56 protein-coding genes, 1 tRNA gene, 1 pseudogene and 1 riboswitch (1 of these 59 cut by a window edge) are annotated in these 55,470 nt (G+C 65.2%); of the genes and pseudogenes, 18 read left to right on the top strand and 40 right to left on the bottom strand.

Translation table 11 applies throughout. The features are described 5' to 3' along the window. Nucleotides 1-57: 57 nt before the first annotated feature. From QX204_RS17325 to QX204_RS17285, 9 genes are all read right to left on the bottom strand, one after another. The gene (locus QX204_RS17325; RefSeq protein ID WP_301900771.1) at nt 58-318 is read right to left on the bottom strand and encodes a DUF4235 domain-containing protein; all 261 of its coding nucleotides are present in this window, start codon (nt 316-318) and stop codon (nt 58-60) included. After that, entirely contained in the window at nt 315-713 is a 399-nt protein-coding gene (locus tag QX204_RS17320; protein ID WP_301900770.1) for a DUF3618 domain-containing protein, read from the bottom strand. The genes QX204_RS17325 and QX204_RS17320 overlap by 4 nt, the downstream gene beginning before the upstream one ends. A gap of 110 nt (nt 714-823) precedes the next feature. Beyond that, nucleotides 824-1,780, bottom strand: a complete 957-nt coding sequence (locus tag QX204_RS17315) for a YihY/virulence factor BrkB family protein (RefSeq protein WP_301900769.1) — start codon at nt 1,778-1,780, stop codon at nt 824-826. Between the two features lie 199 nt (nt 1,781-1,979). Beyond that, nucleotides 1,980-2,390 (bottom strand): hypothetical protein, encoded by a 411-nt coding sequence (locus QX204_RS17310; RefSeq protein ID WP_301900768.1) that lies wholly within the window; start codon nt 2,388-2,390, stop codon nt 1,980-1,982. A gap of 128 nt (nt 2,391-2,518) precedes the next feature. Continuing rightward, on the bottom strand, nt 2,519-3,235 hold the full coding sequence (locus QX204_RS17305; protein WP_301900767.1) for a phosphodiesterase: 717 nt from the start codon (nt 3,233-3,235) through the stop codon (nt 2,519-2,521). Between the two features lie 139 nt (nt 3,236-3,374). After that, on the bottom strand, nt 3,375-4,181 hold the full coding sequence (locus tag QX204_RS17300; RefSeq protein ID WP_301900766.1) for an ABC transporter ATP-binding protein: 807 nt from the start codon (nt 4,179-4,181) through the stop codon (nt 3,375-3,377). Beyond that, the gene (locus QX204_RS17295; protein ID WP_301900765.1) at nt 4,174-5,025 is read right to left on the bottom strand and encodes an ABC transporter permease; all 852 of its coding nucleotides are present in this window, start codon (nt 5,023-5,025) and stop codon (nt 4,174-4,176) included. The genes QX204_RS17300 and QX204_RS17295 overlap by 8 nt, the downstream gene beginning before the upstream one ends. Next, the gene (locus QX204_RS17290; RefSeq protein WP_301900764.1) at nt 5,003-6,025 is read right to left on the bottom strand and encodes an ABC transporter substrate-binding protein; all 1,023 of its coding nucleotides are present in this window, start codon (nt 6,023-6,025) and stop codon (nt 5,003-5,005) included. The genes QX204_RS17295 and QX204_RS17290 overlap by 23 nt, the downstream gene beginning before the upstream one ends. Beyond that, nucleotides 6,022-6,729 carry a TenA family protein gene (locus QX204_RS17285; RefSeq protein WP_301900763.1) on the bottom strand — a complete coding sequence of 236 codons (708 nt, stop codon included), beginning with the start codon at nt 6,727-6,729 and terminating at the stop codon, nt 6,022-6,024. The genes QX204_RS17290 and QX204_RS17285 overlap by 4 nt, the downstream gene beginning before the upstream one ends. After that, nucleotides 6,720-6,816, bottom strand: a riboswitch (TPP riboswitch). (Overlaps the previous gene by 10 nt.) A 168-nt stretch (nt 6,817-6,984) precedes the next feature. On the opposite strand from QX204_RS17285, the gene gndA reads away from it, so the two are divergent. Both gndA and QX204_RS17275 read left to right on the top strand, forming a co-directional pair. Next, entirely contained in the window at nt 6,985-8,430 is a 1,446-nt protein-coding gene (gene gndA, locus QX204_RS17280) for an NADP-dependent phosphogluconate dehydrogenase (RefSeq protein WP_301900762.1), read from the top strand. Nucleotides 8,431-8,703: 273 nt separating this feature from the next. Beyond that, nucleotides 8,704-9,396 (top strand): TetR/AcrR family transcriptional regulator, encoded by a 693-nt coding sequence (locus QX204_RS17275; RefSeq protein WP_301900761.1) that lies wholly within the window; start codon nt 8,704-8,706, stop codon nt 9,394-9,396. A 65-nt stretch (nt 9,397-9,461) separates the two neighbouring features. On the opposite strand, the gene QX204_RS17270 is transcribed toward QX204_RS17275, so the two are convergent. The 12 genes from QX204_RS17270 to QX204_RS17215 form a co-directional block, all read right to left on the bottom strand. Further along, nucleotides 9,462-9,677 (bottom strand): hypothetical protein, encoded by a 216-nt coding sequence (locus tag QX204_RS17270; protein WP_301900760.1) that lies wholly within the window; start codon nt 9,675-9,677, stop codon nt 9,462-9,464. A 20-nt stretch (nt 9,678-9,697) separates the two neighbouring features. Then, a complete protein-coding gene (locus QX204_RS17265) occupies nt 9,698-10,771 on the bottom strand; it encodes an oxygenase MpaB family protein (protein WP_301900759.1) in 1,074 nt (357 codons plus the stop codon). A 195-nt stretch (nt 10,772-10,966) separates the two neighbouring features. After that, a complete protein-coding gene (locus QX204_RS17260) occupies nt 10,967-11,311 on the bottom strand; it encodes a hypothetical protein (protein WP_301900758.1) in 345 nt (114 codons plus the stop codon). 15 nt (nt 11,312-11,326) lie between these two features. Next, a complete protein-coding gene (locus tag QX204_RS17255; protein WP_301900757.1) occupies nt 11,327-11,878 on the bottom strand; it encodes an Rv1363c family protein in 552 nt (183 codons plus the stop codon). Between the two features lie 25 nt (nt 11,879-11,903). Further along, a complete protein-coding gene (locus tag QX204_RS17250; protein ID WP_301900756.1) occupies nt 11,904-13,100 on the bottom strand; it encodes an MCE family protein in 1,197 nt (398 codons plus the stop codon). Beyond that, nucleotides 13,097-14,176, bottom strand: a complete 1,080-nt coding sequence (locus tag QX204_RS17245) for an MCE family protein (protein ID WP_301900755.1) — start codon at nt 14,174-14,176, stop codon at nt 13,097-13,099. Before QX204_RS17245 ends, QX204_RS17250 begins: the two co-directional genes overlap by 4 nt. Beyond that, nucleotides 14,173-15,249: an MCE family protein gene (locus QX204_RS17240; RefSeq protein WP_301900754.1), complete on the bottom strand. Its 1,077-nt coding sequence runs from the start codon at nt 15,247-15,249 to the stop codon at nt 14,173-14,175. Before QX204_RS17240 ends, QX204_RS17245 begins: the two co-directional genes overlap by 4 nt. Next, on the bottom strand, nt 15,246-16,277 hold the full coding sequence (locus tag QX204_RS17235) for an MlaD family protein (RefSeq protein ID WP_301900753.1): 1,032 nt from the start codon (nt 16,275-16,277) through the stop codon (nt 15,246-15,248). Before QX204_RS17235 ends, QX204_RS17240 begins: the two co-directional genes overlap by 4 nt. Beyond that, nucleotides 16,274-17,296, bottom strand: coding sequence for an MlaD family protein (locus tag QX204_RS17230; RefSeq protein WP_301900752.1), 1,023 nt, complete (start codon nt 17,294-17,296; stop codon nt 16,274-16,276). The genes QX204_RS17235 and QX204_RS17230 overlap by 4 nt, the downstream gene beginning before the upstream one ends. Before the next feature lies 1 nt (nt 17,297). Next, on the bottom strand, nt 17,298-18,716 hold the full coding sequence (locus tag QX204_RS17225) for an MlaD family protein (protein ID WP_301900751.1): 1,419 nt from the start codon (nt 18,714-18,716) through the stop codon (nt 17,298-17,300). Nucleotides 18,717-18,727: 11 nt separating this feature from the next. Further along, the gene (locus QX204_RS17220; protein ID WP_301907891.1) at nt 18,728-19,588 is read right to left on the bottom strand and encodes an MlaE family ABC transporter permease; all 861 of its coding nucleotides are present in this window, start codon (nt 19,586-19,588) and stop codon (nt 18,728-18,730) included. Nucleotide 19,589: 1 nt separating this feature from the next. Beyond that, complete coding sequence (locus QX204_RS17215; RefSeq protein WP_301907890.1) at nt 19,590-20,447, bottom strand: MlaE family ABC transporter permease; 858 nt, start codon at nt 20,445-20,447, stop codon at nt 19,590-19,592. A gap of 273 nt (nt 20,448-20,720) precedes the next feature. Here QX204_RS17215 and QX204_RS17210 point away from each other — a divergent pair, with 273 nt between their 5' ends. Continuing rightward, complete coding sequence (locus QX204_RS17210) at nt 20,721-21,869, top strand: AI-2E family transporter (protein ID WP_301907889.1); 1,149 nt, start codon at nt 20,721-20,723, stop codon at nt 21,867-21,869. 97 nt (nt 21,870-21,966) lie between these two features. Continuing rightward, a tRNA-Leu gene (locus QX204_RS17205) sits at nt 21,967-22,051 on the top strand. Here the strand turns inward: QX204_RS17205 and QX204_RS17200 are convergent. The 4 genes from QX204_RS17200 to QX204_RS17185 form a co-directional block, all read right to left on the bottom strand. Continuing rightward, nucleotides 22,033-23,775 carry a recombinase family protein gene (locus tag QX204_RS17200; RefSeq protein ID WP_301907888.1) on the bottom strand — a complete coding sequence of 581 codons (1,743 nt, stop codon included), beginning with the start codon at nt 23,773-23,775 and terminating at the stop codon, nt 22,033-22,035. The genes QX204_RS17205 and QX204_RS17200 overlap by 19 nt on opposite strands. 668 nt (nt 23,776-24,443) lie before the next feature. After that, a complete protein-coding gene (locus tag QX204_RS17195) occupies nt 24,444-25,547 on the bottom strand; it encodes an IS630 family transposase (RefSeq protein ID WP_301907887.1) in 1,104 nt (367 codons plus the stop codon). Between the two features lie 703 nt (nt 25,548-26,250). Then, nucleotides 26,251-26,748 (bottom strand): DoxX family protein, encoded by a 498-nt coding sequence (locus tag QX204_RS17190; RefSeq protein ID WP_301907886.1) that lies wholly within the window; start codon nt 26,746-26,748, stop codon nt 26,251-26,253. Between the two features lie 28 nt (nt 26,749-26,776). Continuing rightward, nucleotides 26,777-27,565 (bottom strand): dioxygenase family protein, encoded by a 789-nt coding sequence (locus tag QX204_RS17185; RefSeq protein ID WP_301907885.1) that lies wholly within the window; start codon nt 27,563-27,565, stop codon nt 26,777-26,779. Nucleotides 27,566-27,623: 58 nt separating this feature from the next. On the opposite strand from QX204_RS17185, the gene QX204_RS17180 reads away from it, so the two are divergent. Further along, entirely contained in the window at nt 27,624-28,076 is a 453-nt protein-coding gene (locus tag QX204_RS17180; RefSeq protein WP_301907884.1) for a MarR family winged helix-turn-helix transcriptional regulator, read from the top strand. A gap of 212 nt (nt 28,077-28,288) precedes the next feature. Here the strand turns inward: QX204_RS17180 and QX204_RS17175 are convergent, their stop codons facing one another. Then, the gene (locus QX204_RS17175) at nt 28,289-28,561 is read right to left on the bottom strand and encodes a MerR family transcriptional regulator (RefSeq protein WP_367620203.1); all 273 of its coding nucleotides are present in this window, start codon (nt 28,559-28,561) and stop codon (nt 28,289-28,291) included. Nucleotides 28,562-29,569: 1,008 nt separating this feature from the next. On the opposite strand from QX204_RS17175, the pseudogene QX204_RS17170 reads away from it, so the two are divergent. Continuing rightward, nucleotides 29,570-30,456, top strand: a pseudogene (locus tag QX204_RS17170) (exodeoxyribonuclease III). 348 nt (nt 30,457-30,804) lie between these two features. Here the strand turns inward: QX204_RS17170 and QX204_RS17165 are convergent. From QX204_RS17165 to QX204_RS17155, 3 genes are all read right to left on the bottom strand, one after another. Next, entirely contained in the window at nt 30,805-31,617 is an 813-nt protein-coding gene (locus QX204_RS17165; RefSeq protein ID WP_301908024.1) for an oxidoreductase, read from the bottom strand. A gap of 283 nt (nt 31,618-31,900) precedes the next feature. Beyond that, nucleotides 31,901-32,710, bottom strand: a complete 810-nt coding sequence (locus QX204_RS17160; RefSeq protein WP_301907882.1) for a thioesterase family protein — start codon at nt 32,708-32,710, stop codon at nt 31,901-31,903. Nucleotides 32,711-33,731: 1,021 nt separating this feature from the next. Further along, complete coding sequence (locus tag QX204_RS17155; protein WP_301907881.1) at nt 33,732-34,634, bottom strand: MBL fold metallo-hydrolase; 903 nt, start codon at nt 34,632-34,634, stop codon at nt 33,732-33,734. 91 nt (nt 34,635-34,725) lie between these two features. Between QX204_RS17155 and QX204_RS17150 the strand changes: the two genes are divergently transcribed. After that, on the top strand, nt 34,726-35,190 hold the full coding sequence (locus QX204_RS17150; RefSeq protein ID WP_301907880.1) for a tautomerase family protein: 465 nt from the start codon (nt 34,726-34,728) through the stop codon (nt 35,188-35,190). 49 nt (nt 35,191-35,239) lie between these two features. Further along, entirely contained in the window at nt 35,240-35,668 is a 429-nt protein-coding gene (locus QX204_RS17145; protein WP_301907879.1) for an SCP2 sterol-binding domain-containing protein, read from the top strand. Nucleotides 35,669-35,727: 59 nt separating this feature from the next. On the opposite strand, the gene QX204_RS17140 is transcribed toward QX204_RS17145, so the two are convergent. Further along, a complete protein-coding gene (locus tag QX204_RS17140; protein ID WP_301907878.1) occupies nt 35,728-36,345 on the bottom strand; it encodes a TetR/AcrR family transcriptional regulator in 618 nt (205 codons plus the stop codon). A 113-nt stretch (nt 36,346-36,458) separates the two neighbouring features. Here QX204_RS17140 and QX204_RS17135 point away from each other — a divergent pair, with 113 nt between their 5' ends. The 4 genes from QX204_RS17135 to QX204_RS17120 all read left to right on the top strand — a co-directional run bounded on the left by QX204_RS17135 (nt 36,459) and on the right by QX204_RS17120 (nt 40,243). Further along, complete coding sequence (locus QX204_RS17135; protein ID WP_301907877.1) at nt 36,459-37,382, top strand: alpha/beta hydrolase; 924 nt, start codon at nt 36,459-36,461, stop codon at nt 37,380-37,382. Further along, nucleotides 37,379-38,899: a class I adenylate-forming enzyme family protein gene (locus QX204_RS17130; protein WP_301907876.1), complete on the top strand. Its 1,521-nt coding sequence runs from the start codon at nt 37,379-37,381 to the stop codon at nt 38,897-38,899. The genes QX204_RS17135 and QX204_RS17130 overlap by 4 nt, the downstream gene beginning before the upstream one ends. Nucleotides 38,900-39,180: 281 nt before the next feature. Continuing rightward, complete coding sequence (locus QX204_RS17125) at nt 39,181-39,750, top strand: hypothetical protein (protein ID WP_301907875.1); 570 nt, start codon at nt 39,181-39,183, stop codon at nt 39,748-39,750. Beyond that, complete coding sequence (locus tag QX204_RS17120) at nt 39,737-40,243, top strand: DUF4188 domain-containing protein (RefSeq protein ID WP_301907874.1); 507 nt, start codon at nt 39,737-39,739, stop codon at nt 40,241-40,243. Before QX204_RS17125 ends, QX204_RS17120 begins: the two co-directional genes overlap by 14 nt. A 154-nt stretch (nt 40,244-40,397) precedes the next feature. On the opposite strand, the gene QX204_RS17115 is transcribed toward QX204_RS17120, so the two are convergent. After that, on the bottom strand, nt 40,398-41,456 hold the full coding sequence (locus tag QX204_RS17115) for a hypothetical protein (RefSeq protein WP_301907873.1): 1,059 nt from the start codon (nt 41,454-41,456) through the stop codon (nt 40,398-40,400). A gap of 372 nt (nt 41,457-41,828) precedes the next feature. On the opposite strand from QX204_RS17115, the gene QX204_RS17110 reads away from it, so the two are divergent. After that, on the top strand, nt 41,829-42,149 hold the full coding sequence (locus QX204_RS17110; RefSeq protein ID WP_301907872.1) for a hypothetical protein: 321 nt from the start codon (nt 41,829-41,831) through the stop codon (nt 42,147-42,149). 391 nt (nt 42,150-42,540) lie between these two features. Here QX204_RS17110 and QX204_RS17105 read toward each other — a convergent pair whose 3' ends face one another. Then, nucleotides 42,541-42,900: a MerR family transcriptional regulator gene (locus QX204_RS17105; protein WP_301907871.1), complete on the bottom strand. Its 360-nt coding sequence runs from the start codon at nt 42,898-42,900 to the stop codon at nt 42,541-42,543. Between the two features lie 231 nt (nt 42,901-43,131). Between QX204_RS17105 and QX204_RS17100 the strand changes: the two genes are divergently transcribed. Continuing rightward, complete coding sequence (locus QX204_RS17100; protein WP_301907870.1) at nt 43,132-43,488, top strand: transposase; 357 nt, start codon at nt 43,132-43,134, stop codon at nt 43,486-43,488. Nucleotides 43,489-43,495: 7 nt separating this feature from the next. On the opposite strand, the gene QX204_RS17095 is transcribed toward QX204_RS17100, so the two are convergent. Continuing rightward, on the bottom strand, nt 43,496-44,332 hold the full coding sequence (locus QX204_RS17095; protein ID WP_301907869.1) for a metal-dependent hydrolase: 837 nt from the start codon (nt 44,330-44,332) through the stop codon (nt 43,496-43,498). A gap of 671 nt (nt 44,333-45,003) precedes the next feature. After that, entirely contained in the window at nt 45,004-47,055 is a 2,052-nt protein-coding gene (locus tag QX204_RS17090) for a CocE/NonD family hydrolase (RefSeq protein ID WP_301907868.1), read from the bottom strand. Nucleotides 47,056-47,511: 456 nt separating this feature from the next. On the opposite strand from QX204_RS17090, the gene QX204_RS17085 reads away from it, so the two are divergent. From QX204_RS17085 to QX204_RS17075, 3 genes are all read left to right on the top strand, one after another. Further along, nucleotides 47,512-47,829 (top strand): GYD domain-containing protein, encoded by a 318-nt coding sequence (locus QX204_RS17085; protein WP_301906878.1) that lies wholly within the window; start codon nt 47,512-47,514, stop codon nt 47,827-47,829. Nucleotides 47,830-48,084: 255 nt separating this feature from the next. After that, nucleotides 48,085-48,318 (top strand): hypothetical protein, encoded by a 234-nt coding sequence (locus tag QX204_RS17080; protein WP_301907867.1) that lies wholly within the window; start codon nt 48,085-48,087, stop codon nt 48,316-48,318. A 938-nt stretch (nt 48,319-49,256) separates the two neighbouring features. Beyond that, nucleotides 49,257-49,673: a hypothetical protein gene (locus tag QX204_RS17075; protein WP_301907866.1), complete on the top strand. Its 417-nt coding sequence runs from the start codon at nt 49,257-49,259 to the stop codon at nt 49,671-49,673. 123 nt (nt 49,674-49,796) lie between these two features. Here the strand turns inward: QX204_RS17075 and QX204_RS17070 are convergent, their stop codons facing one another. The 6 genes from QX204_RS17070 to QX204_RS17045 form a co-directional block, all read right to left on the bottom strand. After that, nucleotides 49,797-50,618 (bottom strand): hypothetical protein, encoded by an 822-nt coding sequence (locus QX204_RS17070; RefSeq protein ID WP_301907865.1) that lies wholly within the window; start codon nt 50,616-50,618, stop codon nt 49,797-49,799. A 321-nt stretch (nt 50,619-50,939) separates the two neighbouring features. Continuing rightward, the gene (locus QX204_RS17065; protein ID WP_301907864.1) at nt 50,940-52,466 is read right to left on the bottom strand and encodes a sulfatase family protein; all 1,527 of its coding nucleotides are present in this window, start codon (nt 52,464-52,466) and stop codon (nt 50,940-50,942) included. A gap of 210 nt (nt 52,467-52,676) precedes the next feature. Further along, nucleotides 52,677-53,075 carry a hypothetical protein gene (locus QX204_RS17060; RefSeq protein WP_301907863.1) on the bottom strand — a complete coding sequence of 133 codons (399 nt, stop codon included), beginning with the start codon at nt 53,073-53,075 and terminating at the stop codon, nt 52,677-52,679. 535 nt (nt 53,076-53,610) lie between these two features. After that, nucleotides 53,611-54,039 (bottom strand): BLUF domain-containing protein, encoded by a 429-nt coding sequence (locus tag QX204_RS17055; RefSeq protein ID WP_301907862.1) that lies wholly within the window; start codon nt 54,037-54,039, stop codon nt 53,611-53,613. A 139-nt stretch (nt 54,040-54,178) separates the two neighbouring features. Next, the gene (locus tag QX204_RS17050) at nt 54,179-54,379 is read right to left on the bottom strand and encodes a CsbD family protein (protein WP_301907861.1); all 201 of its coding nucleotides are present in this window, start codon (nt 54,377-54,379) and stop codon (nt 54,179-54,181) included. Nucleotides 54,380-54,498: 119 nt separating this feature from the next. Then, on the bottom strand, nt 54,499-54,654 hold the full coding sequence (locus QX204_RS17045) for a DUF6131 family protein (protein ID WP_301907860.1): 156 nt from the start codon (nt 54,652-54,654) through the stop codon (nt 54,499-54,501). A gap of 274 nt (nt 54,655-54,928) precedes the next feature. Between QX204_RS17045 and QX204_RS17040 the strand changes: the two genes are divergently transcribed. Then, a protein-coding gene (locus tag QX204_RS17040) for a response regulator transcription factor (protein WP_301907859.1) crosses the window boundary here: on the top strand, nt 54,929-55,470 show its 5' portion. Its footprint extends 130 nt past the window's final position; only the first 542 of its 672 coding nucleotides appear in the window; the start codon lies at nt 54,929-54,931; its stop codon lies off the right edge, out of view.

Below are 55,470 nucleotides of genomic sequence, written 5' to 3'. Positions count from 1 at the left end.
ATACCCCAGCACATCAGGTCCAAACCGAATGCGCGGGACTTGTCGTCAGGTGGCGTGTCAGTCGGTCGGCCAGGTCCCGGTCAGGGACTTGTAGCCGGTCGCGCCCGCACGGTCCACGGCAGCCTTGACCAGACCGAAGACCGCGCCCTGCAGTGCGGCGGCGAGCAGAACCTCACGCCAGGTGTGGTCGCGGGCGGTCGCCGATGGCGGTCGCTCGCCGCCGGCCACCACACCCCAGACTCGGTTGAACACCGCCCCGGCGGCGATGCCGCCGAGCACCCCGACGGCCATGCCGAGGGGTCGGTAGAGCGTCTTCATGACCGACGCCGCCGTGCCAGCCACCAGATCAGGGCCGTGGCGGAGATCGCGGCCGCGGCCACCGGCACCGGATTCCGGCGAGCCACCTCGGCCGCCTGCTTGCCACGTTCGGTCACCGGCTCGGGAACTGAGGACTCGACCTTCTCGGCCGCGTGCCGGGTCTTCTTTTCGGCGACGGCCCGCACCTGTTCTGCCTTGTCCCGCACCTGGTCGGCGGCGGCCAGTACCTCATATTTGGCGTCGGTCACCCGGTCCTCGGCCGCGTCGGGGACCTTGTCCTTCGCGCGTGCGGGTACGTCCAGCTCGTCGGTCGACTCGGCGACGGTCTCGCCGAGTTCCTGCCGTGCCTGTTCGCGGTCCCGGCGCAGTGCCTCCGGATCGTAGGGCTCGTTCATGCTTGCTCCCTTCCTTGATGATCTCGATGTCTTCCTCGACGCTCGGCATCGCATCCCTGGTCTGCGTCTACGATTCCGGCGCCGCGAGCGGTTCCCTCTGTGCTGCCTCCCTATTCGGGTGAGTCGCGCGGGGGGAGGACGGGTTCTTGGTCGGGTGGCTGGCCCTGTTCGATGCGGCGTCCGCGAGCCAGTTCGGCGTCGAATTCGGCACCGAGCAGCACCGCGACATTGCTGAGCCACAGCCACACCAGGAAAGCGACGGCGCCGGCCAGCGAGCCGTACACCTTGTTGTAGGACCCGAAATTCGCCAGGTAGAGGGTGAAGCCGGCCGAGGCGGCGATCCACACCAGCACCGCGAGCACACTGCCCGGCGAGAGCCACCGGAATCCCGGCTGTTGCGCATTGGGCGCGGCCCAATACAGCAGGGCGACTCCGAGACTGACCAGCACGGCGAGTACCGGCCACTTGACGACGTCCCAGATCAGCACGCCGACCGAGCCGACGCCGAGCCACTCACCCGCCGCTTCGGCGAACCTGCCGGTGAACAGCACCCCGACCACGCACAGCGCGATCAGCGACACCATCACCGCGGTCAGCCCGACGCGCAGCGGCAGCGTCTTCCAGATCGGCCGGCCCTCTTCGGTGTCGTAGATCGTGTTGGAGGCCCGGATGAAGGCCCCGATGTAGCCCGAGGCCGTCCACAGCGCCGTCACCACACCGATGATCGCCAGTGGGCCTGCCAGCGAGCGGGAGCCCTGCAGCTCCCGGATGGCGTCGACGAGCAGTTCGGTGCCGGGACCGGGGCCCAGTTGCTCGATGGTCTGGACGAACGAGTCGGTCGCCGAGGGGTCGAGCAGCCCGAGCAACGCGGTGAGCACGATGATGCCGGGAAATATCGACATCACGCTGTAGTAGGTGAGCGCAGCGGCCCAATCGGTCACGTTGTCTTCCATGAACTCGGTCGTGGTGCGGCGCAACACGCCCCACCACGACCGCCACCGCAGCGCGGAGGGTCCCTGCGACCAGTCCTGCGGCACGGGCTCGCGCTCGGCAACACTCTCCACCATCCACGTCCCTCCTGATCGTCGGCCGTTTACCCGGTATCCACGGAGTGAAACGGTGGTCCGTTCCGTTCCCTGCGTGAGTTCGCCTTCGGCCGAGGTCGCAGGCAACGTGCCAGCGCTGCAAGCACTCTCACGTCAGAAGACCGAGAGTGACTGCGTAGAAGATGTTTCCGGCCGTACTGCGCGGTGCCGAGCCGCGAAATCAGAATCCGACGAGTCCCGAGGCCAGATCTACGGTGTCGATGATCTGCGCGACCTGTCGGCGTGCGTTGGGGCACTGATCGCGCGTGACCGCGTCGATCGCGTCGCGGTGGCGGGCGACGGCGATATTGATCGCACCGTTGCGCAGTGCCCACAGGTGGACGACACCGTTGAACCTCACGCGAGCGATGGCGCTGCCCTGTTCACGCCAGCCGGCGAGATCGGCCCACATCGTGTCGCACAACTGCGCACCGGCGGCCGCGCTGATCACCGGCCCGTTCGCCGCTGCGGAGTCGCCGCCGGGGCCCGGCGATCCGGTCGTCGTCGCGCAGGCGACAACACCCGCCGAGATGAGACCGCCCACCAGGGCGAGGCGACCCGCCTGGTGGACGCGACGGCGGTTTCGCCTCATGAGTATCGGGCTCTCTTTCATCCGTGAACACGAAGTGGTTCACCGGTCGAATGCCCGCGTCTCGGGACCCGAATCGGAGATCGCCCTGCGAAACACCGTGCTGTGAGAGCAATTACACGTTTCTCCGCTCAGGTCGCGGGCTGGGCATCGTCGTCGCTACGGCCGCGGCGGCTGCCGGTGTAGGCACTTTCGCGCAGCCAGTTCACGGCTCGAGGGATCATCGTGACGTCAGCCGGTCGGTTGAGGATCGGATCGAAGAAGTCGGTGCGGTATTCGCCGGGGTTGGCTCGCCGCAGGTCGAGTTCGCCGACGATCTCGGGTGGGCGGCCGATCCCGTCGGCGACGAGCGAGAACCGGATCACCTGGTCGTCGAGGTGATCGTCGAGGGCTCGCAAGGACGCCGTATCCGGTAGGTCGTCGGTGTCGAGCGGTTCGGCGAACAGCCAGACCGGTGACTCGTCGGCGAATCGGTAGGGCAGGAGCGTGCCGAAACGGGCGCTGGACCAGGCGCGGGCGGGGGTGATGACGAACCGGCCCAGCGTGCTGGTGCCGGTCGTTGCCAGCGCGAAGTCCCAGGGGCGCTCGTCGCGATCGAGGACCCGGAAGGCCAGCCCGAGCACATCGGGTACCCCGCCGGGGCTGCCGACGCCTTTCGATACCCGGGCGATGACCGCTCGGTCGCCGGGGCCGAACCAGCGCACGTAGTCGCTGGTGGCATGGAACCGGCCCGCGAGGCGGATGCCGCGTGGGTGGAACACCCGTGCGTGCCGAACCCGCGCCCCCGTTTGGAACGCGGTACGGACCACGGTGGTCGGCAGTTCGGCAATACTGTGCCTATCGATCATCGGCGCTGGTCTCCTGTCACGGTGGTGGCGGTGGTTTTCGCCCGGCGCGGTACGCGTACGACGAGCCCCCATACCGTGCGCCTACCCAGGGAAACGGTGGCCAATCGCTGTTCGGCACAACAGGTCGACCTCGCGCGAGCTACCGCTGCTCGGTGAACGCCCGACGCGACTCCTCGTGCAGGATCGCGAGAAGTTCCTCTTCCAGGGCGACGAATTCCGGGGCGGTGATCGTGGACAACCCCCGCGGCCGCGGCAGGTCGATGCGCAGTTCGTGGCGCACGGTGGCCGGGCGCGCCGACAGGACGATCACCCGGTCCGACAGGTACACCGCCTCCCGGACATCGTGGGTGATCATCAGGACCATCCAGCGGTAGCGCTGCCAGACCTCTTGCAACCACGACTGCATCTCGGTGCGAGTCAGTGAGTCGAGCGCGCCGAAGGGCTCGTCGAGCAACAGCAGTTCACGCTCCTGGACGACGGTGCGCAGCAGTGCGGCGCGCTGTCGCATCCCGCCCGACAGTTGCGACGGACGGGCGTCCTCGAAACCGGCCAGGCCGAAGACCGGGAACAGCTCACGGGCGCGGCGCCGGGCCTCCGTCTTCGGAACACCCTGCACCCGCAAGCCGAGGATGGTGTTGTCAAGGACGGTTCGCCAGGGGAACAGCAGGTCTTTCTGCGGCATGTAGGCGCAGTGCGCGGCGGTGTCCTCGCCGTCGGCCGCGCGAAAGCCGACACTGCCGGAGTCGGGGGACTCGAGTCCGGCCAGCATGTTGAACACGGTGCTCTTGCCGCAACCACTCGGCCCGATGACGGTGACGAATTCGCCCGATCGGACGGTGAACGAAACCCCGCCGAGCACCGCGAGGTCCGGGCTGCGCCGCCCGGACTGCGGAAACGACTTGGTGAGGTGGTCGACGACGATGCGGTCGTCCCCGGCGTCAGTCACGTCGGCTCCTGTTCTGCGCGCGCGCCCACGGCGCGACGAGGCGTTCGATCGCGAACGTCGACAGATACAGCGTGATACTCAGCAGCGCCGTGACCAGCACCGCCGCCAAGACCAGGTCGGTGCGGAACGAATTCTTCTGCAGGCTCATGTAGATGCCGAGGCCGACGCTCGCACCGACATACTCGGCGAACACCGCGCCGACGACCGCGTAGGTGATGCCGATCCGCAGCGCCGTGAAGAACCGCGGCAGCGCGGACGGCAGTCGCACATAACGGAACACCTGCAGCCGAGAGGCCCCCATACTCCGCAGCAGCGCGCCCGCGTCACGGTCGGCCGCGGCGAAGCCCTCGATCAGGCCGATGGCCATCGGGAAGAACGTCGCCAGCGCGACCACCAGGACCTTCGGTAGGAGACCGAATCCGAACCAGATGATCATCAACGGCGCGATCGCGACGATCGGCACCGTCTGCGACGCGACGAACAGCGGCACCAACGCACGCCGCAGCCAGGGCGAGAAGTCCACGATCACCGCCAGCACCCACGCCAGCGTCAGCGATACCGCGAACCCGGCCAGCGTCACCTGCAAGGTGGCGGCCGCATGCGAGATGATCTCGTCCCGGTGCGCCCACCCCTGCTGGACGACCCGCAGCGGTGACGGCAGCACCTGTGGACGGACACCGCTGCTCGTGACGTAGACCTGCCAGATCGCGACGAGCACCGCCACCGTGACCACCGACGGCACCGCCCATCGGATCCCCGCCCACCGAGCCGTCCCGCCGTCGTCGCCGGTGGAGACCAGCGGCGACGCGGCTACGGACAGCTCACGGGTTGGCGAGGTACTCATTGGTGAAGTAGGTCGACCAGTCGGGCTCGGTGGTCAGCGGCTTTCCATCCGGGCCGGTCAGCAGACCACCCCGGTACAGGAAGCCGGAGTTCGCCGACCACTGCTGCACCGTCTGGGCGCCCACCTTGCCACCGGCGTCCTTCATGAACTGAGCGGCCAGCATGCGCTGGCTCTCGAAGACCAGCGCCTCGTCGTTGAACGCGCCCGGATTGGCATTGATGAGATCCTGGGCCGCCGCGTCCGGATTGTCCGCGGCGAACTGGTATCCGCGTTGCAGCGCCTGCACGAATTTCGCGGCGCGCTCGGGGTTCTCGGCCAGCCAGCCCTCGTTGGCATCGATCACGATCGCGTACGAGTCCGGGAAACCGAAATCGGTGTACCGGAAGTACCGCATCGGGGTGCCGTGGTGTTCGGCCTCGATCCCTTCCCACGCCAGATAGGAGACGGTGAAGTCCGCCTTGCCGGAGTAGACCGCTTCATAGGCCGACGAACCCAGCACCACCGAGGTGAAATCGCCGGTGCCGCCGTCGTTGCGGATCACCTGCTGCAGCGCCTCCCGCTCGCCCGGGTCGCCGAAACCGGCGTAGGTCTTGCCGTCGAGGTCCTTCGGTCTGGCGAGATCGGCGCGGTCGGCGCGCACGCCGATGCCCGTGGCCCAGTGCTGCAGCGGGGCGAGCACCGACTTGACCTGCGCACCGGAGGCGCGGGCGAAGGTCGACGAATTGTGGGTACTGATCCCGAATTCCGCGTTTCCGGCATCGACCATGGTGTCGACCGAGGTGTTGTTGTACGGCAGGACCTGCACATCCAGACCGGCGTCGGCGAAATAGCCGCGCTGCAACGCGACGTAGAGCCCGACGTGGTTGGTATTGGGTGTCCAGTCCAGCGCGAACCGGATGGTCTGATCGGAGCCGCCGCCCGAACCACAGGCGGTGAGCAGCGACAGGGTCGCGACGATGGTTGCCATGACCGCGAGCCCGCGGCGAAGACGCCCGCTCATGCGGCAGGCCAGGGCTGCGGATGCAGGGCGGTGTCCCAGAACATCAACTCGTAGCGCACGGCGAGGACGAATGCCTTCTCCATCGCCGCCCGCTCACGCTCGCTCGCCGACTCGGCCGCGGCGTCGACCAGCGATCGGGCCGTGGCCGCGGACTCCTGGAACTCCGCTGCGCCGTAGGTGGTGACCCACTGGGCGTAGGGGTGGGCGGAATCGGCGGCGATCACCTTCGCGGCGCTCTCGGCCAGGTCGCGACCCACGTCGGCATAGATCCAGAAACACGGCAGCGCGGCCGCGGCGGCGACGGCGTAGGACTCGGTCGCGGCGGCGGCGATCAGGAAGGAGACATAGGCCAGGCAGGTCTGCGAATGCTCCGGCTCGCCCTGTCGCGGAGGCAGCGCGCCACCGGTGAGCATCTGGTCGTGCATGGCTGACTCGACAGCGGCCGCGTTCGCGGACGAGGTCGCCCAGAAGGCCGCGGTCTGCGGGTCAGGAGACTTCGCGGCGAGCATCGCCAGCGCCTTCGAGTACCCGGCGAGATACAGCGAATCCTGTTCGATGTAGGTGCGGAACACCGCGAGCGGCAGGGTGCCCTCGCCGAGGTGCCGCAGGAACTCCAAGTCGTCGATCGCACTGCGCAGGACTTCGGTCCGGTCCCAGAGGTGATCGGTGAACAAGTCTGTCTTCGTGGTGTGGGCGTGCAACACCGTGACATCCCTTCGTCAGCATTACCTGAACAGGTTCGGCGGGTCTGTTCTCAGCCTCGCGGTCGCGAGACACCCCGTGTCAGAACTCGACCGACACTAGCAGCGCCCGCCGACATGCGGGCTTGGCCCGGTTCCGCGTGTAGCCCCGGTCACGGTGGTAGGTGTTCGGCGGCGGACCGGCACCCAGTAACTTGCCTGCCAAGGAGTCCGTCTTTTGCCTCCATCGATCCCGCCGAACGAAGAGAGCTGATCTCAATGTCGTCCTCTACCGCGCGTGCACACATCGGTGTGACCGGCCTGGCCGTGATGGGCAGCAATATCGCCCGTAACTTCGCCAAGCACGGCTACACCGTCGCGCTGCACAACCGTTCCGTCGCCAAAACCGACGCGCTGCTCGCCGAGCACGGCGGTGACGGAGATTTCGTCCGTACCGAGACCGTCGAGGAGTTCGTCGCGGCGCTGGAGAAGCCGCGGCGAGTGCTGATCATGGTCAAGGCGGGCGAGGCGACCGACACCGTCATCGCCGAACTCGCCGACGCGATGGAGCCGGGCGACATCATCATCGACGGCGGCAACGCCCTCTACACCGATACGATTCGCCGTGAGGCCGCCCTGCGCGAGCGCGGCCTCAACTTCGTCGGGGCGGGCATCTCGGGCGGTGAGGAGGGCGCGCTCAACGGTCCCGCGATCATGCCGGGCGGACCGAAGGAGTCCTACGAGTCGCTCGGCCCGCTGCTGGAGTCGATCGCCGCGCAGGTCGACGGCACCCCGTGCTGCACCCACATCGGCCCCGACGGTTCCGGGCATTTCGTCAAGATGGTGCACAACGGCATCGAATACGCCGACATGCAGTTGATCGGCGAGGCCTACCACCTGTTCCGCGACGCACTCGGTTTCGACGCCAAGCAGATCGCGGACGTGTTCACGCAGTGGAACTCCGGAGATCTGGAGAGCTACCTGGTCGAGATCACCGCCGAGGTGCTCGCCCAGACCGACGCGAAGACCGGCAAGCCGCTCGTCGACGTCATCGTCGACGCCGCCGAGCAGAAGGGCACCGGCCGCTGGACGGTCAAGTCCGCCCTCGATCTCGGTGTTCCGGTGACCGGCATCGCGGAAGCGGTGTTCGCCAGGGCGCTGTCGGGCTCGCGCGCCCAGCGCAAAGCCGCGGTGGGGCTCGCGTCGGGCACTCTCGCCGACAAGCCCACCGATGTCGAGCAGTTCACCGAGGACATCCGGCAGGCGCTGTACGCCTCCAAGGTCGTCGCCTACGCACAGGGCTTCGACCAGATCGCCGCGGGCAGCGCCGAATACGACTGGGATCTGCACCCCGGTGACCTGGCCACGATCTGGCGCGGCGGCTGCATCATCCGCGCCCGCTTCCTGAACCGGATCAAGGACGCCTACGAGCAGGACCCCGCCCTGCCGAGCCTGATCCTGGCACCGTACTTCCGCGAGGCGATCGAGACGGCCATCGACAGCTGGCGGCGCGTGGTCTCCACCGCCACCCTGCTCGGTATCCCGGTCCCCGCGTTCGCGTCCTCGCTGTCCTACTACGACGCACTGCGCGCGGAGCGCCTGCCGGCCGCACTGACCCAGGGTCAGCGCGACTTCTTCGGCGCGCATACCTACGAGCGCATCGACGCGGAGGGCAAATTCCACACTCTGTGGAGTGGCGACCGCAGCGAAGTGGTCGCGGACTGAGTTCTGACGAAGGTGCGGTGAGGGTCCGACCGTGATCCTGTTCGGAACCGCTGCGCGGGACAACCGCGCAGCGGGTACCGGCAGGATTACGGGATGCGCCCCACCGCTTTCGTCCTCAGTCGAACCGAATCAGGGATTGCACGTCTATTGAATTACGTGCGGGCGGCGATGTGAAATCTCGACTGCCGAATGAACTAATTGAGACAGCGCTCATCGGACACCTTTTCCAGAGGATTGCCGACGACCGCTGCGGGCGTGGGAGATAATGCAGGTGTGAGTACCGAGAGCATCCAGACCAACGCTCGCCCGAAGCGTCGCAACGGGCCCCGACTTCCGCCGGATGAGCGTAGAACGCAGCTGCTCGACGCCGCGCTCCGTGTCGTCGGTGATGCCGGACTCGCGAATCTGACCATGCAGGCGGTTGCCAAGGAAGCCGGCGTGGCCAAGCCGGTGCTGTACGCGATGTATCCCACCGCGCCGGAGCTGATGGCGCACCTGCTGCACCGCGAACACGCGCGGGGGATGGGTCAGGTCTCCGCGGCTATGCCGCGTGACCTGCAAGAATCCGACCCTGACCGGGAGTACGTCGCGGCAGTGATGGCGTTTCTCGAATCTGTCGCGGCTGCCCCGACCCGCTGGCGTCTGATCCTGTTGCACAGCGACGGTGCGCCGACCGACTATCGCGAACTGCTCGGCGCTGCCCGTGACAAGCTCCTCGACCAGTGCGTCGATCTGCTGACCGCGGGGTTCGCCGTGCGCGGCGGCCCGCATGAGGTCGATGTCGAATTGATCGCCCACGTGATGCTCGGGTTCACCGAAGTACTGGGACGAATGGTGTTGTCGGATCCGCAACGCTTTCCGCCCGAAAGATTACGCGCCACTGTCCGGTCCATGATCCGAACCTTGCCGGACAGGCCGGGAGCAGAATTCTCCGGTGATGTGGACAGCGATGCTCAGTCCAACTGAATGTGACGGCAAGAAACGCCGGTGAATCCGCTCACCGACACACGATGAGCGGATTCACCGTTCGACTACCGCAGTTGGATATCGGCGATAATCAGCACGGGCCAGGCGATTATCTCGCCGATCGCCGAGAGCAATCGGTCGAGCCCCGTCAATTCGCTCAGATGGCTGTCGTGGGTGATCAACCAGATCACACCGATCGCGATATAGGGAATGCCGCCTGCGATCGTCAGGTACACCATCTGACGGATACTGAGCCGGCGTTCCAGAACCTTTGTCACCATTGTCGTTCTCTATTCCGTGGTCAGGCGATGTCGCCGAGGATCGGTTGCGATTCGATGAGGCCCTCATCGGAGGGAGCGAGGCCATTCATCAACACACGGTCGCGTTGTTTCGCGCGCAGTGCGTGGTGGGCTTGCGACGGGATGTCGTATCCGTATTTCTTCTGAGCCTGCCGGGGTGTCGTCGTCACCGGATTGTTCGGCGTCAATTCGAGCAGCACCGGCGCCGCCACCGGCACGGTCGTCGGCGAGATCAGCTGCAGCAGGAGCAATTGCAGTCGAGTATTGAAGCTGACCACTGTCATCGCCGCGCTCAGCCACGGCACGACGAGAAGATCGAGAACGCGGCCGGTCGGCAGTCCGGCCATTTCCCGCATCCAGCGCGGCATCGTGGCCAGTGTTCCGCGTCGCAGGAATGCCGCGACGACGGTGAACAGCGGTCGCAGCACGAGCGGCATCGGCGGCAGCATCACCTCGGCGTCGAGGAGATGATTCATCGCCTTCTTCGCGATATCGGAGCCGATGAGCTGCGGACGCATGCGCTCGAAGTACTGCGCCACGCCGTGGCGAGTCCGGGGAACATCGGCTGGATCGCAGGTCTGGAGCTCGGCTGCCCGGGCGCATTCGTGCCAGTATCGGGACTCGTCGTCGGCGCTGAGCCGCCCCGGTCCGAACTTCTCGTACGCGATCAGCAGGGAGTGCCACGCGGTGAGGTGAATCCACAACTGCGACTGCGGGTCGTTCGCGTCGTAGTACTTCCCGGTCACCGGATCGATACCCACGGCCTTGGAATGGATCTTGACCAGGATGTCGGCCGCGCTGGTCGTGGACCGACTGTCGGCGAACATCACCATGGCGAAATAGCGCAGCGTGCGGTCGTAGCGAGTGCGGGGGCGGCTGTAGATCGCACCGGTGGTGTCCACGGCCGCGATCAATGCGGGGTCGAGTTCCTCGATGACGACTGCTCGCTGGAATCCGATGGTCAATCCGGTCGGGTAACTCCATACCCGCCAGGCGACGGAATCGGGTCCGAAGAATCCGTAGTCCTCGGCCGGCGCGACCTCCGGTAGCGACAACCATGCGCGTAGTGCTGCCATGCGGTTCTCCCCATATTCTCTGCTGTCGGTCGCGAGCTATCCATTCAATTACTACTCGCGTGTAGTTTTCAAGTAAGACGATAGCAGTCCGTACCACGGGCCGCTACGGTTCACGCTGCGATTTCGGTCGAAAATTCGACGAAATGCCGAATGCGCGCCCGATTTATCCACGGACAGAACATTTCTGGTAGCGGGCTATGCCCGCACGGCGCTCACCGCGCGGGCGAATAGCCATACGCAAATCGCAAGGCCGATCGCCGCGCAGGTCAGGAGCAGGACGGAAGTCACGGCGTAGGCGGCCCAGGTAGGCAGCACCTGTTCGAGCCCACGGACGAGGGCAGCCAGGGCAAAGAGTCCACCGAGGGTCGAGGTGACTGCCGCGATGGTCATGGCGAGCCCGGCGACGAGAGTCAGTCGTAGCCGTCCGGCCAGCGCGGTCGCCAGACGTGCGCTCCGCCGTCGGTATCGGCGCGCGGTAGACCCGCTCAACGCGGCCGCCAGGAGCGATTCGGTACGGGGAGAAGTGGTGTCGTCGGTCACCGGGCATCCTCTCGATCAGCGCGAAAGCGTCGGTGTGCTGACTGCACTGACCAGCCAGCGGTCGAGGTCCTTGCGCAGCGACATGCTCACCGAGAGCTGTCCGGGAGCGGGCTCGCCCTTGGTGCCGAGGCTGGTGATGGTCTGATTGATGACGGCCACCGCCGTCGCGGACGTCTCGTCGGCGGACTCGATGGCGCAGGTGACGTTGCCGACCGTGGAGACCACCTGCCCCTGGGTGAGCACGTCGCGCAGATCTTTGCTGGTGGCGTCGAATTCGGTCTTCCAGCTGCCGGTGGCGCCCGCGAGCACGGCGGCGAAATAGGTGTCGAGGTCCTTGGCGTCGTAGCGAGCCAGCGTCGGGGCGTAGGCGCACGCCGCCGCGAGTGCGGAGTCGCGCGCCTGTTCACGGGCGCGGATGCGGTGGTTGTCCACGGCGAGGAAGGAAGCGGCGGCGACGGCGGCGATCGTGATCGTCGCGGCCACCGGGATTACGAAGCTGCGCAGAGTAATTCGCTGAGGTTCCGCAATCGGCTCGGTGGTCTCGGAGTTCGAGTCGTCGGTGGTCATGGACACGTCCTTTCGGAGGTAGGAGTCAGTTGGCGGGCAGGGGGACGGAGAGCTCGTCGCCGGTGACGCCGGGGGGCGGGCCCGATCCGTTGTCGGGCCCGGCCGGGCGCGGCGCGTTGGCCGAGCCACGGACCTGTAGTTCGGGATGGCTGGTGACGCAGTAGTTGTAGAGGCGACCACGGCCGTCCGAGACCCCGGCGGGGGAGACCGGGATGGTCTCGTACTCGCAGGTGGGACGCGGCCAGATGTCCGCCATGGTGTGAAAGGCGTTGTCGTGGGCCGGGACTCCGAGGGCGACCACACCGGCGCGCAAAGCGGGAAACAGTGCTGTCATGGCCGGGGTCCGCAATCGGGCCGCTCGGGTGATGGCGACGAAGTTGGTCACCAGGCTCGTCAGCGGGTCGCTGGTCTCGGTGAGAACACCGCCGAGGGTGGCCAGCCTGCCCGGACCGTCGTCGAGTAGTTCGCGCACTTCGTTGTCGGCGGCGTTCATCTGGTCGAACAGCGTGCTCGATCCGCGGACCAGGGTGGCGAGGTCGGGCTGGGCCTGCGCGGTGGTGTCGGCGATGACCCGCAGATTGCGAATCAGTTCGGTGGTCTGCGGGAGCAGTCCGGTGAGGCCGGTCATCGCCTGGCTGAGACCGCTGATCACAGTGCGCAGGACGTCAGGGCCGCCGAGCAGCGCCCGATCGAGTTCGTCGACGATCACCGTGAGCCGGTCCGGGTTCATCCCGGCGATGAGGGCTCCGGTGTTGTCCAGGAACGAGTCGATGGTGACCGGTGTGCTCACCTGGTCGGCAGCCACGGTCGCACCATCTGCCAGGTAGGGTCCCGCGCCGGTGGTCGGCCGGAAGTCGAGATACTGTTCGCCCGCTGCCGAGAGACGCCCGATCGCCACGGGTGTTCCGACGGGAATGGTGGTGGTGCTGTCGATCTCGGCTTCGGCGAGAATGCCGACGCCGTCGAGCGCGACGGCGCGTACCGCGCCGACCCGCACCCCGCGGACGGTGACATCGCTGTGCGGGAGCAGGCCGCCGGAGCTGTGGAGCTGGACCCGCACGGTGTAGGTCGTGTGCAGTGGCCGCAGGCCGACGACATCGACGGCGATGTAGCCGGATCCGATGACGAGCATCCCGATCATGCCGAGCATGGCCCCAGCTGTCTTGTGGCGCTCGGCCCAGCGTGCCAGCCGGACGACGAGGGTAGCAACGCGCGGGATCATCGGTGGCCTCCCTGCAGCCGGCTGAGCACCCTAGCCAGCACCTGGGCGAGGCTGCCGACGAACGCGGTGACGTCGGTGCCGTCGGGCAACCTGCTGCCCTCGGCGTCGGTGAGCGCACCGATGTCCAGATACGAAATCCGTGCTGCGACAGCAAGACTCGACCCCTGCATCGACGTCCGCGCCACCGGGCCCAGCGCATTGAGCCGGTCCAGCGTGGTGCCCAAGTTGTCCCCCATCCGAGTGAAACCGGTCATCAGTGCCCGCACGCTGTCGAACAGGCTGAGGAATTCGGGACCGGTGGTCGAGGTGAAGTCGCCGAGCGCGGCGGTCACCGTGGACACCTTCGTCGTGAGATCGGTGATGGCGCGGTTGTTCTCGGCGATCACGGCGATCAGATCGGGGAAGGTATCGGCCGCCTGACCGAGTTCGGCCTTGCGGGCGCGCAGGGTGGAGGCGAGCCCGTCCAGACCGTGCAAGACCGAATCGATCTGCCCGGTGCGCTGATTCAACGCGCCCAGCGTCGCGGTGAGCTCGGTGAGCAGGTGCGACAGCTGGGGCCCGCGACCGCCGACGATCGCGTTCAGCTCCGAGGTGATGCGGGCGACCTGGTTCATCGCACCGCCGTCGAGCAACATCGACATCGCCATCATCAGCTCTTCGACCGACGCGCCTGCCGAGGTGTGCTCGCGATCGATGACATCACCGTCGGCGAGCAACGGCGTACCCGGCCGATGCTCGGGCAGCACGATGGCCACGTGGATGTCGCCCAACGGCGTCGGCTGCCGCAATTCGGTCCGGGTGCCCCGCGGTAGCGCGACATCGCGGCGCACCTCGAGCTCGACATCGGCGAGGAAGTTCGTCGTATCGATCTTGGTGACCACCCCGATGTCGGTGCCGCCGATCTTGACCCTGGCCCGTTCGGGCAGATTGAGCGCGTTGTCGAACACCGCGTGTAAGCGATAGGACGGCCCGTCGACACCGGGGCGCGGCAGGGGGACATTGTCGACGGTGACCGTGCACGAGCACACGCCGAGCGCGGCCAGTGCGGTGACGGTGAGGCGGGCGGCTCTGCTCATTCGGACAGTCCGAGGAGTGCGGCGGTCAGACCGAAATCCGGACCGAAGTCCATGAGTTTGCCCGTCCGGCAGCCGTCGGCGCGCAAAGCGACCCGCGCACACAACAGTGACAGAGTCTCGTTGTCCAGCAACGTCTTATCGGTGAGCAGATGGAGCCGCAGCGCCTGCTGGTCGGTGCTGACCGCGCGGGCGAAGTTGTCGGCCATCAGCGGCGTCACATCGACGATCTCGGTGAGACCGCGTGCGTTGTCGCGCATCTGGCCGGTAATGGTGACCAGGCGGCTCACCGCGTCGGTGAGCGGTGCGCGATTCTCGGCCAACACCGTGGAGGTGTTGGCGATGAAGTCGTTGACCTGGGTGAGTACCGCCGCCAAGCCCGGCGCCTGTTCGGCGAGCAGGGCGACGAGTTCGGTGAGCCGCCCGCTGAAGTCGCGGACCGTCTGATCGTTTCCGGCGATCATCGTAGTGAGCTCGTTGAGCTCGACGATGGTGCGCGAGATCTGATCGCGATTTGCCAGCGACACCTCGAACGTGGTGGAGAGGGCGTCGAGGGTCTCGCGAATTCGGTCACCGTTGCCGTCGAGCATCGGGAACAGCACCCGGCTGGCCATCGGGCCGTTCGCGTTGTCGCCCTTCAGCGCCTCGCCGAGTTGTTCGAAGTTGCGCAGGATGCGGTCGAGCTCCACCGGAGTCCTGGTGTGCGCCAACGGTATATGCGCGCCGTCGGTGAGTGTGGCCCCTTCGCCGGTATAGGCGGGAGTCAACTCGACGTGCCGGTTGGTGATGAGCTGGGGGGAGACCAGCGCGGCCATGGCGTCCGCGGGCAGCTCCACGCCCGGCTCGATGGTCATCGCGACCTCGACGAAGGCGCCCTTGGGCTCGATCGCGTCGACTCGTCCGATCGGGACTCCCAGGACCGACACGTCATTGCCGACGAACAAGCCGGCGGCGCCTTCGAAGTCCGCGGTGAGGTGGATGGCATCGGGGCGAAGCGACACCGGGATCGACGAACAGCCCGCGCCGACGCCGGTGCCGATCACCAGTGCCAGGCATTGCAGCAACCTGCGCATCATTTGCACCCTTCTACCGCGTCGGCCAGGCACAGCCAGTTGTCCGGGAACAGCCACGGCATGTAGATGTCGCCGTAGGGTCCCTGGGCGAACGCGTTGTTGAATTGGCGAACCGCCACCGGCATCACCTGATACAGGGCGTCGAGGTGTTCGCGATTCTTTTCCAGACCCTGCGACATGGTGTTCAGGTTGTGGATGAGCGGGCCGAGCCTGCCGCCGTCGTCGATGCCCATGTCCTGCAGGATCTTCGAAGCGGCGGCGATGTTGTCGAGCAGCTCTCTGATCAGGTCGCGACGCCGGACGACCGAGTCGCCGATCGCCTGACCGTTGGTCAGCAACACCAGCACGCTGTTCTGGTTGTCGGCGATCAGTCCGGAGACCTGATCCATGCTGCCCAGCAGCTGGTCCACTTCGTCGCGCCGGGAGGCGATCACCTTGGCCAGCGCGCCGACGCTGTCGAGCGCCTGGGCGGTGAGCGCCGGTGAATCGCCCAGTTGCGTGCTCACCGCGTCCAGGCCGGCGCGCAACGCGTTCGGATCGAGTCGTTCGAGATGCTCGAAGGAATTGCGATATTTCGGATCGTTCACGACTTTGGCCAGGTTGTAGGGAACGGTGGTGGCCGACAACGGGATCCGGGAACCGGGCAGGTTTCCCTCGGCCCCCGGATCGAGTTCGACGTGCATCTTGCCGAGAATGGTCGACATCTTGATCGCCGCTTTCGCGTCGTGACCCATGGAGAGGTCGGGCCGCACACTCATCGTGACCAGGACACGGTCGCGCTCGAGCCGGACGGAGGTGACCGTGCCGACTTCGATCCCGGCCACGTCGACGCTGTTGCCTGTCCGCAGGCCCGCGGCCTGGGCGAATTCCGCGTGGACGGTGTCCTCACCGAGATGGGCGCGCGAGAGTATCCCGGATCCGAGGACGAGCACGATCACCGCGACCCCCGCCGCGATGCCGAGGGCGAAGTACCGGTTGCGGAACGCATCGAGCAGGGTCGTGCGAACAAGGGAGAACAGGAATGTGATCATCGGCAGACCTCCGAGTGCTCGTTGCCGCCGACCTGGGAGAACACGCCGCGGGGGAACAGCACGCCCCACAACGAGACGTCCAGGCTGCAGACATAGGTATTGACGTAGGTGCCGTTTCCGCTGATCCGGGCCAGACCGGCCAGGATCAGCGGTAGTTCGATCGCCGCCTGGTCCAACCGCGCACCGTTGGACAGCAGCAGGTCGACGCCTTCGCTCGCCTGTCGCTGTGCCTGCGCCATACCCGGGGCGACCCTGGTGATGAGATCGGTGAGTTTCGTCGTCGACTCGGCGATCCCGGTCACCGACGCCTCGAGTACCGCTCCCTGTTCGTACAGCCCGCTGACCAGCGCACGGGACTGGGTGATCAGCGTCTCCAGCTCACCACTGCGGTTGGCCAGGCTGGTGATCACATCGCTGAGGTTGGTGATCACCGCTCCGAGGATCTCGTCGCGTTCGGAGAAGGTCGCGGCCAGTGCGGCTGCCTGGGTGATCAAGGCCGACAACGACACTCCGTCACCTTGCAGCGCCTGCACCAGGGTTTCCGACAGCGAGTTCACCTCGTCGGGTTGCAGCAGGCTGAACAGCGGTTCGAAGCCCGACAGCATGGCGGAGACGTCGAACGACGATTCGGTGCGCTCGAGCGGAATCGAGCCGCCCGCGGGGAGCGGTTCCCCCGCCGATTTGCCCGCGGCGAGCGCGACGTAGCGCTGACCGATCAGATTCTGATAGCGGATCATCGCTGTGGTGGTGGTGCTCAGGTGCTGGCGAGACTGCACCGACAGGGTCACCTCGGCGTGGCGGCGGTCGACCAGATCGATCGCGTCGACCCGGCCGACTCGCACTCCGGCGATACGCACGTCGTCGCCGGTCCGTAAGCCGAGCACGTCGGTGAAGGTGGCGCTGTAGCGATGGGTGTCGCCCGGCACCGAACGTTGCAAGGTCGACCAGATCGTGTAGGTCGCGATCATGGACAGCGCGACGAAGACAGCGAGCCCGAAATAGGTAGTGCGGGTGCGCATCTCAGTGTCCTCCTGAGGACGGTGGGGCGACCGTCACGGTCGCGCCGGTGAGCACGGAGCCGAGCAGAAGCTGCTGCGTGGTGTTCGGGCGTCTGCCCAGGAACGCGGCCACCGCGGCGGGGCCGGTCAGCGCGACCGGTCCGGCGCGATGGCCGGGTGGCGGTCCAGCAGAACTCGCGGGGGCGGTGATGCCGGGAATCACCAGACCGGGCAGCGAGAGTCCGGGAATGTTCGGCAGCGCGGGCAGATCCGGCAGGGTAGGCAGTGCCGGAATGGTGGGAATCGGCGCAGGCCCCGCGGAGGACAGCCAGCCCGGGATCAGCTGTGCCGGATACGACTGTGGCGCCGGGGAATCCGGGATGCTGCCGGTCTCGCACCGTGGTCCGGCCTGGCTGCCGTAACGCGGGCAGTCGGCCGCGGTGTACTGGCGGAACGGAGTGAACGAGACCGTGACATCCCATTGCATCTGCCTGCTGGGCCCCCAATTGAACACGGTGGCCAGCCGACTCAGGGAATCACCGAGTGCGGTGACGGTCTCACTCAACGCCGACGGATCCGCCGCGAGCGCGCCGAACGTCTCGTCCAGTCCGACGACGAGTTCCTTGCCCGCGTCGGGGTTCCGGGCGAACAGCGCCTGGGTCGCATCGGTGGCGGTACCTGCCGAGGTGAGCAGTGCGATCACCTGGTTACGGCGAACGGTGATCGTATGCGCCGTCTGTACCGATTTGCCGAGGGCATCGGTGAGTTCGGGCGCCGACTGATTCACCGCCGCGGTGGCCGCACCGAGATCGCCGAGCAGATCGCCGATGCCGGGCAGCGCGCGGACCTCGGTGATCCACTGGTCGAGCCGTTCGATCGTGGAGCCGGGCATTCGGGTATCACCGTCGAGCGCCTCGGCCAGGGTGGCCAGCACACGGGCGAGTTTGGCGGGCTGGACGCGGTTCAAGACGTCGCGCAGCGTGGTCAGCGTGGTCTGCAGGGCGACTGTCGCGCGGCTGGTGTCCTGCTCGACGACAACACCTGCCCGCAAGGGCGTCGCGGCCGGTCCGTTGTCCACGAGTTCGACCGAGGTGACTCCGAAGATGTTGGCCGGCACGACACGGGCCGTCACCGAAGCCGGAATAGCCTCGGCAGCAGCAGGTTCCAAGTCCAGGTTCACCCGCTGGATCAGCCCCTTCTCGGCGATCTCGACCGCCGACACCGTGCCGACGAGTAGCCCGCGAAAGCGCACGTCAGCGCGTGCGGGCAGTCCGTCGCCGGTGCTGGTCATCAGTGCCGTCACCGCGACGGTTTCCTCGAAATGGCCCGCATAGCGCAGCCCGAGCAAGGCGACGACACCGGACAGGCTCAGCGTCATCGCCACACCGGCCACGCTCAGTCGCCCGCGCGACCAGCCGCGTCCACTGGGATCCAAATACATTTTCAGGTCCCCTATCCGGAGATTCGGATACCGGAGTCGACGCCCCAGATTGCGAGTGTGAGAAGCAGATTGAGGAAAACGACGACGATGATCGTCATCTTGATCGCGCGTCCGGCCGCGACTCCGACGCCTTCGGGCCCACCCGCGGCGATGTAGCCGAAGTGGCACTGGATGAAGGTGGCCACGAGCACGAACGCGACCGCTTTGAGCACCGAGTACACGATGTCGCCCGGGTCGAGGAACTGGTGGAAGTAGTGGTCGTAGGTGCCGATGCCGTTGTCTCCCAGGAAGAAAGCGGTGACTTTGGTGGTGAAGTAGGCGGTGGCCATGCCGACGCTGTAGAGCGGCAGAATCGCGACCGCGGCGGCCAGCATGCGGGTGGTGATCAGGTAGGGGAGTGGGCGGATCGCCATCGACTCGAGCGCGTCGATCTCCTCGGCGATCCGCATCGAGCCGATCTGGGCGGTGAACCGGCAACCGGCCTGAGCGGCGAAGGCGATGGTCGCCAGCAGCGGAGCCAGCTCCCTGGTGGTGGCGAAACCGGAGATCGCGCCGGTGAGCGGGCTCATCGTCAGCAGATCCAAGGCGGTATGCGATTCCATTCCCACCGTGATGCCGCCGAAGCCACACAGAATCAGGATCACCCCGACCGTGCCGCCACCGACCACCAGCGCGCCGTTGCCCCAGGTGACATCGATGATCAGGCGCACCACCTCCTTGCGGTAGTGCCGAAGGACGAACGGAATGGCCAGCAACGACTCGACGAAGACGACCCCCTGGTGTCCCAGTCGCGCATTCGCCTCGGTGAGCGGGGTGGTCGCGGCCTTGGCAGCGCGGAGCGGACGCAGCAGGGGCGGTATGTAAAGGGCCATCTCAGAGCACCTTGGAAGGGAACACGGTGTTGTAGATCTGGGTGAGCGCGATATTGGCCGCGAACAACACGATCGCCGAGCTGACCACCGCGGAGTTCACCGCGTTCGCGACACCACCCGGACCACCTTTGGTGTTCAGACCGCAGTCACAGGCGATGATCGCGGTGAGCGCGCCGAACACCGCGGCTTTCACCAGCGCGACCAGCAGATCACTCGCCACGGCGAACGAGGCGAAGGTGCTGATGTAGGAACCGGGTGTGCCGTCCTGAACGAAGATGTTGAACACGTAGCCGGTGGCGAATCCGACGAACACCACGAACCCGCACAGCAGAACGCTCACCAGCACCGCGGCGAGCAGGCGCGGCGCGACCAGCCTGCCGATCGGATCGACGCCCATCACCCGCATGGCATCGATCTCCTCGCGGATCGTCCGGGAACCGAGATCGGCGCAGATCGACGAACCGACCGCACCCGCGATCATCAGGCAGGTGACCAGCGGCGCGCCCTGACGGATGATGCCGAGGCCGTTGACCGCCCCGATGAAGGTCGTCGCGCCGACCTGGCTCACCAGCGAACCGATCTGGATCGACACGATGGCCGCGATAGGGATGGCGACCAGCAGCGTCGGAGTGGCTGAGACACCTGCCATGAAAGAGCTCTGACGGAGGAATTCCGACAGCGGAAAGCGTCGGTGAACCAGTGCTCGGAGCAGCTCCGTGGTGGCTTGCCACGCCATGGTGACCTGTCGGCCCGCGGTCTCGACGGACTGGCGTGGATGGTCACGCCACCAGTCGAGACAGAACCGGACAACTAGCTCGAAATCAGTTGGTGCAGTGGACTTATTGTCTATGGATATCATCTCGATCACCCCGTGTTCAGTGCGGTCGCCGAGCTGCTCGACCGGATCAGACCCTCTGATCTACACGGATGTATAAACAATTTCTACGCACCCGTAGTCAGCTGTCTGGGACTGTAGCAAGCCGAGGCTCCGGCCGCCGCCGAAACGGCCCAAGATGGGGCGGTGAGGGTGTAACTACTGGATGTGCCGCGTCCACGGTGAGCGGTCGGCCGCGAGCGTCGACGGCCGCGTCGGAGCCGGGAAAAGGGCTGGTCCGGGGCCACACTGGAAGCCGTGGACATCGACTCCCCAGACAACGTCCCGCAGGCGCCGGCACCAACCAGGATGCCGAAGTGGCTACCTCGGGCAATGGCGCTGGCACTGGTGTTCTTCGGGCTGTTCCTGCTAGCCGACTGGGCGTTTCATCGACTGACCGGAATCCTGATCATCCTGTTGGTCGCCTTCTTCATCTCGCTGGCGATGGAACCGGCCGTCGCGCTGTTGGTGCGACGTGGCGTCCCGCGCGGGCTCGCCACCGGTCTGGTCTTCGTGGGCACCTTCGCCTGTGTGCTGGCCTTTCTCGCCGCGCTGGTGACGCTGCTGGTGGAGACGGCCACCAACCTGGTCCGTGAAACGCCGCGCCTGCTCAACGAGGGCGTCGACCAGATCAATCACACCTTCGGCCAACACTTCACGATGCACGACCTCAGTCAGCGGATGATGCGCGAGTCCGACCTGCTCGAGAGCTACGCCCACACCGCCGCCGACAACGCCTGGGGCGTGTCGACCACCGTCTTGGGCGGTCTGGTCCAGATCCTGAGCATCGCCTTGTTCAGCGTCTATCTCACCGCGGGCGGTCCGAAGGTGCGGCGCACCGTCTGTTCTCTGCTTCCACCCTCCCGCCAGCAGACCTTCCTGCACGCCTGGGACCTCGCCATCGACAAAACCGGCGGCTACCTGTATTCGCGGGTACTGCTGGCGATCGTCTCCGCGGTCGCGCACGGGGCCTTCCTGGCGTTGCTCCACATCCCCAACCCCATCGCCCTCGGCGTGTGGTTCGGCGTGATCTCCGCGTTCATCCCGACCATCGGCACCTACATCGCCGCGACCGTCCCGGTGTTCGTGGCCCTGACCGTCGACCCGATGGACGCGGTGTGGATCATCGTGTTCGCGATCGTCTACCAGTGGCTACAGGACTATCTGTTGCAGCCGCGGATCACCGCGCGCACCGTCGACGTCAATGCCGCGGTCGCACTACTGGCGGTGCTCGCCGGTGGCGCGCTACTCGGAGCAGTCGGTGCGCTACTGGCCATCCCGGCCACCGCGACACTGCAGGCGTTCCTGTCCGAGTACATCAAACACTTCACGGTGACCGAGGATCCGCGCATCGAACAGACGACCCCGCGCCGCAAGCGAACAACTGCCGAACCCGCCGAGGACTGACCCGTGTCCCGACACAGCCCCACCCGCAAAAACAGCAGGTCAACTGGGCGATTTGGTTTCCGACAGCGCGTCGGATAATCTTTTGGCACACCAGCAAGTCCGGGTGGCGGAATGGCAGACGCGCTAGCTTGAGGTGCTAGTGCCCGTATTAGGGCGTGGGGGTTCAAGTCCCCCTCCGGACACGCACGTTAGCCCCAACAGGGGAAACATTCAAAGTAGCTCGATGCTCCAGGTGCGCATAGCGGACCTGGAGCTCGATTGCGTTATAGAGCTCTTGCTTGTGTTCGGGAGCTCCTCCCGCGAGGACCAAGCCGACATCTCCCAATGACTCGATAAGCTTGCGGACCTCCTTTTCGGTGAACCGTTGCGCTGCGGGGACGTTGTTCAACTCGACTTGCGCGGCGGCCTTGTCGGCTTGCGCGGAGTTCAATGCCTCGACGACCACATGGGGGTCGATTCCAGCTTCGATCGCAGCGAGATGGCGACCGATCCGGGTTTGTGCCTGTTCGATCCGTGCCTGCAGGGCAACACGGCGGGTGTCAGCGCCGTCGTTGTCTTGCGCTGCGAGCAGTGTGGCGATGGTTTCGTCAACATGTTCTCGGTTGAACAGGGTCGACAGCCAGCTGTCGAGGGGCTCGATCAGTTCTGCTTCGCGGAGATTGATCGTTGCGGGATGGACTGCTTGGACGGGGCTGCCGGGCGCAAGAGTGCGTGCACGGCACCGGTAGTAGACCGCGTCGCGAAGGATCTCCGCCTGCATTTTCCGGCCGCAGATGTCGCAGTGGATTCGTCCGCGGAACAGGTAGATGTTGCCGGATCGGATCGTGGTGGTGCGTTCGCGTTGGCTACGGGTTCGGTTGCTCATCTCAGCGCGTTGCTTGCGGAGCAGGGTGGCTTGAGTGAACGTCTCGACGGAGATGATCGCGGGGTGGGCGGGTCGCCGTGATCGCACGATGCGGTGTGCGGGTGAGCGTTTGAACCGCACGATGTGCCCGGCCGCGACGTCGTCGGGGTCTACAAGGACTTCGTGTTTGGTCCAGCGTCCGAAGAACGCGTAGCCGGTGTAGCGGGGGTTCTGCAGGATCGCCGAGACGGTGGAGGCTTGCCAGCCGTCGCCGGATCGATGCTTGTTCTGTTCTGGTCGATGTGCCGATGGGCAGGTGATGTTGTCGCGGTTGAGTTCGGTGGCGATGGCGCGATGGCCGCGCCCGTCGAGGTAGGCGCGGAAGATGCGCTGCACGACCGGTGCGGTGGCCGCGTCGAGGGACAGGATCCGCAGCTTCAGGTTGTCCGCGGCGCGGTTCGGGTTCGGGTGTGGTGGTCCGTCGACGACGAGGTAGCCGTAGGGCGGGCGTCCGCCTTGGTGGCGTCCTTCGTTGAGGACTTGGGCGTCCATGCTGGCGCGGGTGCGTTGCTGCACGTGCTGTCGTTCGGACTCGCTGAGCCCGCCGAGCATGTTCATCATCATCGAGTGGGTGACGTTGTCGGGGTCGTAGCGTCTGCCGAGTTCGGGAACCCAGATCGAGACGCCGTAGGCGTGGATGCGGGGAGCGACGAGGCTGAACTGGTTACCGAACCAGCAGCGGGTGCCTTCTCCGACAACGATTCCGGTCCATCCGCGGTCGGGGTTGCGGAGGTCTTCGAGGAGTCGGTTTGCGTGGGTGCGGCGATGCCATGGGACCGAGCGTGATTGGCCGATATCGAAGTAGCTGGTGACGATTGTGCCGTCGACGAATTTCTCGGCGTTGCCGAGTTGCCATTGATAGGAGGTTTCGGGGTCTTGGTTGTCTTCGGTGGAGCAGCGTCCGTAGAACGCGAGGTCTTCGTGACCGACTTCGAGGTCGTTGCTTTTCTCGAGGCCGAGAAGGTCGTCGAGGACGGCCCATTCGTTGTCGGCGGTGGCCATCAGATCTCCTCGGTGTCGGGGCCTTTCGGCGCAGATGTGTTGTTGCGCTGATGAACCAGGAAGCGCAGCAGTGCCCTCGCCGCTGATGTGTGTAGGGTGGGCGGGGTGTCAGGGCAGACGACTTCCAGTTCGGGAAGTCGCTTTTCAGGGCGGGGTCCGTCGACATCGTCAATGGGCATGTCGATGTCGGGATCGCTGGATCGCGATGTTTGTGTGGGAGATCGTCGGCAACGGCGGCCGAGCGATCAGCGAGGTGTGTGTCAGGTAGGTCGCGCACGCTCGGAGTCGGCGAATCAGCGCGGGTGGCAGCGGAATCGGTGAAGAGGATGGGAAGAGCGAGAGAGAGGGCACGGGTCACCTACTGTTGGGTTCCCGGTCAATGGCTCTTCCAGAATCGAGTATAGCTGCGCGAGCGAATATCACGTGATTTGGTCACGCACTAACCCTGCGGCAACTGATTTTCAGTGGGTGCGGAGCCGTGCGACGTAGCAGTTTAATGTCAGCCGTCGGTGGAAACCATCGACGTCTGGTACTGACGCGCGACCGTCCGATTCCCAAACCCCGCCAGCCGCGTCTACACTGTGAAACGTCAACCATTAGCTTGTATCAAGCCTGTGCGCGGCCGATTACTCAATCACGAAGGCCCCGAGCTCATTACTAGTGCCTCGTCAAGCAACCTTCGGTAGGTAATCCGGTCGCCGGATCTTGGAGTTGACAGCGAAGTCTCGTTTGGGTCGGGCATGCTGGTTATGCCAGCGGATGTAGGCGCCGATCGCAGCGTCCTGCTCGCCGTGGCTGCGGTGATCGGTACCGTTCAACGCGAAGTAGCGCAGCGCCGCGAACTCGGACTCGATCCAGTTCAACCACGACGAATAGGTCGGCAGGAACACCAGTTCCACGTCATGCTCGGCGGCCCACGCTCGAACCTCGGCCCGTTTGTGTGGGGAGAAGTTGTCGACGATGACGTAGAGCTTGTCGTCGGGCCAACGGGCGCGCAGCGACTTCAACAACCCGAGAAACTCCTGCCACCGCTTACGATCCCGGATCCGGTAATGGATCTTCCCCGTCGCCAGATCCAGGGCACCGAGGAGGTGCCGAACACCCTGAGTGCGGTGATATGTCGCCCGCAACCGTTTCGGCTTCCGCCGAGGAAACCAGCCGCGACCAGCACGGGGTTGCAGGTTCAACGGCCCGAACTCGTCGACACAGACCACCCGCCCGTCAACAGGTCGTTGGTCATAGAGATCGAGGATGCGGTTCATCTTGGTCGCGAACTCGGGATCGGTGCCGGCCTTCCAGGTCTTGACCGCCTGCCACGACACGCCTTCTGCCTTCAAGATCTTACGCAGAGTTTCACGGCTGATCTCGGCGATCTGGTTGGTGGCCAATACTTCTCGCAGCTTCGACAGACTCCAGACCGAGAACGGCCAGCCGAGGTCTCGCGGGCAGCACCGGGCGATACAGGCGATGCGTTCACGCGTCACCTGGTCCACCTTCTTCGGTCTGCCCGCGCTCCATTTTGGGTCCAAAGCCTCGAACCCCCGTTCGTTGAAGTCGTGGATCACTTGCCGCACATAGGCTTCGCTGACCTGCATCAACCGGGCGATCGCAGGAACAGGCTGACGTTGCGCCGAGGCCATCACCACAATCGCCCGCCGCATCCTGATCGGCTGCTTGCTCGTCTTCGTGATCTTCTGCAATCGGCGCCCCTCATCCGGGCTGACCTCTCGCACAAACACTTCCGGCTTCCTCGCCACCGGCACCACCTCCACCGGCGAGCATCTCCGGTCGTGGACGCCCGATCAACCCGACACCCGGTTACCGAGGCAACCTTCCTGGACGAGGCACTAGCGAGCTCGGGGCCTTCGGCGTTACGCGGGTGGGAGGGGCCGGACAGAGAGATCGGCAAATCGAATCCATACGCAGGGGGTCGACCGGCGGCCTGAGCGCCGATAAGCCGCTCTTTACCGGTGGCGAGTCGGATGAGGCCGTAATGATGCTGACGTGGAGATGTAGGGGTTGCGGTCAGCTGTGACCGGGGGGCGGTCACAGCGCGGTCGATACGGGTGGTCCAGACAGGTTCCCTGTCAGGACCAAAGATCCCAGGATGACAACCGGTTCCGGCAGATGGATGTGCTGGCCGCGCCACCCGACGATCTCAGTGCTGCCGAATTCGAGGATGCGCACGCGATCGGACACTGAGGTTTCGGAGTCGTGTTCAGCTACCGCTAGCTTTCCGTGACCACTGCGATATTGGCTACCCACAGATATCGTTACGTGTTGTGGAGCGTGTGGCTGGCCTTCGCGGCGGCCCTGCTCGGCCGCGGCGCGTTCGCGTGTCAGCTCGCCGTCATCCCGACGAGCAGCACGCGAAGTCCCCAGACGAACTGATCGACGGAGGACCAGGCGGCGATCTCCTCGAGGTGCGCCGCGGTGCGCGGCCACCGGAAGTAGCGGGGGCTTTTTCGGTCTCCGTCAATTTCGGATCAGTAGGGTAATTCCTGCGGCGACAAAGGCCAGTGCGATCGCCGCGATGCCGTAGCCGATCTTGTAGTCGCGCAGGCCGGGCACGAAGCGGTCCAATGCGAAACCACCGGCGCCGGTGAGGGCGAGGCTCGCCGCGGCCACGGCCAGGATCGTTTCGTATTCGACCCCCTTGGGGCTGAAGAAGCCGCCCCATTTCACGGAGATGGCGTTGAGCATCGTGCCGAGGATCGCCGCGGCGGCCAGCGGTGTGATCAGCCCGAGGATCAAGCCGATGCCGCCGAGGGTCTCGCTCACGCCGGCCAGGGCGGCGAACGCTTTCGCCGACGGGTAGCCGCTTGCGGCGAAGAAGCGTTCGGTGCCGTCGAGGCCGCCGCCGTCGAACCATCCGAACAGCTTCTGGGTGCCGTGCGCGGCCATCGTCGCGCCGACGCCGAGGCGAAGCACGAGCAGGCCGGCACTGGTGGCAGTGGTCGATGTTGTCGTCATGCTGTTGTCCTTATCGTGTCTGCTCGGCTCAGCCGATCTGAACCGAGCGTCGTGCCATCCCGAACCAGTAGCCGTCAATGACGGTGCGCAGGGAGTCGATGTCGTCGAGGCCGGCGCCGAGGCTGAAGAACAGCGGGGCGAAATGCTCGGTGCGCGGATGGGCCAGGCGGGGGGCGGGCGCGGTGTGCTCGAAGTCGAGCAGCGTGTCGAGATCGCGGTCATCGAGCGCTCGGCGGCCCCAGTCGTCGAACTCGGCGGTGAACGCGTGCACGTGCTGGTCGTCGGCGGTGAGCGCTCGCAGGTTGTGGGTGAAGAATCCACTGCCGACGAGAAGCACGCCTTCGTCGCGCAGTGGGGCGAGCGCGCGGCCGAACTTCATCAGGTCCTGCGGATCCAGTGTAGGGATCGAGAGTTGCAGAACGGGGATGTCGGCGTCGGGGTACATCTGGGTCAGCGGAACGTAGGCGCCGTGGTCGAGGCCACGTTCGGGGGCGTCGGCGACCGCGCCGCCGAGTAGTGCGCGGACCCGCGCGGCCAATGTCGGAGCGCCGGGTGCGGGGTAGCGCACGTCGTAATAGTGCGGAGCGAACCCGCTGAAGTCGTAGACCAGAGGCACGGTTGTGGTCGCACCGATGCTGACCGGTGCCGACTCCCAGTGTGCGGAGACGATGAGGATCGCGCGTGGTCTGGGCAGGTCGGCCGACCAGGCTGCGAGCTCGGCGGGCCAGGTGTCGTGGTCGATAAGCGGCGGAGCGCCGTGGGACAGGTAGAGCACCGGCATGGTCACGGTCGTCTCCTTCGGGTCGATTCTGGCCATGTTCAAATTTGAACAACCAGGGTTGCCTGGCTATTCCGCCGCTGGCTAGGGTTGCCGCATGGACGAACCTCGCTGGCTCGACGATACGGAGATGCGCGTGTGGGAACGATTCCTCGCCGCGGGCGCGCTGGTCGATCGCGCGGTCGACCAGCACCTGAAATCTGAGGGCCTCTCGCACACCCAGTACGAGGTGTTGGTCCGCCTGGCTGCCGCTCCGGACGCCGCGATGCGGATGACCGACCTCGCCGCAGCCCTTTACACCTCCAAAAGCGGGCTCACCTATCAGGTGGGCAAACTGGAGGAGGCTGGGCTGGTGCGCCGGGTTGAGCATGACACCGATGTGCGCGGGGTCAACGCTGTTCTGACCGACGCGGGTCGGGCCCGGCTCGCCGAAATTGCGCCCAGTCACGTCGAGCTCGTGCGGCGGGTGTTCATCGATGTGCTCGATCCGGCCCAGCGTGCGGCCATCGTCGACGGGCTCGGTGCGGTCACCGCGCGGTTGACCGAGTAGGTCTCGGCGGTTCACTGTCCCGCGTGCACGGTGAGCGCGGCGGTCAGCGTGCGAGAATCGGCCGAAGCCGACGGGTCGATGCCGGTGAGCTCGCCGATCCGGCGGGGTCGATCAAAAATGTTGGGGTGCAAGGTAATTCGTCACGAAGCCGTCTGCTGTCGATGCCGTGGCGCAGGCGTGTCCTAGCGCCTCGATCAGGTGGGAGCTGGGACCTACGCCGGGCGTCGCCGCGGTCGTCGAGTTCGTGCTGCAGGTCGGTGTTGATGCACCTCGGCGAGCTGATCTTCCAGGATTACGATCCGGCACGACGCGTCGAGCGGTGTACCGGCGTTGACGAGTTCGCGCATACGCGCGGCGATACGCAGTTGGTAGCGCGAGTAGCGGCGGTGCCCGCCCTCGCAGCGTTGCGCAGTCAGCAGCCAGGCCGCATTGAGGCCACGCAGAAACGCTGGGGTGACGCCGAGGATCTCCGCAGCGCGGCCCATGCTGGAGGCGGGGTAGGTGTCGTCGTCGAGTTTGTCTGCGGCGCTGGTGCCGTCGGTGGGAGGGGTGTTCGGGTGCTGCACAAGGTCTCGGGTTCAACGCCGCAAGGCCCCGGCACTCTGTGTGCCGGGGCCTTGATTTACGACTGAGGGATTGAGTTCAACTGTGTTCACCGGTCATGGTGGCCCGGTCTGAGATATCGCATCCGGCACTTCCAGGATGCGGAACTGGTAAAGGACTACTCAGTGGCAACCACCTCCTGGATTGTCGGGTTCCTCTTGCGGTACTGCCTTGCTGGTACTGCACTTGCCTTGTTTCATCGCCCCGTCGGCGGTCCGGCCGACTGCACCGGATTCTCTTCTCCGCCAGGCGAAGCGGTCGAGCTTTCCCGGGCAGCTCACCTGCCCGGCCATCTGACTTCTCAATCGGAACGAGAGCGACTGTATACGCCAACTTCGAGAATGTCTACACCCATCATCGTAGATTTTTTGCATGCGCCAAGGTTGCTCAGGTGTCTGAATGTGCTGTGCCTATCGGTGCCACCAATGCGCCCGCTTCTCCCCGCCAGCTGCGGGCACGATCGCGGGCGGTGGCATCCGGGCAAGGTTGGCGGGGTCGGCTTCTGGCCAGTGGCCCGTCAGATATCGACAACCGCACCGACTCTTTGCTTGTCACCCGCACTGCGATGGTCCACCGTACGCGAGGCTGGTTCCCATCGGGGCGCGCCGCCGATGCCCAACACGGCAGCAGCCCGTGCGTATCGAAGGTGTCGGGTGGCGGGAGCAGGTCCAAGGTGTCGGGGACCTTGAACTCGGACCGCACGGGATATTCGGTCTGAGCCGCCAGTGCTTCGGTGTCGATGAACCGGGTGCCGTTGGGGGAGGCGAGAACATACGGTTCCATCCATCGGCTTGCGCGAGGAAACCAGTTCGCCGACCTCCCCGGTCCCGCCGAGGTCGCGTACCGGAGCTGCCTGAGCGGGTGACGGGGGTCTCCGGCACAGTGTTGCCATGGGTTCGTCGGTCGCTGACTCTTTCACTGTCGCCACATTCAACGTCAACGGAATCCGCGCGTCACGTCGTCGTGGATTCGACAGTGGTTGCGGGCCCGGTCGGTCGATGTGGTCGCGCTGCAGGAGTTGCGTTGTTCCGCAGCCGATGTGGGAACCTTCCCGGCCTATTCGGCGGCAGTAGACGTCGGTTCCGTGGCCGGTCGCAACGGTGTGGCCGTACTGACCAAGGTTCCCGCCGCTGCCGTGCGGACGTGGGTGACCCACCCACCCAGGGCCCGCGGACTCGGTGAGTTCACCGCACAGGGACGTTATATCGAGGTCGACCTGGCCGACCGGCCGGTGACGGTGGCCTCTCTGTATCTCCCCAAGGGGGGTTTGCCCGCGCATCTCCAGCGCCCGGGATCGATGCGCGAACAGCCCGACGGTGGGGTCAAGTACGAACGCAAGCAGAGGTTCCTCGCGGCGTTCGCCCGCGAAGTGCACCGGAACCGGCTCGCTGCGCTGAGTGCGGGACGCGAGTTCGTCCTCACCGGGGATCTGAACATCGCACACACCCGCCACGATGTGACCAACTGGCGTGCCGCCCGCACGATGGACGGCTTCCTGCCCGCCGACCGCGAGTGGTTCAGTTCGATTCTGGGCACGCGTCGGCTCGTCGACGTGGTGCGACAGGTGCACGGCGATCGCCCGGGTCCACTGACCTGGTGGAGTTGGGCGGGGCAATCGTTCGCCAAGGATGTGGGTTGGCGAGTGGACCACCAACTCGCGACACCCGGTCTCGCCCGCCTCGCCACGTCTGTCGTCGTCGACAAGGAACCATCACCCGCTGAGCGGCTCTCCGATCACGCCCCACTCGTGGTGACCTACTCGGCAATGCCTGACTGAGAAGTTCTGGTGCCCTCGGCAGGACACACAAACATGGGCGACTGGAAAAATGCCTGGTCATAGTCGATGGCTACTCGATCTGAGCTCCAGCACCAACCGCTGCGTGGGGGTCAGGGGTTCGAGTCCCCTGCTATTTCTGTCCTGGCCCCCGTGAACCCTCTCTTAGCGGTGCCAGGCCGCCTGTCGAGCCCAGTTTGTGTACCCGATCTGCTGTTCCCCTGATCCGGTCCTTCCCCAGCCGCGCAACGCCGAACGCCCCGAGCTCGCACTGTCGATTGAACCGTGATCGAGCAACCTTCCCTCATAGCCACCCGGAGGGGGCCGGGTTTGCGCCGAAGGTCGAAGCCGTCACGCGGGCAGCCGGTTGAGTTTGCGGATCTGCTTGTCGAAAATCCCAGCGGGGACCAGGCGGCGCATGGTGCTGACCCGCGCGCTTCGCCCTACAGGGTAGCGCGGTTTGGGCTTGGTATCGGTAGCTGCCGCCACGATCGCCTTGGCGACGAGGGCGGGGTCGTCACCGGCCTTGATCGAAGCGGCCACGTAATCCTCGAACACCCGTCGCTGCTGTGCGTAGGCATGGAGGGGTTGGTCGGGCTGCACGGTGTTGGCGTCGAATGCGGTGTTGGTAAAGGCAGGTTCGACGAGCAGAACCCGCACGCCGTACTCGCGGACCTCATGGTCGAGAGATTCGGAGTAGCCCTCGACCGCGTGCTTGGACGCGGCGTATACGGCCATGTAGGGCTGCGGAATGATCCCGAGAATGGAGGACAGGTTGACGATGCGGCCGCTGCCCTGCGCACGCATATGCGGCAAAGCCGCATTCGTCATGCGGATGACGCCGAAGACGTTGATGTCGAAGACATTCTGCGCCAGGGCAGCCGAGTTTTCCTCGGCCGCACCGGCCGATCCGATGCCAGCATTGTTGACCAGAAGATCGAGCCGCCCGGATTGCGCGATGACCGTGGCGACCGCGGCGGTCGCCGAGGCGTCATCGGTGACATCGAGGTCCAGGAATGTCACCCCCTCAAGCGGGGCGAGATGCGCAGTGACGCGGCCGGTTCCGAACACGCGGAAACCGTGCTGTGCCAGCGCGATGGCAGCGGACTTGCCGATGCCGGAGGAAGCGCCCGTTACGAGGGCTACAGGCTGAGTTGTCATGATGGCTCCTGAAAGTCGAGGGATGCGCGATTGGTCGTCTGTGCGGCGACCTGGTTTCCGCATCGCCTACCGTCGGGCGAACTTCTACTGTCGAGCGAGCTGGGAATACAGCGCGGCGGGGTCTGCTCCGAGGCCCGCCTTGACCTGCTGGTGAGCTCGTCTGCGAGGACTTCGAAGGCATCGTTCTCGATACCGTCCAAGGCTTGTACGGCGACGCTGTTCGGGGTGGTTTTCGGGTGCGTCGACCCGGCTGCCATATCGGTGTCGACGCGGATATGTATCTGACTTAGTGGGTGGTGACGGCGACCCGGAGTTGGCGTGCGCCCGCGAGATGGGTGCCATCCTCGCTCCAAGCATCAAGAGTCTCAACTAGCCATCCGCTCGACGAAGCGATCTCAGTTGTGGCGCGCACTAGTACCCACGGAGATTGAACACGAACCTGCCGTCCGCTGGGATAGACCGAGAATTCAACAGTGGGGATCGCAATGAGTTGGTCGAGGAGAACCGAGTAGGACGGTGCTACTGCGTCGAGCAACACGATTAGTCGGTAAACGTCCGGCGTGGTGTCGGCGTTGGCGTAGCGAACCCAAGCGAGAAGTTCTGGCGTGGCGCTCGCTGAGTAAGGGCGGTGCGCGCCAGCGAATCTGACCTCGGTTTGTTCAGCGACAGGAAGAAAATCGGGCGGTACGACGAACGGTTCACAGTCAGATGGCCCTCTGACATCAGGGAACCGGGGCGCCAGGCTCGGAGAGTCGTGTGGCTGGGCGATCCCGAAAACGCCAGTCGCAGTGAGGTTGACTCCAGAAGCTGTCGCGGTGACCGCGCTTACCGTTGTCACCGAGCGGCCTTCGCGTATCTGCTCGGTCGTAACAGCGAAGTCGCTTCTGACTGGCGAATGGAAGTGTGCTGTGACCGCACGCAGTGGCCTGTCGCCGGCGTGGTCGCCCATTGCTGACGTGGCATAGGCGAGGCTGAGTCCGCCATGGAGTCCGCCGAAGCCCCACAGGTGTTTGTCGGCGGACATGAGGCCATCTGGGCGAGCCGTGAGGAAGTCCGCAGCAGATCTGAGAGGCGTAGTAGCGCTGTCGATTGCCATCTTGAAACAGTAGCACCCTGGCATCAGCTAACTATAGTCAGCCTAGGCTTGGGGTATGCGTATGACTCTCGAGGGTGCGTTGGCGGATAGGGGCCACTGGCGCGCAGACGACTGCTCGGTCGTGAGAACGCCAAGGATTGTTGGGTCGCGAACTGCGATGCTATCGTCCGCGAAGCATTTTGCAGCACAATGCGTTTCGCTGACTTCGTCGATCGTGCCGGTGTCGCTGAAGCGGCCGCTTCGACCGCCTCTTGTTCGGCGCCCTGGTGCAGGGTGCGGTGACCGAGCCCGTCATCCCGCTGCGGACCCTTCCTCGGGAACGTATCCACGGCCTGCTGCCGGTGCGTTCCGTTTACCGTATTCGCGGGCTCGATATCGGGCCCGCCGCAGCCGCTGCCAGTACGGCCAAGCCGCGCTGGGCCAGCCTGCGCAAGAGGATCATCAAGATCCCCGCCCGGATCGTGGCCACCGCCCGACGCCTCCCTGCACCTGTCACGCGACCGGCCTTGGGCCCTGGCATGGGAGGCGCTGTGGGCCCTCGCCACCGGGCCACCCACCCCGGTCGCCAATTGACCAACCAGCCGGCACGGCGCGACCAAGGATCAAGTGGAAGAACCGGTACAGGCCGGCGGACGCCCATACCCCAGTCGTCCCCGCCCACCACAGCGACCTCGAAACAGTGCTCCCGAATTACCACCGGTGGATCAGGGGCAAGCCCTGATCCACCGACGAGGCTGGGTCACCCGAGCGTGGCGTAGAACGAGAATGCCCTCCTGAGCGGCGAAGATGTCGATTGCGACGTCAACTTCCATCTGTTCGAGAGGGACACCTTGTCAGTGAAACCCCTCTCGCGCGATCCGGCAGGCCTTCGATGATCCGGACGTGGGTCGGAGGCTGGTGCGGTCCCGCAATGCGGTTGGGCGAGTCTGCTGGCCTGTACGACCTCCTCGGGGAGATGTTGACCTGAGCCAACTGGCCTCTCAATAATGAACCAGTCCTGCCGGAACCGAGCTCGGGTTGCTTAGCTCTCGGCTTGGATTCCGAGGTCGTTCGACGCCAAGACGTTGATGGCGGAGAACTGCAGTGTCCAGAGATTGCCGTGGTGTGGGTACTTCGCGACCATGGCGTCGACGATCTCGGTCGGAGACGACGCGCCTTCATAGGCATCCGCGAAGTCGCGGATGTAATTCCGAGTCTGACTGATCATCGTCTCCACAGCACGGTCATCCCCGTCGGGACGGCGATGACCGGCCACGATCATCTTGGGCGCAAGGCTTTCCACGAGGTCGATGGTCTCGAGCCAGTCCTCCCACTCCTTGGGGCCCGAGAGTCCGAGCATGGGATGGATCTCGTTGTAGATCGCGTCGCCCGCAACCACGAGGTCGATCGAGGGCACATGGACGATCGAGGTCGGGTGGATGTCGGCTTGCTTGACCTCGATGACGCGTAGCTCCGCCCCATCGACCACGAGTGTGTTGCCCTCGAGAGGTTCGGGGAAGACCCCTCCGGCGACGCAGATGTCGCCGAACAGCAGCTCCCACTGGTCGCCCTGGATCTCCATCGTCTCGTGCATGGATTCCACGACGTGGGGCAGTGCGAAGCACCGGGCCTCGGGGAAGCGCTCGAGCAGCGGACCGATCCCGAGGTAGTGGTCAGGGTGGTCGTGTGTCACGTAGATAGTGGTCAGCTTCTTGCCGGTCCGTTCGATCAGATCGCCGAGGTCGCGCACATCCTCCTTGAGGTAGAGGGCATCGATCAACACGGCTTCGGTCTCGCCGCTGATCAGCGTCGCCGTGGTGGGTGAGAACAGGCCTGACGGCATGATCTCGGGCATCTCCTCGAAGGGGACCTGTGGCCATCGGCCGACGAACACCGTGGCGCGAACGGGGGGTTGGTAGGTGGCATTGCTTTGAGCTGACGTCATTTCTTCCTCCGTGGTTGACTGTTGCCGATCATAATGATGTTATAACCTTGTTTTACGATGAGTCGCAAGTCACTGAAGGAGATGAGCCAGCATGCCGATGTGGCAGATCTTTGCCCCTGAAGGGGCGTACGACACCGCCGACAAGGAGGCCTTGTCCAACGCCATCACCGACGTCTACGCCGACCTGGCCGGGCTGCCGCGCTTCTACGTCGTGGTCGTCTTCGAGGAGCGCCGACCGGGCACCATCTGGGTCGGCGGCGAACCGGCCGACAACTTCGTCCGTGTGGTCGTCGACCACATTGCGCGTCAGCTCGACACTCCGGAGCTGCGCGATCTGACGATGGAGATGTTCGAGGCGACGCTCGAGCCGTTCGCGAAGGATCGAGGGTTCGACTGGGAGATTCACATCGACGAGACGCCGATCGATTTATGGCGAACTCAGGGGTTCGTGCCGCCGCCGGCCGAATCCGAGCACGAGAAGAAGTGGGCCGAGGACAACGCGGTTTCGTCGTGGCAGGGCGAGGATGCCGAGATTTTCGCAGACCAGTTGACCTGAGCTCTCGCACGACGAACCCATCCAGTTTCCCAACCCGAGAAGGAATGACATGCCCACCAAGCCCACCGCCCCAGAGATGTTTCGCTTTATCGGCTCCACCTTCGAGGCCGCACGCTCGGACGAGGAAATCCTCGCCAGGATGAACGGAATCCAAGGGACTATGAAAGTAATCACCACCGACCCGGACGGAGTCCTCGTCATCGACATGGCTTCTCAGGAGGCGCGCGAGGGCAATGCCGACGAGGAGGCCGATGCGACACTTCGCATGTCCACGATGGCCGCGAACCTGTTCTGGCAGGGCGAGCTGAACATGCTTGCATCGATGACCCGTGGACTGGTGAGGGTGCAGGGCAAGAAGACCTTGATCGTTCGGGTCCTGCCGATCGCGACCAAGCTCTTCCCGCTGTACATCCAGACCGTCATCGAAGCGGGCCGCGAGGATCTGTTGGTCAAGAAGCCGAGCCCGGCCTCGCCCTGACGCCGAGAGGCCGACGTCGCCGCGCGGGTAGCGTCGGCCTCACGGGCGAACGGTCGGTCTCAGATCTTGGTCTTCGTGGTGGATGACATCGACTGATCCGGGTCATCGCCTTGGCCGGTCATGAAACTCACGGTTAGTGGGACCAAGACCTCGTCGACGGGGTCCGCGAAGCCCGCGAAGTGCCCGCTGAGCTCCAGCGAGATGTAACCGTGCACGAGGCTCCAGAGCTGAGCAGCAAGGTGGCGCCCGCTCGACGAGCGCACGCGACCGGCCTCGACGGCCCGGTCGCAGGCTTTCGCCAAGGTAGCGAAAGACTGTTGGTACGCGGTTGTTCCAGTCGATAGTGCATCCCCGGCCAGCAGCTTGCCGCGGGCTACGTCGCGGCTCTCGGGACCGAAGATCAGGTCGTAGAGGTGGGGGTTCTCGATGGCGAAACGCCGACACTCGATGGCCATGGAGAACAGGTCCGCGATGGAGTCGTCCGAGGGTTCGATGCCGCGCATGCGCGAGTCGAGTCGCGCGAATCCTTCCTCGACGACAGCGGTCATGAGCCCCGGTATGCCGCCGAATGCCGAGTACAGCGCCATCGTCGTCAGGTCGGCCTCGGCGGTGACTGCCCGGGCCTTGATGGCCCCCGGTCCATATTCACCCAAGAGGCGGAGGGCCGCCTCGACCAAGGCGCCTCGGCGTGCCGGGAGAGTGTCGATCGTCGTCACGTCGCCATTCTCCCATAGGCCGCGCCACAGCCTAAACACTGATATAACGTGGTTATTGAACTGAAAGGTCAATGATGTCCAAGCACACCGCCTACCATCGCCAGACCATCACCATTCCGGTGGGTGACAGCTTCTGCACGGCGTGGCTGTATCTGCCTTCTGGGGTGCAGCGGCCTCCCGTGGTCGTCATGGGACACGGCATGGGGGCGACGCGCGAGATGCGCCTCGATGCCTACGCAGAACGATTCGCTGCCCGGGGGATCGCCAGCGTCGCCTTCACTTATCGCAATTTCGGCGACAGCGGTGGCACCCATCGCCAGGAGCTGAATGTGAAGGGCCAGCTGGAGGACTGGGAAGAGGTTCTCGCGCATGCACGCAGCCGTAACGACGTCGACGGCAGCCGCATCGCGATCTGGGGGACCTCGTTCGGCGGGGGCCACGCGATCACCATTGCCTCGCGTCACCCGGAGCTGGCCGCGGCCGTCGCGCAGTGTCCCTTCACTGACGGGCTGTTGACGGCGCTTCGCACCAGCCCCGGCGAGTCCCTTCGGCTCCAGGGGCTGTTTATCCGCGACCTGCTCGCCACCGCCACCCGGCGAGAGCCGGTCTGCCTCCCATTCGCAGGCGCGCACGGCGACGTCGCCATCATGACGGCGCCCGACGCATTGCCCGGATACCAGGCACTCGTGCCCGAGGGGGGAACCTTCGTCAACAGCACGAGGGCGCGTGCGATCCCGCGCATGATCAGGTATCGGCCGGGACGCCGAACGAAGAAGATCCAGATCCCTATCCTCTTCTGTGTCAGCAGCACGGACACGGTCGCCCCGGCCGGTCCGACGCTGAAGTACGCTCACCGGGCTCCGCGCGGCGTGGTACGGACCTATGCGGCCGGACACTTCGACTTCTACACGGGTGAGCCGTTCGAGCAGCTCGTCGCCGAGCAGTCGGAGTTCCTCGCCAAGCACCTGTCGCCCCAGACGCCGGAGGGCCTGCGATGACGTCTCGAGTGCCTGCGCTGGCCAACCACTTCGCGGCACTGTGTGACGCCAGGGCGGACACGGACCCGGACGGTCCGGCGATCGGCGACGGGGTCGGGGTCTTGACGAATCGCGAGCTGCTCGCCCGCGTCGTCGCCGCCGGTGCTCAGCTCCGTGAGCTCGGCGCTCAGCCCGGCGACGTCGTGGCGCTGCGCCTCCCCAACTGTGTGGAGTTCATCGTCTTCCTGTTCGCCGCGTGGCGCATCGGATGCACGGTGACGCCGATCAACCCGGGGCTGATGGAGCATGAGCTGCGATACCAGCTCGACGATTCCGGCGCCACGGTCGTTGTCGACGTGGACGCGTCGACACCGGCTTCCGGGCGCTCGGTCATTGCCGTGCGCGACGCCCCCGCGCCCGGCGCCGACGCGAGTGGTGAACCGGTGGTGAAGGGCGACTCGCTGGCCCTTTTGATCTACACCAGCGGCACCACCGGACGGCCGAAGGGGGTGATGCTCACTCACGAGAACATCCTCGCCATGGCCACAATGGGCGCCAACTCCCTGGGTATCACCGCTGCCGATCGCAGCTTGCTGATCCTGCCTCTGTTCCACGTCAACGGAATCGTCGTCAGCGTCCTGACACCCATGCTCTACGGAGGGAGCACGATCGTCGCGGGACGTTTCGACCTCGCCACGTTCTTCGGCCTGGTCGCGAAGGCGCAACCTACATACTTCAGCGGCGTACCGACGATCTACTCCATGCTGTGCAACGCCCCAGACCTCGGAGCGCTCGAGACGTCGTCACTGCGTTTCGGACTCTGTGGAGCAGCCCCCGCGCCCCACGGGCTGCTGGAGGCCTTCGAGGGTCGATTCGGTTTCCCGGTCGTGGAGGGCTACGGCCTGTCCGAGGGAACATGCGCGTCCACAGTCAATCCGTGGAACGGGCTGCGAAAGCCCGGCACGGTGGGATTGCCCATGCCGGACCAGGAGATCCGCATTGTGGGCGGAGACGGAGCGGTCCTCGGCGCGGGGCTGACGGGCGAGGTTCAACTCAGAGGCGCCAACGTCATGGCGGGCTACCTCGGAAAGCCGGAGGAGACCCGCGCCGCGCTCGTGGACGGTTGGTTGAAGACCGGCGACCTCGGTCACCTGGACACCGACGGTTATCTCGTGATCGACGGGCGAGTCAAGGACATGATCATCCGCGGTGGCGAGAACATCTACCCGCGCGAGATCGAGGACGTCCTGGCAAGTCATCCGGACGTCATCGACGTCGCGGTCGTCGGGAGGCCGGATGAGAAGTGGGGCGAGATCGTTGCTGCGTTCATCACCACTGTTCACGACGGTGATCCGGCGCGCACCGTCGATGCTTTGGAGAGTCTGTGCGAAGCGCAGTTGGCTCCGTACAAGCGACCTGCTGCGATGTGGGTGCTTTCCGCCTTGCCCGTCAATCCTGTCGGCAAGATCGACAAACTCCAACTCCGTTCGATGGCGTCCGACTCCCAGGTGTCGAAGGGTCCTCCGGTCAAAGGCTGAACCCGGATCCAGTCGATTCGTGAGCGGTGATTTCGGGGGATCGCGTTGGTATTCGGGCTCGTGGGCGTGGCTGCGAAAACGCAGGTGGAGGTCGGCGCCCCCGCCAGGACACACAAAACATGGGCAACCGGAAAACGGCTGGTCATCGCGGATTCATATCCGATCTAGCGATGCCGGTTCGCCGGTGCAGGTCCTATCGTGTTCCCATCTTCGTTGAGCCCGCAGCGTGGCACTTCGAAGATGGGAACACGCGCGACCTGGGGTTATTCTCCGGACAGTCGGTGATCGAAGCGGATTTTGCCCTTGGACGAGGGGCGCGCACGTGGTGCGACGGAATATATGAGGCGGCGCGCGGCCGGGGTGTTGATTGGTTCGGTACGGTCGCCTCGATGGTCGAATTGCGCTACCTCACCGAGTGCGCGGAGGCTGTCCGATCGAAGGTCCGCGCCTGGGCTGGCGCCGAAGAGTTCGCGGCGCAGGTTGCGCCGGATTTCGTACTCGGTTACGAACCCGGAGTCCGCCCCGGCACTGAAGTTCGGCCCGGCAAGTCGAGGAGACAGCACAACTGGGTCATCTTCGCTGACGACGAACCGGTGGGAGTGGTCTTCGCGTCGATCCAGAACCAGCGTGATCCTGATAGCGCTGAGCCGGACGATCCCGCCGACTACCCCTGCCTTGGAACGGCGACTTACATCGACTTGTGCCACCGTGGTACGAATACCACTTTGCGCAAAACTGCAGTCGAGTGGCAATTTTCGATATATGCGACCAGGTCCCCGGCGCTGGTCTGGTCAAGTAGCACGGAAGTAAATCATGCGCCTACGACAGGAGATTCACATGCCTTTCCTTAAGCAAAATAACCCTGCGAAGGAAATCAAAGCTGCCCGGTACACCGCGAAATATCCCGACGACTTCGTGGTCTTCTTCATCGGCGCGCGCATCAACAAATTTTGGCGAGTGGACGAGTGGGTGCCGGTCGTGCGCGCAGCTTTCGCTATGGTCAAAGAGGCAAAAGCGCTTCCGAATTCCCCGCTCTTGGAGTCGCGCACCATGCTGTCGGCCTTCGACTGGCGTGTTCCCGTCTTCATCCAGTTCTGGCGATCCTTCGACGAACTCGAGGCATGGGCCAACAGCAAGGATCTTCTTCATCGACCCGCACAATCGGAGTTCTTCCGGCGGACTGCGTTCAACGGGAACGTCGGCGTGTTCCACGAGACGTTTCGGGTGAAAGCTGGCGAGTACGAGGCGATCTACGCGAACATGCCCCGCATCCTCCTGGCTTCTGCAGGCGAATACGTACCGGTGCGGCCGACCACTGCCCGTGACCGCTTCAACACGCGGTAACCAAGCGAGGTCGACACATCATCGGCATGGCTCTGGCTTCACCGCCAACGTGGCGGTCATGTCCGGATTTACGCGGCCTCGGATCCGGAGGGGAGATGAGCGGCGACGCTTCTTACGCGACTGCTGTTGTTGCTGCGCGCACTCGACATGCCCATCAACTGCTGCTGGTGCCGCGTGGTCGGATTGAGCGAACCCGCCGTGTCCCGTCGATCGAAGCCATCGCCAGCTTGGCACGCACACGATCACGTTCGCGCGGGTCCTCGATAGCGTTGATCATCTCCACCTGCACCGCCAGGCTCAATGCGTCCTTGGTGCGGCCCGACACGATCAACGACACCCCACCCAACACGCCGCCGCTCAGCGCCGTGTACACAGTCGCGGCGTCGGACACCAACCCCGACACACCCACACCCACCGACACCACAAACGCCGCCACCGCCGCGAACGCCAAACCTTGCCCCGCCCACAACATGCGCCGCAGGTTGGTGTTCGCGATCTCGGACAACTCCGACCGCGGCACCGCCGACATCGCCGCCCCCACTGTCGGGACCGCCGCCGCCGCGATAGCGGCGATGTTCAGGCCCTGATCGCCAGTGCCGGACGTGGCAGCGGCCAGCATGATCGCGGTGAGGCTCATACTCAATCCTGTCTCGAGGGGGTGCGCAGCGAGAGAAGCACGCAGATACGACACCAGGGTGCGGCGTCGCGGTGGCCGAATCAGCTTCAGATCAAGATCGGCTTCTTCGTGCCGTGTTCGCAATGCGGGCTCGAAAGGGTAATGCCCGACTAGAAACGCGGCGTCGGTGAGGACTGCCGGATCGACCGCCACGGTATTGGCCCAGTGCAGACCGCCGACGACGCGGTCGTGATTGGCCAACGCGTAGGCCAGATCTCGCCAGAAGTCGTGGTAACGGCTGGGGTTGGCGGTGACATCTGTCCCGTCGAAGTCGATGCGCAGCGCGATGTAGCGGGCGAGCTGTGTTTTCACATCGGCGCGGTGATCGCTGTTGTCGTTTAACCGATCTCGCACGCGGCACAGCCACGTCGACAGGTCATAGCCGAGCTCGTCTACGGGGTTTGCGGCGATGTGAGCGAGAAGTCGGCGCTGGTACCAGGGCACGATGTGCAGGAGGACTCGGTTGCGGTCCAGGGTTGCTTGCGTGTCGACGATGGCGGCGGCGAGTAGTTCGCGCAGCAACCTACCCTCCCGCACGCGCCGCTCCCGTTCCCGCCGCTCTCGCCACTCCCGCGCGCGCCGCTCCGGCAGCGTGAGAACCCACTTCCAGGGCCGCGCGGGAGCCGGTATTTCGTGATCGTGTCCGCTGCCCATCGTGAATAGATTGTTGCCCAAATAGTCGATGCGGGCGAGGGTTTCGCTGCCAGCAGCGATCCTGGTGCTTCCCGTTCCGACGTCAGGTGTCAGTAAACCGATCGATACTTCGACGCACGAACCCGACGTTGGTTACGGAGCTGGACTGTGCCACGTCGAAGAGGGAACCTTGAGTTGAGCCCGAACATGTTCGGGCGCAGCGAGTTCCCTGAGCAGCGAGCACCGCGCGGGGGCGACAGAATGGCAGGCCCCCGGATGTCCAACGACCGTCGTCGCACCTATCACTCTGACGGGTCTTACACGTGGACTACCAGGCGCGACCGGTTGAAATCGTTCGCGCGCACCATCGGGCAGGTGCTGGCCGTCGGTGTCGGGATCGCCTTTGTTGTGCTCGCGGTCGCAAATGTTGCCGATGCCTTCAACCAGACCGAAGAGTTCAACCACGTCAAGCACTGCGGTGACGGCCCGGACTGCTTCGAACGCCACGAAGTGTTGGTGGTCGGCGAGACATCAGAACTACGACCAGTCGGAGCGACGGCGATACTCCCATCAGCCACATCACGACCGACTTCATGATCACTTGGCAACGGCCCGATGGATCCCGAAGCAGCGAAGCGGTCTCTCTCGAGCTGTACCGCAACGCCCAGGAGGGACAAGCGGCGACACTGAGGATGTGGCGCGGTCATGACGTCGCTATCACCGCGGGCACCGAGACATATTGGTTCACAGCGCCCGGCGCCGAGGAGGCGACATTCTGGCTGGTTATCGGAGCCGTCGGTCTGGCACTCGTAATATGGAATTCAGCAAGGCTGTGGGCGTGGTTCGTATACGGATGAGGCGTCAGCGGAGTTGGGACACCCGCGCCGGTTGAGTACGAAGGCAACCCGCGCAAGGCGGTGATGCGCTGACCGGTTGAGACCAAGTTCGTTTTCCGAACAGCCCGCCAAGGGCCGTGATCGGTTCGGACCTACGCTGGATCGTCGCCGCGGTCGTCGAGTTCGTGCTGCAGGTCGGTGTTGATGCGCAGCGCTTCGGCGAGCTGATCTTCCAGGATCACGATCCGGCACGACGCGTCGAGGGTGGTACCGGCATCGACGAGTTCGCGCACACGTCCGGTGATCCGCAATTGGTAGCGCGAGTAGCGGCGGTGCCCGCCCTCGGAGCGTTGTGGAGTCAGTAGCCGGGCAGTGTCGAGGCCACGCAGGAACGCTGGGGTGACGCCGGGGATCTCCGCGGCGCGCCCCATGCTGTAGGCGGGATAGGTGTCGTCGTCGAGTTTGTCCGAGGTGCTGGCATCGTCGGCGGGATGGGTGTTCGAGTGCTGCACAAGGACTCTCGGGTTCAACGCCGCAAGGCCCGGCGCGTTGTGCGCCGGGGCCTTGATTTACGACTGGGGGATTGAGTTCAACTGCGTTCACCGGCAATGGGGCCCGGTCAAGAGACTTCGCATCCGGCACTTCCAGGATGCGGAACTAGTAGAGGTCTACTCAGCGGCCAACCACCTCCTGGATCGTCGGGTTCTTCCTGCGGTACTGCACTTGCTGACCGGAAACGATGGATGGAGTTCCCGTCGTTTCTGAAGTCGTTGCGGGCTCGCTGGCCGGGCGAGAAACTGTATCTGATCTGCGACAACTACTCGGTCCACAAGCGAGCCGAGGTCCGAGCGTGGTGCGCGGACAACGACGTCGAGTTGGTGTTCCTGCCGACGTATTCGTCGTGGCTGAACCGCATCGAGTGCGAGTTCGCCGCGCCGCGGTACCTCGCGTTGAACGGGACCGACCACCGCAGCCACGCCGAGCAGGACGCGGTGATCGGTGACTACATCCGCTGGCGTAACCAGCACGCCGGACCTATCCGTGACTTCGCGGTCGGCTCGAAGATCCGGCGGCCGGATTACCTACCCAACGTTGCTTGACGCGGCACTAGCGAGTCAACGGGGTGAGTTCGCCTGCCGGGCCGAAGAGGCGGAGGTTCCAGTCGGCGAGCAGCGCGGTGTTGTCGACGTCGTCGGGGTGGAAGCCGGGGCGCAGGTAGTCGAGTAGGCGGCTGCGGACGGCGGCCGCGAGAAAGGGTGAGTGGCGCAGCGCGGCCAGGCTGGCGAAGAGGCGCCGCGGGTTGTATGCCGCGCGGTCGCCGAGGAGGGAGAGGACGGTGTGTACGGCGGTGTTGAACGTGAAAGTGAACATCAGGACTTGCATCGCCCGGATCCGGATTCGCTCCGAACCGCCAACGGCGCGATAGACATCGAAGGCGACACTGCGGTGTTCGGACTCCTCGAGCGCGTGCCACAGCAGGATCGGCCGCGCATCGCCGGTGCCGAGGAGCGCGCGCGCACGTGGTTCGGCCAGTAGGGTTTCGGCGAGTACGGCGGTGAAGTGCTCTAGTGCGGCGGTCACGGCGAGGCGCGCGTGTGGCGACCGACGACCCATCACCGCGTTGAAGCGACGCGTGGCCCGCTCGCCTCGACCGATCGGGTAGCCCATGGCGCGCAGCCGATCATTGAGCGCGGAGTGTTCGCGGCCATGGGTGACTTCCTGGCCGATGAAGCCCTTCACGCGTTGCCGCAGTTCGGGATCGGTGATCTGCGCGTCGAACTCCCGCACCGACCGTACGAAGAAATCCTCACCCTCAGGAAATACCGAGGACAGGAACGCGACAGCATGGCTCATCACCAGATCGCCGTCGACGAAGTGCCGTTCCGAACTGGCCTCGGGGTAGCCGAACCGGATGCGCCGTACGGGGATCTCGTTCTTGACCATGATCGAAACCAATCTATGAAACAGTGTTTCCTGGAGGGTAGCGGCGCGCACTCCTCCCCACATCCACCCACAGGCGGAAAATGCCGAGCCTCCCTGCACTCGACCGTCGCGGGCGGCAGCCCCGATCAGGGCGGTGCGCAGCCGTTTCGCGCACCGACAGACCGCGATCTTCCAAGGCGTTGAGCAACAGGCGCCCGCGACGCGAGCCCGCGTCCCCGTCGACCCGTGTCAACGCGGGCGCGTAGGTGGTCGCACCGACAAGATCTTGCCCCGGTAGAGGTAGGTGTTGGCGGTGTTGATCGGCCTGGTGCGTTCGAGGTGGGCGCGGGAGCGGTTACTGATTCCGGAGCGTTGTCGGCGGAGCAGGGTTGTCGAGCTCGGCTTCGCCGGCGTCTTGTGAGTCGACACGTTGGTAGCCGTAGGGCGGGCGCCCGCCTGTCAGCAGGCATGTCGATGCCGTGGTCGCTGAATTGCGTTGTGTGTGTAGATAGTTGGCTCAGGCTGCCGAGCGATCGACGAGGTGTGTGCCAGGTAGGTCGCGCGGGTTCGGAGTGGGCGAATCGGCGCGGGTAGCAGCGGAATCGGTGAAGATGATTCGAAAGAAAAGCGAGGCCCGGTGCGCGCACCGGGCCTCGCTCAGACCATTTCCCGATCCCAAAGGGTGGGTGGGATCACCAGCCCGAGTTGCCCCGCAGCGGCACGTTCACGAAACTCGGCCGGTTCGGGTCCAACTGCACGTGCTGGGGACGCAGGCCGGTGTCGACAAGCATCGGCAGCACCGGCAGACCCTTCGGGAAGTTGCCCGCGAACACATCCACCCGCAACCGGTGACCCGGCTTCAGCACCGCCTCGGTGGCGGACAAGGTGATGTCGAGGGTGGTCGCCTCACCCGGGACCGCCGGCTGCCGGTGGTCCAGCGAGGTGAACGGTCGGGGGTCGGTGTAGTCGCCGTTGGCCGAGCGGGTGCTGTTGGTGTCGTCCACCTGCCGCAGCGAGGCCATGAGCTGCCCCGAGGTCAGTACCGAGGACTGCCCATCGGGGGCGACGTCGTTCACCGTCACCGTCCAGTAGCCGTCCTCGGCGTCCTGCACGGTGTTGAGCCGCACCGCGATCGGACCCGAGATCGACGTCGCCTCGGCCACCGGCGCGCTCGTGAAGGTCAACGCGTTGGTCTCGGCGACTCGCGAGTCCTTGGCGCAGCCGTCGATGATCGAGAGCACGCCAGCGGTGCCCTGGGCCGCGTCGTTGGAGCACACCGTGCTCAGGCCGGGAGCGACGGTCAGCCGGTCGCCGTCGGTGACGGGCTCGGGGCGCAGCGAGCCGTCGTGCAGGCTCGCTGCGGTGCCGCTGGCCGCCGCGGACAGGTACATCCGGCGGTGGGTGGCCCGATCGACGCCCGTGGCGCTGTCACCGAAGCCGTTGGCGGTGATCCAACCGCCGCCCTGCTGACGCAGGGTGACCGGTCCGAAGCTGTCGATGCCGTTGTCGATGCCCTTGAGCCACTTGTCGAACCAGGCGCGCTGGAGCACGTCCAGGCGCGGGGGCAGCCCCGGCTTGCCGTACTCGTTGCCCGAGTTCAGGTGGTAGGTGTTGCCCATGAGCAGCTGCTTCTGGCCCGCGGGCAGCGGGATCTGGTTGTAGATCTTGGATTCGGAGTAGGTGAACAGGTCGTGCCAGCCGCCGACCACGAAGGTCGGCACCCGGATGGCGCTCGGATCGGCCAGGTACTCCTGGCGTGCCGGGCTACTCGCGCTGAGTAGATCCCGCAGGCGCGGGTCTGCGTCCGCCATCTGGGTCGAGGTGTAGCCGCTGAGGAAGACGTCCATGAACGTCAGCGGCGAGGCGGCGCGGTCGGCGAGCCACTGCTGGTCGAAGCGACCGTCGGCGATGGACTGAGCGTCCGGGAGCCACTTGAGGGCGTTGACCGCGGTCAGCCACAGCGGGATGAAGTTGAAGCCGAAGCCGCCGCCGGGCGCGAGCACGTCGTTGATCAGGTCGCTGCCGGGGACGATCGGGAAGATCGCCTTGAGTGCGGCAGGCTGCTTGGCGGCCGCCTGCACCTGGTTGATCGCCGAGTAGGAGATGCCGCTCATGCCGATATTGCCGTCGGACCATGGCTGGACTGCGGCCCAGTCGATGACCTCGACGGTGTCCTGCTGTTCGCGGGCCCGCAGCAGATTCCATTCGCCCTGGGAGAAGCCGGTGCCGCGCACGTCGACGACGACCTGGGTGTAGCCGGCTTTGATCAGCTGGCGGTCCACGGAGAAGTTGCGCAGTTCGCCGCCGCCGAACGCCTTGGTCAGGTCGGTGACGCCGGACAGGGGGGTGCCGGAGAGGTCGAAGCGGCGCAGCGCGTCCATCAGCGCGTCGGACAGGCCGGGCACGGCGCTCACGTGGTCGGCGAGGTTGGAGACCAGCTTGGTGTACGGGGTCAGGTTGACCACCGTCGGTGTGCGGGTCTCGATCGGGCGGCCGGAGGCGTCGGCGGGCCGGTAGACGTTGCCCTTCAGCACCGTCCCGTCACTCATGGTGATGGGCACGTCCCACTCGATGAACACGTTCGGGTACTGCTGCGCGGCGTCTTGGGTCGCCATCCAGGACGCTCCCGCCGCGCCGCCGTCGGGACCAGTAGGCGCGGGCGTCGCGGCGGCGCCGGAACTGAGGAACGGTACGGACACGATGGTGGCCAACGTGGCCACCGCCACACGCAACTTGTACTTCATCGGACGTGATCCACCTCTCGGACGGAAGGAACGGCAGGAGTATACCGAACCTACTGTTCGGTAAGGAGAGCCGGACTGTCCATCAGCTTCAGAATGACTGTCAACATATACCCGAAAGGCAGAGCAAAGAACCAGCATGTGCCCACCAAAGACTGGGAACAGTGTGAAGAACACACACTCACCATTAGTGATCGTCGGCAGCCGAAAGGACGAAGTGCTGCGACCACGCACGTCCATGGCGCATCAACGGCTGAGGGTGGTAGTTGGGTAGCTCGGACACGGGCTCGGCTGCAAAACCGTCGGGGTCTCGTAGCCAGCGCTCAGGGTCTCGGATGCCGCCGTTGTTACGTTGCCGCATCGAAGCGACGACGGTGTCTGTGCCCTGGATGGTCTCTCGGTGGGAGCCCGTATGGTCGGTCTCGCCGAGATCGCCCTGAGCAGCGGAGGCTGGTAGGTATGCCGAAATACATGTGGCGGGTCAGCTATCTCCAAGAGGGAGCGCAAGGCCTCCTTGCCGAGGGCGGCAGTGCCCGCCGTGCGGCTATCACCGAGATGGTGGAGAGTGTCGGTGGCCGAGTAGAAGCTTGTTACTTCGCATTCGGCGAGGATGACCTCTACGTTATCGGCGATGTGCCGGACGATGTCTCAGCCGCAGCGCTCGCGATTCGTACCGCGGCTGCTGGTGCGGCTGTATCGCACACAGTGGGTTTGCTGACTGCCGAGCAGATCGACGAAGCGGTAGCTAGAGAAGTGACCTATCGGCCGCCGGCATAACTTCCGCCGTAGTCGCCGCTCGGGCCCGGACGCGCGGCGACAAGCCGACGCTCTCCGTAGCCGTCAACTGATCGCGAGCGATCGAGACTCGCCGGAACGGTCACTGTGCGTATTCCATGGTGGTGTCGCCTTTTTTCGGTGCCCTGACCCAGCGCGTGTGGACAACGATAATCAGATCGATCCGTCGAAACCCCCCGAAAGCAGGGGGTTTCGATCCATGTCTAAATAGCCATGTTTCACACTAGGCTCGAGCGCATGCTCGTGAAACGCTTTGCTGCCCTCGCCATCGCGGTCGCCGCGTTCGGCGCCGCCTCCACCGGACTCGCCATCGCCATGCCCGAAACACCGACGCAGGCCACCATCAGCCGCACGGCCGCAGCCGAACCGGTCGTCCTACAGACCGGCTCGGCCGTAATCGATCTCCTCGCGTATATCGCTGCGGGCTGCATCGGCAGTTGGAGCCCGGCACCGCCCGCGCACTGCGTCTGACATCGACAAGGCGGGCCCGTCGGACGATCTGCGGGCCCGCGAACGGAATGACCACCACAGGCGCTGCTCGATGCTGGCCACTGGCGCCGGCGTCGGACGAGCCACCATTCGCTGCTCCAGGGCATGTCTCCCAATAGCTTCAGCCATTCGACCGTGAGAGCCATGCCGATCCCGGCTCGGTAGGTGCAGGCCGGCCTGTCATAACGAGGTGCGACTCCACGCCAGTGTTCGGCCACAAGGCACGCGAGGCGTTCATCGAGTAGCACACCGAGCACGGGCGCCACCTCCCCCGATGCAGCGCACGTGCGCCAGCATGGATACCCAGGTTCCTCAACGAGGGACGCCACCAAGGCAGACGATCGCCTTGCTCGGTGCCTCGGTATCGGCTCATGGCGCCTTTCAGCATGGCAACCGTCCAGGTGCCTTCGCCCTGGGGGTCGACGAGCACGGTCTTGCTGTGCTCGCTGAACATTCACAGCGGCATCGACCCGCTGCTGTCGATGCCCGCCTCGACGTCGGCGAATAAGTCGTTGTGTGACAGCACATTCCACAACGAATCGGTGCATGCCGCTAAAATTCCGCGGGCTTGGAATTGTTCGAGGTTCAGTGCGAGGGCTGTGTCGGCAAGTACGCAGGAGCGAAGGTGCGCGGCGGGAACGAGAGAGGCACCCTGCCGGTAGCAACTCGAATCGCGGACCCGCGGTGAGGCTTTCGGGGACCGGCCTTCCGATCGCCGGCGGTGACATGTCGACGATCGCGCCCCGGCAGCTGCGTCGCCCGCTCGGATCGGGGTATTCCACGGAGTGAAGGGCGGTGACGCTCGGTCGTTGCGCAGCGAAGCATCACGATCGTCGGTCCGCTCATCGGCTCGACTCGCACGCGGTCGGCGGGCGGGCGGCACCACGCGTATACCGGTGTAACCGAATTCGGAGACTGTCATGATTGTATTTTTCGGCTTGGTCCTGCTCATCGCCGCGGTGGTGATCGGTACGGCGGGCGTTCTGAGTAACAGCGGACCCGCCCACATGCTCAGCGACGACTTCAGCCTGCTCGGCTACCACATCACCGCAACGTCGGGCACGTTGTTCCTGTGGGCAGTCGGGCTCGGAGCCGTCGGCATGCTCGGCCTGGTCATGCTCATCGCCGGCGCGCATCGTTCGTCGCAGCGCCTGCGTGAGATCAAGGCCGATCTTCGGCTCGCCCGTCGCACCGGCACGAGCGGGCGGATCTTCCGTCCTTCGGCCGAACCGAAGGAGAAGGGGACCGTGCTCGCGAAGACACCGCGTAGTGCGAGCGCACGCCGCAGCTGGCGACGTCCCTTCGGTGACCGGTCCGCAGACGCCGTGACGCACTGAGATCGGTTCCGACAGATCGATGCCTCGTGCGTCGAAGGTGGTGGCGAGTTCGGTCCTGTGCCGAACCGATCGGAACGGGCGTGAGAGCCGGGCGATGACGAGTTCGTCGCCATGGTCCGGCGATCACCCGAGCACGGCGCGGCCTTCGGGAGTATCCGCGATGAGGGTTTCGAGTTCGCCGGTGGCGCGGGCGATTTCGGCGACGCGGGCGAGTGCGGCCGCGTCGTCGGCCCATAACCACCAGTGCTCGCCGACGATCCAGATCGCGGCGTCGACGTCGACGAACTGTTCGAGGTTCGCGTCGTCGAACGGCCGGACTTCGTGTTCGGGGAACGCGGCGGACACGGTGACGCGGGCGTCGTCGGAGAGTGGACCGCGGGCACGAAGCCACAGGCCGGATTTGAACAGTTGCAGGGGTGCGCTTTCGGCAGAGCGTGTGAGGTCGGCGTCGGGGCCCCAGAAGGAGAGCGGGGCCCAGGCGTGCGAGACGTAGGCGTCGGCGAACAGCGTGAACAGCCACGCGGAAAATGGGCGCGACGGGGTGGCCCAGCCGGATGACGCGAGATATTCGTGGACCGGGGGATCGTCGCTGCCGTCGAGTTCGACATAGGCGCGGCCGTCGCGAGTCTCGTTGGTGAACAGCAGACGCAACGATTCGGCAGGCGGGTTCGGTGGTAATTCGGTGGTCGGCTTCATGAAAGCGGCGAGCGGGGTGATCTCGGCGGCCCAGTAGTCCGCGAGCAGAGCGGGTAGGCCGACCGTCCACGAGTGGTCGTTCAGCTCGCCGATCACTGGTCGGTCGCCGTTGCCCTCGTTCCACACGGTGCGGGGGAAACCGTCCTGGCCGAGCGGGATCTCGCCCACGATCGAGAAGAATTCGGCGAGACCGCGCGGGAGTGAGGCGGTGGCGCGGCGAAGTGGTTCGGAGCGCTCGGGTTCCATCATGAGCAAGAAAAGCGTGTCTTGGAGAGGTGACGGCACGACCACGAGAATACGAGCCGACCCGCGTTCATCAGGTCGGAAGGTCTGGTTCTGAACCGAGCGGACGCAGCCAGGCAGATCAGTGAGATATGCGCGCCGGCAATGCGTTCCGAGTGCGAGCCATCGGCAAGGGCAGCCACTCCAGGCTTGCTCGTGGCGTAGGTGGTCATCGTCGTCGGTGACATCGAGCACGGCGATGCGAACCGAGAGACTCCAGGACGGGCCGCGACGAGGCTTACCGGGCGACCCTGCGCGACGGCGGTGGGGTCTGTGTCGGTGAGGTTGTCACCGGCAGGAGCGTCCGGTGCAGGTGGACAGTTCACCGAGGCGGTGGTCGAGGTCGGTGACGATGTCGGCGTGGGCCGCGCGGCCTTGGGGGGTTTTGATGAGGTTGGTGAGTTGGTAGGGGTCGGCCTGTAGGTCGTAGAGTTCGTATTCGCGCTGGTCGAGGGGTCGTTCTCGCTCGTACCAGCGTACGTAGAGGTACCGCCGGTTGCGCACGGCGCTCCAAGACGGCATGTCGAGTGCGTACATGACGGGGGTGTCGGTGCCGGGGATTTGTTCCTGGGCGATTCCGTTGCGGCCGTTGTCGCCGTTGCCACCGTATTCGGCGGCGAAATCGGTGCGCCAGCCGAGGGTGTCGCCGGACAGTACGGGGGTCAGGGACCGGCCGTCGACCTGGTCGGGGATGGGGATGTCCGCCCAGTTGTAGAGGGTGGGTGCGAGGTCGATCGACAGGGCCATGGCGTCGCTGCGTCCGGGGCGGATGCCGGGGCCGCTGATCGCGAGGGGCACTCGCAGGGATTCTTCGTAGGGGGCCATTTTCTGGGTGAGGCGGTGGGCGCCGAGGCTGTAGCCGTTGTCGGAGGTGAAGATCAGGTAGGTGTTGTCGAGTTCGCCGGTTCTTTCGAGGGTTTCGACGATTCCGGCGATCATTTCGTCGAGTGATTTGAGAGCGCCGAGGCGGTTGGTGTAGTCGATGTCGTTGGTCGCGGCGATGGTCGCGGCCCTCGCGTCGGCGGTGTCGATCAGCCATGAGGGTTTGTCGGACACGTCGGGTTCTTGATAGTTCGGTGACCGCGGGGCGGGGGTGGGCTCGGTGCCGGGCAGGTGGCGGGGTGCGGGCGGGATCGGGAAGTGGGGGGAGGTGGAGGCGGCGTACCAGAAGAACGGCTGCCCGGAGGCGGCGGCGTCGGTGAGGAACCGCTCGGACTTGGCGCGGATCACGTCGGTTTGGTAATCAGCCGGTGCCACACCGTATTTCACGCGGGTCCCGTTTTCGTTGAGGGTGTAGTTGTAGCCGGAGTACAGGAAGTTGTCGACTCCGGCGTTCCAGTCGTCCCAGCCGGGCGGGATGTGGCCGGGGTCGTGTTCGAGGCCGTTGAGATACTTCCCGGCCATGCCGGTGCGGTATCCGGCGTCGTGCAGGGTGGTGGCGATGGTGTGGGATTCGTTGCCGCCCGCGCGGAAGGTGTCGAAGCCACCGACCTCGCCTGCGTTGGTGAGGACACCGGTGTTGTGCCCGTATTCGCCGGTCAGGATGGAAGCGCGGGCCGCGCAGCAGATCGGCATCGGCGCGAAGCCGTCGGTGAACTCCACGCCGCGGTCACGGATCAGTGCCGCGGTGCGCGGCATCGCCCGCCACACCGGGGTGGTTACCGCGTCCAGGTCGTCGGCCAGGATCATCACCACGTTCGGTCGCCGGTCTCCGGCCACCGGCGAGGCCGACGCGGTGGAGACGCACCCGGTCACCGTGAGCAGGACCGCGGCCGCCACGGTCGGGAAGCGACGAGACAAGCGACGTGCGCGCATTGAGCTTCTCCTCGACAGGGCAACGAATGTTGGTTTTTTTCGCGTCGGCGCGGTGGTTGCGAATCCGAGCGGTGTGACGAGACGCGAGTTCGATGTTGTCACTTCGGTTGTTGGTCGGCTGAAAGCACCCCCCGTGGTCGGTGTTCATGACCGCGGCTGCGATCGCGACGATATGAGCAGCGACCGAACGAACTCGCCGCATCGGGATGGTCAGTCCAGGATCTGAGGATCTCTGCGGCAGTAGGTGATAGGCGGGTCGACAACGATCACGTCGGTGACCGTCAGCAGTTCGGTGGGAACCTGGCCGTCGAGGTAGTCGAATGAGGGACACAACACCGCGTCGACGGCGAACTCTGCGGCCAAGGTCTGCAGCTGGTTCAGCGGTGTCGCCGCGAAGACCAGGGTTCCGAGAAGGTCATAACCGAGATCGGCTGCGGCGGTGCGGATCAGCGATTCACACTGTGACCGGTCGGGGCCGGACAAGTCGGTACGCACATAGCCGATGGCCGTGCCGGCGGCCGCGTGTCGAGGTCGACGGGCGAGCCCGACGTACGCCGCGGTACGGGTGAACCACTGTGCACCTGCCGAACCCGAGATCTGCACATTCATGGGGTGTCTTGCCTTTGGTCTTGTGCTGTGCGCGCACAGCAAGGGTGGGAGGGTGAGCGAGATATCGCGTAAGGCCGGGGAGCCCCGGACGGGTCGACCATCCGCCTCGGATTCGCTTGTTCGGCAAACAGTGAAATCCTGCGCGGTACCGATCATCTGACCACCTGACATGCTGCGGTTCGGAGCGCTTCTCGGACTCGCAATCTGAACACAGCTACCGTAAAGCAAATAGAGTAGAAAGTCCCCTCTAAAATCAGCGGGAGATGGATCGGTCTGACTCCGGCTTCTGGCGTCGGCATCCGGCGATACCGCAGGACCGCAGCGTTGTTCGCATGCGCCGTCCTGGTCTCGAACCTGGCGCCGCTGATACCCGAACCCTCGCAATGCTGCTCATCGTGACAGCGACCGGTGCTCTCATCGCGACGGCGTCGAATGCTCGGTTATGCGAGGGCGCGGTCGCACCGGTGTCGACGCGAGTACCCGGCCACCGGGTGCTTTCGAACCGTAGACGCGGCGGTTCGCGCTCTTTCAGGTCCTACGGCTGGTCTGCCGGGCTCGCGGCTGCGATGACCCGCTCCGCCTCGGCGCGATCAGCGAGCGGACTTCTCTCGTCGGCAGGCTTCGATCCTGTGAACACGTGCTGTAAGTCGGCCTGTTCCATACGAATGAACTTCATCGACCACTGGGAAAAACGGCGTTGCTGGATCCCGGCGCGAGCCAGTACGAGCAGATCGGTGTGGAGTTCATCGCGCTGGATCCGGGCATAAGTTCGCTCGACCGCGTTCTCCTCGCCCTCCAGGACTTGCACGAATGCTGCGCGATCACCGTCGAAGCGCACGTAGACGAGCAGACCGGTGACATCGTCGGCCGCGTTGAGTTCGCGGGCACGGTCCAGCAGGACAGAGATCTCCTCGTCGCTCAGGACGAAAGTGGCCTGGCTGGAGTAGATGAGCGTGTAGGGCATGAATTTCTCCAGCGTGGGCTCAGTTCGGCTGTCTGTCGGCCAGGTCGAGGCGAATTCCGGTGCGCGGCTGGGACACTCGGCTCGGCGCACAATGGGCCGGCCTCCGCGTTGATCGTCGGAGGCCGGCCCACGTGGTCGTTCAGTCGTCGCTGACGATCTTGCCGACGATCTCGTTGGTCTTGTCCTTGATCTTTTCGCCCTTCTGCTTCAGGGCGGAGGACGCCTGATCGGCTTTGCCCTCGTTCTTCAGATCGTCGTCTCCGGTCACCGCACCGGCGGCTTCCTTGGTGCGGCCCTCGAGTTCCTCGGCCTTGTTCTCGAACTTGTCGTGCAGACCCATCTCGGTTTCTCCTTGTGGTGGTGCCGGATTGACGGTTTCTCCGAGGCGGACCGGGTCGCGCCATGAAGTCCAGCCCGCCGTATCGTCCCGACGGGGATGGTCTGAGCTGGTAGCCATGGTCAGTACCAGTGTTTGCGGCCGCCCACGACGCGCCCGGAACTTCCTACCAAGGCCAGAATCGCACCGACCACCAACAGCACGATGCCTACGTACCACAGGATCGGGATGCCTATGAGCAGACCGAGGACCAGCAGGATGACTCCCAGGGTGATCACTACGACTTCCTTTCAACGGATGGCGCGTCGATAGGCCCACGGTATGCGGTCGATCGGCGCGCCGAGACAACTTCGTTCTCTGTTGCGCCTACCGCTCGACCTCGTCTATCCCGGAGCCGATCACCGACCCGGAAACGCTGGCGCGGTGGCCCACTGCCCGCCCGCGAGAAGGTGTGCGGCCACTCTCGACATGGCACAACGTCGAAAGCCTATTCACCCCCAAGGTGGCTGTCTTCACCCTTAAGGGTGTATTCACCGCCGGTAAGATGACGTTATGCGTCCCCTACGGCTGGCCTTGATCGATGACTATGAGGTCGTGGTTCAAGGCCTGGCCGCGATGCTGCGCAGCTATCACGATCGCGTCGAAATCGTGGAACTGAATGCCAATACACCTGTCAGCGACCGGGTGGACATCGCCCTCTACGACTCGTTCGCCAATCCCCAGGGAGATCGGGACCAGGTGCGCAAGCTCTCGATGAACCCGCTGGTCGACAAGGTTGTCGTCTACTCGTGGAATCTGGAGGATTCACTGGTGGCGGCGGCTTTGGCCAACGGGGCCCACGGCTACGTGAGTAAGGGCTTGCCCGCCGGGCAACTGGTCGCCGCGATCGAATCGATACACCGGGGTGGGCCAGCTGTGCACGGTGGTGCGCCGAGCACTGCCAAGGTGATCGGCGGCGATTGGCCCGGGCGCGAGGAAGGGCTGACCCAACGCGAAGCCGAGGTGCTGGCATTGATCACCCAAGGATTGAGCAACGCCGACATCGCCGACCGGGCGCACCTGTCGATCAATTCGGTCAAGACCTACATCCGCAA

The organism is Nocardia sp. PE-7 (genome assembly GCF_030486425.1).
GTDB lineage: Bacteria > Actinomycetota > Actinomycetes > Mycobacteriales > Mycobacteriaceae > Nocardia > Nocardia salmonicida_A.
The sequence above is the reverse complement of the archived record's forward strand: the minus strand, read 5'-3'. Positions and strand labels throughout refer to the sequence as shown.

What these genes read in the sequence shown, in the direction of transcription:
- QX204_RS17255 (WP_301900757.1), bottom strand. Translation starts at nt 11,878, where the DNA reads ATGACCACCGACGACTCGAACTCCGAGACCACCGAGCCGATTGCGGAA.
- QX204_RS17220 (WP_301907891.1), bottom strand. Translation starts at nt 19,588, where the DNA reads ATGGCCCTTTACATACCGCCCCTGCTGCGTCCGCTCCGCGCTGCCAAG.
- QX204_RS17085 (WP_301906878.1), top strand. Translation starts at nt 47,512, where the DNA reads ATGCCGAAATACATGTGGCGGGTCAGCTATCTCCAAGAGGGAGCGCAA.
- QX204_RS17185 (WP_301907885.1), bottom strand. Translation starts at nt 27,565, where the DNA reads ATGGCCAGAATCGACCCGAAGGAGACGACCGTGACCATGCCGGTGCTC.
- QX204_RS17065 (WP_301907864.1), bottom strand. Translation starts at nt 52,466, where the DNA reads ATGCGCGCACGTCGCTTGTCTCGTCGCTTCCCGACCGTGGCGGCCGCG.
- QX204_RS17245 (WP_301900755.1), bottom strand. Translation starts at nt 14,176, where the DNA reads ATGAGCAGAGCCGCCCGCCTCACCGTCACCGCACTGGCCGCGCTCGGC.
- QX204_RS17095 (WP_301907869.1), bottom strand. Translation starts at nt 44,332, where the DNA reads ATGGTCAAGAACGAGATCCCCGTACGGCGCATCCGGTTCGGCTACCCC.
- QX204_RS17190 (WP_301907886.1), bottom strand. Translation starts at nt 26,748, where the DNA reads ATGACGACAACATCGACCACTGCCACCAGTGCCGGCCTGCTCGTGCTT.
- QX204_RS17325 (WP_301900771.1), bottom strand. Translation starts at nt 318, where the DNA reads ATGAAGACGCTCTACCGACCCCTCGGCATGGCCGTCGGGGTGCTCGGC.
- QX204_RS17160 (WP_301907882.1), bottom strand. Translation starts at nt 32,710, where the DNA reads ATGGCAATCGACAGCGCTACTACGCCTCTCAGATCTGCTGCGGACTTC.
- QX204_RS17100 (WP_301907870.1), top strand. Translation starts at nt 43,132, where the DNA reads ATGGAGTTCCCGTCGTTTCTGAAGTCGTTGCGGGCTCGCTGGCCGGGC.
- QX204_RS17055 (WP_301907862.1), bottom strand. Translation starts at nt 54,039, where the DNA reads ATGCCCTACACGCTCATCTACTCCAGCCAGGCCACTTTCGTCCTGAGC.
- QX204_RS17235 (WP_301900753.1), bottom strand. Translation starts at nt 16,277, where the DNA reads ATGATCACATTCCTGTTCTCCCTTGTTCGCACGACCCTGCTCGATGCG.
- QX204_RS17290 (WP_301900764.1), bottom strand. Translation starts at nt 6,025, where the DNA reads ATGAGCGGGCGTCTTCGCCGCGGGCTCGCGGTCATGGCAACCATCGTC.
- QX204_RS17070 (WP_301907865.1), bottom strand. Translation starts at nt 50,618, where the DNA reads ATGATGGAACCCGAGCGCTCCGAACCACTTCGCCGCGCCACCGCCTCA.
- QX204_RS17315 (WP_301900769.1), bottom strand. Translation starts at nt 1,780, where the DNA reads ATGGTGGAGAGTGTTGCCGAGCGCGAGCCCGTGCCGCAGGACTGGTCG.
- QX204_RS17230 (WP_301900752.1), bottom strand. Translation starts at nt 17,296, where the DNA reads ATGCGCACCCGCACTACCTATTTCGGGCTCGCTGTCTTCGTCGCGCTG.
- QX204_RS17150 (WP_301907880.1), top strand. Translation starts at nt 34,726, where the DNA reads ATGCCGATGTGGCAGATCTTTGCCCCTGAAGGGGCGTACGACACCGCC.
- QX204_RS17155 (WP_301907881.1), bottom strand. Translation starts at nt 34,634, where the DNA reads ATGACGTCAGCTCAAAGCAATGCCACCTACCAACCCCCCGTTCGCGCC.
- QX204_RS17295 (WP_301900765.1), bottom strand. Translation starts at nt 5,025, where the DNA reads ATGAGTACCTCGCCAACCCGTGAGCTGTCCGTAGCCGCGTCGCCGCTG.
- QX204_RS17180 (WP_301907884.1), top strand. Translation starts at nt 27,624, where the DNA reads ATGGACGAACCTCGCTGGCTCGACGATACGGAGATGCGCGTGTGGGAA.
- QX204_RS17135 (WP_301907877.1), top strand. Translation starts at nt 36,459, where the DNA reads ATGTCCAAGCACACCGCCTACCATCGCCAGACCATCACCATTCCGGTG.
- QX204_RS17050 (WP_301907861.1), bottom strand. Translation starts at nt 54,379, where the DNA reads ATGGGTCTGCACGACAAGTTCGAGAACAAGGCCGAGGAACTCGAGGGC.
- QX204_RS17075 (WP_301907866.1), top strand. Translation starts at nt 49,257, where the DNA reads ATGATTGTATTTTTCGGCTTGGTCCTGCTCATCGCCGCGGTGGTGATC.
- QX204_RS17265 (WP_301900759.1), bottom strand. Translation starts at nt 10,771, where the DNA reads ATGGCAGCACTACGCGCATGGTTGTCGCTACCGGAGGTCGCGCCGGCC.
- QX204_RS17080 (WP_301907867.1), top strand. Translation starts at nt 48,085, where the DNA reads ATGCTCGTGAAACGCTTTGCTGCCCTCGCCATCGCGGTCGCCGCGTTC.
- QX204_RS17240 (WP_301900754.1), bottom strand. Translation starts at nt 15,249, where the DNA reads ATGATGCGCAGGTTGCTGCAATGCCTGGCACTGGTGATCGGCACCGGC.
- QX204_RS17310 (WP_301900768.1), bottom strand. Translation starts at nt 2,390, where the DNA reads ATGAGGCGAAACCGCCGTCGCGTCCACCAGGCGGGTCGCCTCGCCCTG.
- gndA (WP_301900762.1), top strand. Translation starts at nt 6,985, where the DNA reads ATGTCGTCCTCTACCGCGCGTGCACACATCGGTGTGACCGGCCTGGCC.
- QX204_RS17250 (WP_301900756.1), bottom strand. Translation starts at nt 13,100, where the DNA reads ATGATCCCGCGCGTTGCTACCCTCGTCGTCCGGCTGGCACGCTGGGCC.
- QX204_RS17200 (WP_301907888.1), bottom strand. Translation starts at nt 23,775, where the DNA reads ATGGCCACCGCCGACAACGAATGGGCCGTCCTCGACGACCTTCTCGGC.
- QX204_RS17270 (WP_301900760.1), bottom strand. Translation starts at nt 9,677, where the DNA reads ATGGTGACAAAGGTTCTGGAACGCCGGCTCAGTATCCGTCAGATGGTG.
- QX204_RS17175 (WP_367620203.1), bottom strand. Translation starts at nt 28,561, where the DNA reads ATGGGCCGCGCTGCGGAGATCCTCGGCGTCACCCCAGCGTTTCTGCGT.
- QX204_RS17120 (WP_301907874.1), top strand. Translation starts at nt 39,737, where the DNA reads ATGCCTTTCCTTAAGCAAAATAACCCTGCGAAGGAAATCAAAGCTGCC.
- QX204_RS17110 (WP_301907872.1), top strand. Translation starts at nt 41,829, where the DNA reads ATGTCCAACGACCGTCGTCGCACCTATCACTCTGACGGGTCTTACACG.
- QX204_RS17130 (WP_301907876.1), top strand. Translation starts at nt 37,379, where the DNA reads ATGACGTCTCGAGTGCCTGCGCTGGCCAACCACTTCGCGGCACTGTGT.
- QX204_RS17145 (WP_301907879.1), top strand. Translation starts at nt 35,240, where the DNA reads ATGCCCACCAAGCCCACCGCCCCAGAGATGTTTCGCTTTATCGGCTCC.
- QX204_RS17305 (WP_301900767.1), bottom strand. Translation starts at nt 3,235, where the DNA reads ATGATCGATAGGCACAGTATTGCCGAACTGCCGACCACCGTGGTCCGT.
- QX204_RS17215 (WP_301907890.1), bottom strand. Translation starts at nt 20,447, where the DNA reads ATGATATCCATAGACAATAAGTCCACTGCACCAACTGATTTCGAGCTA.
- QX204_RS17320 (WP_301900770.1), bottom strand. Translation starts at nt 713, where the DNA reads ATGAACGAGCCCTACGATCCGGAGGCACTGCGCCGGGACCGCGAACAG.
- QX204_RS17060 (WP_301907863.1), bottom strand. Translation starts at nt 53,075, where the DNA reads ATGAATGTGCAGATCTCGGGTTCGGCAGGTGCACAGTGGTTCACCCGT.
- QX204_RS17225 (WP_301900751.1), bottom strand. Translation starts at nt 18,716, where the DNA reads ATGTATTTGGATCCCAGTGGACGCGGCTGGTCGCGCGGGCGACTGAGC.
- QX204_RS17090 (WP_301907868.1), bottom strand. Translation starts at nt 47,055, where the DNA reads ATGAAGTACAAGTTGCGTGTGGCGGTGGCCACGTTGGCCACCATCGTG.